Here is a 54,662-nt window from a genome sequence, read left to right as displayed (position 1 = left end):
CTGGCGCCGTGGGCCGCCGACTTCGCCGACTGGATGCGCGAACGCCTGGGCTCGCACGATCTCGACGCCCTCGCCGACTGGCAGACCCGCGCGCCGAACGCGAAGCGCGCGCACCCGACGGTCGAACACCTGATGCCCCTGTTCGTCGCGCTCGGTGCCGCGGGCGAGGCGCCCACGATGCGACACCTGCACCAATCGCACGAGCTCGGGACGCTGGCCCTGGACGCTTTCGCCTTCGAGTGATTGTGCGGCGGCGCGAATCCGGGCAAGGTGCGCCATCCCGTACGCCGGCGTATGCGCATGTCCGCCCTGCCCTCCGAAGTCTCCTCCGACAGCGACGCCACCCCGTATCCGCATTTGTTCCGCCCACTCGACCTGGGCTTCGCGACGCTGCGCAACCGCATCCTCATGGGCTCGATGCACACGGGCCTGGAGGATCGCGCGCGTGATTTCCCGAAGCTCGCGGCCTACTTCGCCGAGCGCGCCGCCGGCGGCGCGGGGCTGATCGTCACCGGCGGCTTCGCGCCGAACCTGGTGGGTTGGCTGAAGCCGTTCGCGGGCAAGTTGTCGTGGCGCCACGAAGTGCGTCCGCATCGCCAGGTCACGCAGGCCGTGCACGCGCACGGTGCGCACATCTGCCTGCAATTGCTGCACGCGGGGCGTTACGCGTACCACCCCTTGTCGGTCGCGCCTTCGAAACTGAAGGCGCCGATCAATCCCTTCACGCCGCGCGCGTTGTCGGCGCGCGGTGTCGAACGCCAGATCGCCTCGTATGCACGCGCAGCGGTGTTCGCGCGCGAAGCCGGTTACGACGGCGTCGAGCTGATGGGATCGGAGGGGTATCTCATCAACCAGTTCACGGTCGCGCGCACCAACAAGCGCAACGACCGCTGGGGCGGCGACGCGACGCAACGCATGCGCTTCGCCGTCGAGATCGTTCGCCGCGTGCGCGAAGCCTGCGGCCCCGACTTCATCCTCGTCTATCGCCTGTCGATGCTCGATCTGGTCGACGGCGGCGGCGACTGGAACGAGATCGTGCACCAAGCGCAGGCGATCGAAGCCGCAGGCGCGACGATCCTCAACACCGGCATCGGCTGGCACGAAGCGCGCATTCCCACGATCGCCACGTCCGTGCCGCGCGCTGCGTTCGCGGGCGTCACCGCGAAGCTGCGTCCGCACGTGCGCTTGCCGCTGGTCACCACCAATCGCATCAACATGCCCGACGTCGCCGAAGCGGTGCTCGCCGCGGGCGGCGCCGACATGGTGTCGATGGCGCGCCCGCTGCTCGCCGATCCGCAATGGCCGAACAAGGCGCGGGCCGGACGCGCGCATGCGATCAACACCTGCATCGCCTGCAACCAGGCGTGCCTGGACCACGTGTTCGAAAACAAGCGCGCGAGTTGTCTGGTGAATCCGCGCGCGTGCGCGGAAACCGAAATGGTGCCGTCGCGCGCAACGACACCGCGCCGCATCGCCGTCGTCGGCGCCGGACCCGCGGGCCTGGCGTGCGCGACCGAAGCGGCCGCGCGCGGCCACACCGTCGATCTGTTCGAAGGCAGCGACGCGATCGGCGGGCAGTTCAACCTCTCGCGCCGCATTCCCGGCAAGGAAGAGTTCGAGGAAACGCTGCGCTACTTCCGCAATCGCATCGAAGAAACCGGCGTGCGCTTGCATCTTCGAACGCATGTCGAACGCGACACGTTGAAGGACTACGACGCCATCGTCGTCGCCACCGGCGTCACCCCGCGCGAAGTGTCGTTCCCGGGCGCGGACCATGCGAAGGTCGTCGGCTACGCGGACGTGATCGAAGGTCGCGTCAAATGCGGCAAGCGTGTCGCGTTGATCGGCGCGGGCGGCATCGGCTTCGACGTCGCGGAATTCCTCGTGCACGAAGGGCCGTCGCCATCGCTGGATCCGCAACGCTGGATGCACGAATGGGGCATCGATCCGACGTTCGAAACGCGCGGCGGGCTCGCACCCGCGCATCCCGAACCGCCGGCGCGCGAAGTGTGGCTGCTGCAACGCACGCCCGGCCGCCCCGGCGCGCGCCTGGGCAAGACGACGGGCTGGATCCATCGCGCGACGTTGAAGTCCAAAGGCGTGCACATGCTCGGCGGCGTCGAATACCTCGGCGTCGACGATGACGGCCTGCGCATTCGCATCGACGGTGAAGAACGCTTGCTGCCGGTCGATCACGTCGTGGTCTGCGCGGGGCAGGAACCGCGTCGCACCTTGTTCGATGCCTTGTCGGGCACCGCGGCGGGCGTGCATGTCATCGGCGGTGCCGATGTCGCCGCCGAACTCGACGCCAAGCGGGCCATCGCCCAGGGCACGGCGCTCGCGGCGCAGCTTTAACGGGGTGGGTCGTAGGCTTCGCGGCCTGTCCCGACCGCGGAGTGCCGCCCCATGTACGTCGATGGCTATGTCCTGGCCGTTCCCGAAAGCAAGCTCGCCGATTACCGGAAGATGGCCCGCAAGGGGGGCAAGATCTGGAAGGAATACGGCGCGCTCGAGTACATGGAAACCGTCGAGGACGACGTCAAGCCCGGCAAGCTCACCAGCTTCCCGCAGGCGGTGAAGCGCAAGCCCGGCGAGCTCGTGGTGTTCTCCTGGATCATCTACAAGTCGAAAGCCCAGCGGGACCGGATCAACGCCAAGGTCATGAAGGATCCGCGTCTGGCCGAGTTCGCCGATCCGAAGAAGTTGCCGTTCGACGGCAAGCGCATGTTCTGGGGCGGCTTCAAGCCCATCGTGACGATGTGACCTAGCGCATTCACATTAAAAAGACAAGCAAATCCGTAACTTACGAAAGCGGTTCAGGGTTGGTTAGGCACCCGATCGTTAACGTGCGCACACTTTCACGCCCCGCCAGTCGATGCGGGGCACCCTCGCGGCCCGCCTTCCAAGGGCCGCGATCGGGCAAAGGCAGCCGTTAGAGCCGCCGCCCTCCCCAGTACGCCATGTCGCCGGGTCCTTTCGGGCCGGCGTCGCAACGGAGCAAGGAGTCCGACGCAATGAAGCTGGCCTGGATCCTCTGGCTGTCGCACGTGTTGCCGCAGCCGGCCGCAGATTCGCTCTGCCTGAGTACCACCGTGTACCTCGAGGCGCGCGACCAATCCGCCCTCGGGCAGCAAGCCGTCGCCGAGGTGGCCCTGCGCCGCCGCGACAGCGGGCTGTGGGGCGACAACCTGTGTTCGGTGGTCACCGCGAAGAAGCAGTTCGCACCGACGATCGTCCCCGCCGACACGCGCCTGCGTGGTGGCGAAGCGTGGTCGAACGCCGTGAGCGTGGCGCTCGAAGCCGAACGCAACTGGGCATTGCCGTACGGGCAGCGCCAGGAAGTCGTGCCGGGCGCGAGCCACTTCGCCGCGCATGCGATCGCGACGCCGGCATGGAGCAACGCGTTCCAGGTCGCGCGGATCGGCGATCACACGTTCTATCGCGTGCAGACGCTCAAGCCGCGCCACGGGTGAACTACATTGTTTCCTCCAGCGTGATTGTCGCTTGACGCACCGCTGACGAAGATGGCGACTCTGGATCGATGGAGTCGCCCATGAAGCTCTACTACACGCCCGGCACCTGCGCGTTGTCCGACCACATCGCGCTGGAATGGGTCGGCCAGCCGTTCGAAGCACGGCTGGTGACGCGCGAAGAACGCAAGCAACCCGAATATCTCGCGATCAATCCCGCAGGCGCGGTGCCCGCGCTGGAATTGAAGGACGGCACGGTGTTGCTGCAGAACGTGGCGATCCTCAACTTCATCGCCGACTCGTTTCCCGATTCCAGGCTCGGCGGCGATGGTTCGCCGCAATCGCGCGCGGTCGTCAACCAGTGGTTGTCGCTGGTCAACTCCGACGTGCATCCGCATTTCAAGGCGTTCTTCGGTGGCGCCGATTACCTCGAGGATCCGGCGCTGATCGAGAAGGCGCAGGACCAGGCGCGCAAGAGCCTGCGTCCCTTGTACGAGCGGCTCGATGCGCAACTGGAAGGAAAGGATTGGGTGACGGGCGAGCGTTCGATCGTCGATCCGTATCTGTTCGTCGTGCTGCGCTGGGCGAAGGCGATGAACGTCGATCTGTCGGGTTTGCACAACCTGGACGCGTACTTCGAGCGCATGCGCAAGGAGCCCGGGGTCAGTCGGGCGTTGCAGACGCAGGGGCTGGCGTAAGAACAAGTTCGTCGCGCTTACCCCACCCAAAAAGAAACCCGCCGCTTGGCGGGTTTCTTTTTGACCTCCCCTGGAGGGGAGGTGCTGTGCTCTCGCATTAGCGCTTTTCGATCGGCACGTAGTCGCGATCGTCCGGGCCGACGTAGTTCGCGCTCGGGCGGATGATCTTGCCGTCCTCGCGTTGTTCGATCACGTGCGCCGACCAACCGGTCGTGCGCGCGACGACGAACAAGGGCGTGAACATCGGCGTCGGAATGCCCATCATGTGATAGGCCGACGCGCTGTACCAATCCAGGTTCGGGAACATCTTCTTCATGTCCCACATCAGCGTTTCGATGCGCTCGCTGACGTCGAACAACACCTGGTTGCCGCCCTCCGCGCACAACTTGCGCGAGAGTTCCTTGATGATCGGGTTGCGCGGGTCGCCCACGGTGTAGACCGGATGGCCGAAGCCGATGACGATTTCCTTGCGCTCCACGCGCGCGCGGATGTCGGCTTCCGCTTCGTCGGCGGTCGAGTAGCGCGAGATGATGTCCATCGCCACTTCGTTCGCGCCGCCGTGCTTCGGGCCGCGCAGCGCGCCGATCGCGCCGGTGATGCACGAGAACATGTCCGAACCGGTGCCGGCGATCACGCGCGCGGTGAAGGTCGAGGCGTTGAACTCATGCTCGGCGTAGAGGATCAGCGACTTGTCGAGCGCATCGGCATGCAGCTTCGAAGGCGGCTCGCCGTGCAGCAGGTGCAGGAAGTGCGCGGCGACGTTGTCGTCGTCGGTCTCCACGTCGATGCGGCGACCGTTGCGCGTGAAGTGCCACCAGTACAGCAGCATCGAACCGAAGCAGGCGATCAGCTTGTCGGCGATGTCGCGCGCTTCCGACGCCGGATGGCCGTCGCGTTCCGGCAGCACGGTGCCGAGCACCGAGCAACCCGTGCGCATGACGTCCATCGGGTGCGCGTTGGCGGGCACGAGCTCCAGCGCTTCCTGCACGATGGCCGGCAGGCCACGCAGGCGCGAGAGCTTGGTCTTGTAGGCCTTCAGCTGCGAAGCGGTCGGCAACGCGCCGTGCACCAGCAGGTGGGCGACTTCCTCGAAGGTCGACTTCGTCGCGAGGTCCTTGATGTCGTAGCCGCGGTAATGCAGGTCGTTGCCGCTGCGGCCGACCGTGCAAAGGGCGGTGTTGCCGGCGGCCGTGCCGCTCAGCGCGACGGATTTCTTGGCCTTGGGGAGCACTTGTTCGCTCATGGCGTTTCCTTTCGTTGCGTCTTCGATCGATTCGGGGCGCGCGATCAGTTTTCGAATTCGCGCGCGGGGTCGGGTGTCGGGCAGGACGAGACTTCGCGCGAGACGTCTGCAGCCGTGCGCGGATGCGCCTGCGCGATCCAGCACTCGTCCAGCGCCGAGCAATAGCAGGCCTGCAAACTCCAGCGCTTCTGGCCGAGGTCGCGCAATACGGCGAACTGCGCCTTGTCCAGCGGCCGGTGGTACATGAAGTCGTCGCCCGGCGCGAGCACGGCGCCGTTGACCGTGCTGTAGGGCAGGTCCGCATCGGCGGGAAGGCCGAGCTGGCGATAGACCTGGTTCCAGTTCGTCGCCGGCTTGCCGTCGACGAGCACGCGCACGCTGCGCACGATCGCCGGGCCGTTGCCCTTGTTCGCGACGTGGAACTCGGCGAGCGAGCCCGCGTTGTAGAACACCAGGCGCGGCCACACTTGCGCGCGCACCTGCTGGCGCTGGAGTTGCGCGGTGTAGGCCGCGACGCCGACCGCCACGAAGCTCACGATCAGGGCCGAGAGCGCGGTGACGCGATCCCAGTCGAAGCCCGTACGCGGCACGGAGTCGCTCATTTGCCCTGCGAGAACAACGCGTCGAGCTTGTCTTCGTACGCGTGGTAGCCGAGGAAGTCGTACAGCTGCGCGCGGGTCTGCAGCGTGTCGATGATGTTCTTCTGCGTGCCCTCGCGGCGCACGGTTTCGTAGAAATTCAACGCGGCCTTGTTCATCGCGCGGTACGCGCCGCAGCAATACAGGGCAATGTCGACGTTCGCGCCGCGCAGCTCGTCGGTGGTGAAAAACGGCGTGGACCCGAACTCGGTGAGGTTGGCCAGGATCGGCACCTTCACCGCGGCCTTGAAGCGCTTGTAGTCCTCGAGCGTGTTCATCGCTTCGGGGAAGATCATGTCCGCGCCGGCTTCGACGTAGGCGCAGGCGCGATCGATCGCCGAATCCACGCCTTCGACCGCGGCCGCATCGGTGCGCGCCATGATCACGAAGGATTCGTCGGTGCGCGCGTCCACCGCGGCTTTCACGCGATCGACCATTTCGTCCTTCGTCACCACTTCCTTGCCGGGGCGATGGCCGCAACGCTTCTGCCCGACCTGGTCTTCCATGTGCACGGCGGCGACGCCGACGTTGATGAAGGAACGGATCGTGCGCGCGATGTTGAACGCGCCGCCCCAACCGGTGTCGATGTCGACCAGCAACGGCAGTTGCGTGGCATCGACGATGCGCCGCGCATCGACCAGCACGTCTTCCATCGTGCTGATGCCGAGGTCGGGCACGCCGAGCGAATTCGCGGCGACGCCACCACCGGAGAGGTACAGCGCCTTGTATCCCGTGCGCTTGGCCATCAGGCCGGCGTACGCGGTGATGGCGCCCATCACCTGCAGCGGGCTCTCGTCGCGGACGGCGCTTCGAAAACGTGCGCCAGCGGAGTTCTGCGTCATGTCATGCATCCACAATTGACGAGGCGACCTTGCGGTCGCCTCGAATGAATCACAGCAGGTGCGCCACGCCGGCGCGCTCTTCCTCGAGCTCGGCGAGCGTCTTGTCCATGCGCTCGCGGCTGAAGTCGTCGATCGGCAGGTCGCGGATCATCGTGTATTCGCCGCCCTGCGTGGTCACCGGGAAGCCGTACAGGACGTCCTTCGGAATGCCGTAGCTGCCATCGGACGGAATGCCCATCGTCACCCACTTGCCGTTGCTGCCGAGCAGCCAGTCGCGCACGTGGTCGATCGCGGCATTGGCGGCCGAAGCGGCCGACGAAAGACCGCGCGCTTCGATGATGGCGGCGCCGCGCTTGCCGACCTTCGGGATGAAGTCGTTCGCGTTCCAGTCGGCGTCGTTGATCTTGTCCTTCAACGAGGCGTTGGCGACGGTGGCGAAGCGGTAGTCCGGATACATCGTCGGCGAGTGGTTGCCCCACACGATGAGCCTGTCGATGTCCGCGACCTGCACGCCGGCCTTGATCGCGAGCTGCGACAGCGCGCGGTTGTGGTCCAGGCGCAGCATGGCGGTGAAGTTCTTCGCCGGCAGGTCCGGCGCGGACTTCATCGCGATGTAGGCGTTGGTGTTGGCCGGGTTGCCGACCACGAGCACCTTGACGTTGCGCGAGGCGACGTCGTTCAGCGCCTTGCCCTGTTCGGTGAAGATCTTCGCGTTCTCGAGCAGCAGGTCCTTGCGCTCCATGCCCGGGCCGCGCGGACGCGCGCCGACGAGCAACGCGACATCGGCGTCCTTGAACGCCACGCGCGGATCGTCCGTGCCGACCATGCCGGCGAGCAGCGGGAACGCGCAGTCCTCGAGCTCCATCATCACGCCCTTGAGTGCGGCCTGCGCCTTGTCGAGCGGCAGTTCCAGCATCTGCAGGATGACCGGCTGGTCCTTCCCGAGCATTTCGCCGGAGGCGATGCGGAACAGCAGGGCGTAGCCGATCTGGCCGGCGGCGCCGGTGACGGCAACACGGACGGGCTTCTTCATGGTGCGGTGGCTCCGAAAATCTGTGGGGACGGTGCGTGTGGGAACGACAAAATGCGTTACTTCAACTCTTCAAAGAATTCCTTGAAGCGTTGCAGGCCCGGCGCGAGTTGCGGCGTCGGGCAGGTGTAGCTGATGCGCAGCGCGCGCGGCTCGCCGAAGGCCGAGCCCGGCACGCAGGCCACGCCCTTGGCATCGAGCAGCGCGTTGCAGAAGTCGACGTCGTTGGCGATCTTCTGCCCCGTCGGACCATGCGTCTTGCCGAAGGCGACGCTGATGTCGGGGAACACGTAGAACGCACCCTGCGGACGCGGGCACACGACACCGGGCAGCGTGGCGAGCATCGCCAGCACCTGGTCGCGCTTGGCCGCGAATTCGGCGTTCTTCTGTTCCGGAATCGTCTGCGGGCCGCTCAACGCGGCGATGGCCGCGGCGGTGACGACTTCCGGGATGTTGGTGATGTGGTTGGAGTTCATCGTCGCGATCGCCTTGGCGACGCTCTCCGGACCGGCGAGGAAACCGACGCGCCAACCGGGCATGCCGTAAGTCTTCGACAACGAGTCCAGGAAGATCACGCGATCGCGCAGCTCGGGGCGCGCGTGCACGAAGTTGTGGTAGCCCAGGCCGTCGAACACCATGCGGTTGTAGATGTCGTCGGTGATCACCCACGTGTCGGGGTACTTGGCGATGACGTCGGCCAGCGCCGTGATCTCGTCCTTCGAATACACCATGCCCGTCGGGTTGGACGGGTTGTTGAACAGGAAGACCTTCGGCTTCTTCGCCAGCGCGGCGTCGAGCTGGGCCGGGGTCATCTTGTAGTCCTGCGACGCCGGGCACGGAAGCAGTTCGATCTTCGCGTTCACGATCTCCGCGATGTCGACGTAGCTGGTCCAGTAAGGCACCGCGAAGCAGATGGTGTCGCCTTCGTCGAGGAGGGCCTCGCAAAGGTTGAAGATCACATGCTTGGCGCCGATGCCCGTCGCGACGTTCGCGCGTTCGTAACCGTTCAGGCCGATCTGCGCGATGTGAGCGATGAATGCATCCAGGAGCGCATCGCTGCCGCGATTGCTTCCGTACTGGCCGGTGTCCTTCGCCAACGCTTCACGAGCGGCGGCATAGACGTGATCGCCCGGGAGGAAATTCGGTACGCCGATCGAAAAGCTGATGATGTCGCGGCCTTCGGACTTCAGTCGCTTGGCCTTTTCGGCCACCACCATGATTGCGCTAGGCTTGGCGCGACCTATGCGCCGGGCGAGCTCAGGCATCGCAAGAACCTCGTCGAGACGTGGGGAAAGACGTTCTGGGGATGTTTCGCCAAAACGGCTGCCAGAAACAGCCGGAAGGAAGCCGGAAATGCTAGCACAGGGGATGCTGTCGGCCGCAGTGCGCCGGCCCGCCGGGCGCGGGTTTTCCATCGTTTTCCTCCTGCTCCTGCTGATCCTTGCCGCCCTGCCGGGCTGCATGTCGACGCAGGTGCGGCAGGTCGAGGACGACGCCGGGAAACCCGTGGTCATGTCGGGCACCACCGTGGTCCTGATCGAACCGGACATCGAGCTGTACGCCGTCGGCGCGGGCGGCATGGCCGAACCGCGCAAGGCGTGGACCGAAGCGGCGCGCAAGAACTTCCCCGACGCCGCGCGCCAGCGCCTGGAGGCGGTCGGCTTCACGCTGAAGCCCGACTTCTACCTGCCCAAGGACGCCGGCCCGGAAAACCACATGCGGCAGCTCTACCTGCTGAACCAGGCCGTCTCGATCAGCATCCTGAACTACGGTCGCCCCGGCGCGCTGCGCAACAAGCACGACAAGTTCGACTGGACCCTCGGCCCCGGCGTGGCGACGCTTCGCGAAGCCACGGGCGCGGACTACGCCTTGTTCACCTACGTCCGCGACAGCTACACCAGCGGCGGGCGCGCCGCGATGCGCGTGATCGGCTTCCTCCTGCTCGGCGGCGACATCGGCGGCGGCCAGCAACTGGGCCTGGCTTCGCTGGTCGACCTGCGCACCGGCCAGGTGGTCTGGCACAACCTGCTGGTCGACCAGGCCGGCGACCTGCGCGACGAGGCCGGCGCACAGGAAACCGCGGGCGACCTGCTCAAGGGGATCAAGCGATGAGGCGCCAGGTCGCGAAGGTGTGCCTCGCGGCCGCCCTGTTCACGGCGCTCGCCGGCTGCGCCACGCAGCAACCGATGCGCGCGAACCAACCCGGCTCGCGCCCGGTGGCGGGCACGGACGAGGACGAACTCTGGTACGCGATGGAGAAGGCGGAGGAAGAACTCCAGCGTTCGCCGATGCGCGTGCGCGATCCGGCGCTCAATGCCTACGTCAAGGACGTCGCGTGCCGCGCGTCGGCCGGCTATTGCGACGACCTGCGCGTCTACATCATGAACGTGCCCGCCTTCAACGCGAGCATGGCGCCCAACGGCACGATGATCGTGTGGACGGGCGCGTTGCTGCGCATGCGCGACGAAGCCGAACTCGCCTTCGTGCTCGGCCACGAAGTCGGCCACTTCCGCGCGCAACACACGCTGCGGCAATGGCGGCGCATGAAGGACACCAGTGCGTTCCTCAGCGCGTTCCAGGTACTCGCCTACGGCGCGGGATTCCCAAACACCGCGATGCTCGGCTCGCTGGGCATCTACGCCGCGATCTTCAAGTTCAGCCGCGACATGGAACGCGAAGCCGACAAGCTCGGTTTCGAAGCCGTCGTCGCGCAGGGCTGGGATCCGCGCGCCGGCGCCGACGTGTGGGGCCGCATGTTGCGCGAAGAAAATACGCTGAAGTACATCAGCCGCAGCACGGTGTTCGCCTCGCACCCGGCGACCGAAGAACGCCTCGCCGACGTGCGTGCCGCAGCTGCTGCAGTGCCGAATCCGCCGAGCACGCGCAACAAGGCGCAGTACCGCGAAGCGACGCGCCCGTTCCTCGAGAACTGGCTGGTCGCCGAACTTGCGCAGCGCCGTTATGCGAGCTCGCAATTGGTGATCCAGGAGTTGCTCGACGATTCCCCGCAGGAAGACAAGGGCATGCTGACGTTCTATCTCGGCGAAGCGTATCGACGCCACGACGATCCCGGCGACGACAAGAAGGCCGCCGAACTCTATGCGCGCGCGATCGCCCTGCCCGGCGCGCCGCCCGGCGCATGGCGCGAACACGGTTACGCACTCGCAGAACAGGGCCGCGGCGCCGAAGCGCGCGTGGCCTTGCAGACGTATTTGCAGAATGCACCGAAGGCGGACGATCGCGCCTTCGTGCAGCGCGCGCTCGACAAACTCGGAGGCACGAACTGATGCGTCGATGGTTCCTCGTCCGCAACGCCATCGTGGCGTGCGGTATCGCGTTGCTGCTTGCCGCCTGCGCCTCCGGCGGAACCAGCCGACTCGTGCAACCGGGGCAAGTGCGCGCCGGCAAGCTCGTGCTGAACAGCGAAATGGAGTGGACGCGCGCGACGTCCAATCGCTCGCAACTGTGGACGATCGACGGCGAGCTGCTGAACCTGCTCTACCTGATCCACACGGTGAAGGACGGCGACTACATCTTCCTCGGGCAGCGCGAAAGCAAGCGCCGGCCGGATGCGCCGTACTACCACAAGGGCATGCGCGAGGATGAACTGCGCGACCTCGTCGCCGACGGTTTGCTCAACGCGGGGTTCGTCGGCGTCTCGCCTTCGAACTTGCGGCCGGCCACCTTCGGCGGGCACGCGGGACTGCGGTTCGATGTCGACCTGCAGACTTCGGAAGGATTGCAGTACCAGGGCCTGGTCGCGATGTTCGAACACGACAAGGGCCTGGCACTGGCGATCTTCATCGCACCGCGCGAGTACTACTTCCCGCGCGATGGCGCGAAGGTGTCGAGGATGTTCGACACCTTGCGCTGGGAAGGCTGAAGCGGGTTACGCGGCGAGGATCTTGTTCCACTCCGCCACGCGGTCGGCCTTGGCGGCCAGCACGGCGTCGGCGTCGCCCTCGATGCGCACGCGCTCGATCTTGTCGCCCTGCTTCACGGCGTCGACCACGTCCATGCCCTCGATCACCTTGCCGAAGACGGTGTGCTTGCCGTCGAGCCAGGGGGTCGGGACGTGGGTGATGAAGAACTGGCTGCCGTTGGTGTTCGGGCCGGCATTGGCCATCGAGAGCACGCCGCGGTCGTGGCGCAGGCCATTGCTGGTCTCGTCCTCGAAGCGGTAGCCCGGGCCGCCACGGCCGGAGCCCTCGGGGCAGCCGCCCTGGACCATGAAATCGGCGATGACGCGGTGGAAGTCGAGCCCGTCGTAGAAGCCCCGCTTGGCGAGGTTCACGAAGTTGGCCACCGTCAGCGGGGCCTTGTCGGGGGCCAATTCGATGCGGATGGGGCCACGGGCGGTTTCGAAGACGGCGATCAGGGACATGCGGGGGCTCCTGCGGGAAAGCCGCCGAGGATACTCCAGTCAGTGTTTCGCCCCCGCCTACGGGTATACTCGCCGGCTCTCTCAAGCGCCCTCGCGCCTCCACCGGCGCGCATTCATCATGTCCGTTTCCGTCGAACGCCTCCGCAACATCGCCATCGTCGCCCACGTCGACCATGGCAAGACCACCCTCGTCGACCAGCTGCTCAAGCAGTCCGGCACCCTCAACGAGCGCGCCGTGGTCCCGGACCGCGTGATGGACAGCAACGACCTCGAAAAGGAACGTGGCATCACGATCCTCTCGAAGAACACCGCGATCCGCTGGACCAACCCGAAGACGGGCGAGGTGTGGCGCATCAACATCGTCGACACGCCCGGGCACGCCGACTTCGGCGGCGAAGTGGAGCGCGTGCTGTCGATGGTCGACTCGGTGCTCATCCTCGTCGACGCGATGGACGGCCCGATGCCGCAGACGCGCTTCGTGACGCAGAAGGCGTTCGCGATGGGCTTCAAGCCGATCGTCGTGGTCAACAAGGTCGACCGCCCCGGCGCGCGCGCCAGCTGGGTGCTCGACCAGACCTTCGACCTGTTCGACCGCCTCGGCGCCACCGACGACCAGCTCGACTTCACCACCGTCTACGCCTCGGGCCTGCAGGGCTACGCCGGCATGGACGAGAGCGTGCGCGACGGCGACATGACCGCGCTGTTCGAAACGATCTGCGAACACGTGCCCGCGCCGCCGGTCGATCCGGACGGCCCGTTCCAGATGCGCGTGACCTCGCTGGACTACAACAACTACGTCGGCATCATCGGCGTGGGCCGCATCCAGCGCGGCAAGGTCAAGACGAACCAGACGGTCACCGTCATGGATCGCGAAGGCAAGACGCGCAACGGCAAGGTCGTGCAGGTGCTCGGCTTCATGGGCCTGGAGCGCGTGGAAGTGCCCGAAGCGCAGGCCGGCGACATCATCGCGTTCTCCGGCATCGAAGGTCTCGGCATCTCCGACACGCTGTGCGACCCGACGGCCGTCGAACAACTGCCGGTGCTCACCGTCGACGAACCGACGATCTCGATGACCTTCCAGGTCAACGACTCGCCGTTCGCGGGCGTCAAGGATCGCAGCGGCGGCAAGTTCCTCACCTCGCGCCAGCTGCGCGACCGCCTCACGCGCGAGACGCAGCACAACGTCGCGCTGAAGGTCGAAGACACCAGCGACGCCGACAAGTTCAAGGTCAGCGGCCGCGGCGAACTGCATTTGTCGATCCTGATCGAGAACATGCGTCGCGAAGGCTACGAGCTCGCGGTTTCGCGCCCGGAAGTGATCATCAAGACCATCGACGGCGTGGTGTCCGAGCCGTTCGAATCGCTCGTCGTCGACATGGAAGAACAATTCCAGGGCGGCGTGATGGGCCGCCTCGGCGAGCGCAAGGCGCTGCTGCAGAACATGGAACCCGACGGCAAGGGCCGCGTGCGCCTGGATTACCTGATCCCCGCGCGCGGGCTGATCGGTTTCCAGACCGAGTTCCGCACGATCACCGCCGGCACCGGCATGCTCTTCCACGTCTTCGACCATTACGGCCCGAAGGCGGAAGGCCAGATCGGCCAGCGCCAGAACGGCGTGCTGATCTCCAACGGCACCGGCCCGTCGCCTGCGTACGCGCAGATGGCGATGCAGGAACGCGGCCGCCTCTTCATCGAGCCGGGCGAGGAGATCTATGAAGGCCAGATCGTCGGTATCCATTCCAAGGACAACGACCTGACCGTCAATGCGCTGCGCGGCAAGCAGCTCACCAACTTCCGCGCGTCCGGCAAGGACGACGATGAAGGCCTGATCCCGGCGATCAAGTTCTCGCTGGAGCAGGCGCTGGAATTCATCGACGACGACGAACTCGTCGAGATCACGCCGAAGGCGATCCGCCTTCGCAAGAAGTCCCGCACCGAAACCGACCGCAAGCGCGCCTCGCGCGCTGCGTGATGCGCGAATCGGCGCAACGCGTGGACGCGGAGCGCACGACCCATTACGTGCAAGACCCGCGGGCCCATCCGGGCCTGCGGGCGATCGCGGTGATCGAAGCGATCAAGGGCTTGCTCGCGCTGTCTGCCGCGAGCGGCCTGGAACTGATCGGCCCCATTCCGCTGAAGCGATGGGTGCATGAACTGATCTCGCGCTTCCAGCTCGACACCGACCACGGCGCAATGGCGTGGCTCGCCAGTGCGATCAACCCACACTCCGTCCATCTCGCCGCCTTGGCGGTGGCTGCGTACGGTGTGCTGCACCTGATCGAAGCGTGGGGCCTGTGGCGTGACAAAGCGTGGGCCTCGTTGCTCGGCTGCCTCGCCGCGGCCATCTACCTGCCGTTCGATATCTATGCGCTGATCCGGCATCCGGGTTGGATTTCGGTTGCGGTGCTTGCGATCAACGTCATCGTGGTTTGGGTGTTGGCGCGCGACTTGGTGAAACGCCGGAAGTAAGAGATTCACCACTTCGCGCGGGTGAAACGTCTTGAAGCAGAAGAATGCGATTGACGAAGGTGGTGCTTGGAAATAGCTTCGATCTCACCTCAACACGAAGGAGAGAAGCGATGCGCGAACACGACTTTGGCATCAACTGACGCCAACAACGCCGCCTGAGGCAGCCTCCGCCGGCTGCCTTTTTTATCGTCATGCCACTTCAGAACGTGTGACCCGGCGCGCAGTTCGCCCTTGAGGCCGGAAGGCCGACCACCCCCCGAGTTGCGGCCCCCCGCCCGCCGCGCGATGCTCCGCGTTCGCGGCAATCGCCGCTTAGGGGAACTTGCCATGCGCCTTGCCTTGCTTGCCCTCGCCCTACTCGCGGCCACGGGCTGCCAGCCGCGTGATCCGGCCCAGAAGGCGGCCGCGCCCACGCCTGCGAAACCCGATGCACCCGTTGCCTCGACGGTGCCCGCCTTCGCCTTCGACGAAGCCGACATCACCGGACTGCAGCAACGCATGGCGAAGGGCGACCTGACGAGCCACGCACTGACGCAGGCGTACCTGGATCGCATCGCGGCGATCGACAAGGCGGGCCCGACGCTCAATTCGGTCATCGAACTCAATCCCAAGGCGCTCGCCGAAGCCGACGCGCTCGATGCAGAACGCAAGGCCGGCAACGTGCGCGGGCCGATGCACGGCATTCCCGTGTTGCTGAAGGACAACATCGACGCGGTGCCGATGGTGAACTCGGGTGGCTCGCTCGCACTGGCCGACAACAAGCCGGCGCGCGATGCGTTCCTCGTGCAGCGCCTGCGCGCCGCGGGCGCGGTGATCCTCGGCAAGACCAACCTCAGCGAGTGGGCCAACTTCCGTTCGACGCGCGCGACCTCGGGCTGGAGCGGCCGCGGTGGACAGACGAAAAACCCCTATGCGCTCGATCGCAATCCTTGCGGCTCCAGTGCGGGTACGGGCACCGCGATCGCGGCGAACCTCGCGACCGTCGGCGTCGGGACCGAAACCGATGGCAGCATCATCTGCCCGTCGTCGGTTGCGGGCCTCGTCGGTTTGAAGCCGACCGTGGGCCTGGTGAGCCGCGACGGCATCATTCCGATTTCCAGCAGCCAGGACACCGCAGGGCCGATGACGCGCACGGTGTCGGATGCGGCGGCGATGCTGTCGGCGATGGTCGGTCGCGATGACGGCGACGCGGCGACGGCCAACAGCGTCGGCAAGGCCGTGTTCGATTACGAGAAGCGCCTGGACGCGAATGCGCTGCAAGGCTTGCGCGTGGGCATCCTGCGCAACGAAATGGGCTTCCATCCGGATGTCGATGCGGCGATGGAACGCGTGGTCGCCACGTTGAAGTCCGCGGGCGCGCAAGTCGTCGATGCCGACATCAAGACGAAGGGCGAGTGGGACAAACCGGAATTCGAAGTGTTGTTGTTCGAATTCAAGGCGGGCCTGGAGAACTATTTGCAGAAGCACGACGTGGCGCCGAAAACGCTCGTGCAGTTGATGGAATTCAACAAGCAGCACGCGAATGAAGAGATGCCCTACTTCGGCCAGGAGATCTTCGAGAAGGCCAATGCGAAGGGGCCGCTCGGCGATCCGGCGTACCTCGAAGCGAGGGCGGAGGCGCGTCGCCTCGCCGGTCCCGCAGGCATCGATGCGGCGATGAAGGACGCGAGCGTCGACGTGTTGATCGCGCCGGCGATGTCGCCCGCGTGGCCGACCGACCTGGTGCTCGGCGATCACTTCGTCGGCGCGGGGTACGGCGCCGCGGCGGTCGCGGGTTATCCGAGCCTGACGGTGCCGATGGGCGAAAGCCACGGCTTGCCGATCGGCGTGGTGTTCATCGGGCCGGCGTGGAGCGAAGCGAAGTTGTTGTCGGTCGGCTATGCGTACGAGCAGCGCAGCAAGCTGCGGCGCGCGCCGACGTTCGCGCCGACGGTGACCCTTGGCAAGACGGCGTTGCCGTCTTCGAAGGCGAGCGCGATGCCCGTGTGGACGACGGCCGAACCGGCTACGGGGTCGACGGCGACGATGCCGGCTGCAGCTTCGACGAAAAAGTGATGCGGACGATGCGGCCCTTGTCGCCGCTCGCCCACGCGGTCATGCCGGCGCGATCGATCGCGTCGTAGCCGGTCTTCGACAGGGGCCGCCACGTGGCCTGCGCGCCGCCTGGCGGCGCGTCGATCGCCTCGACACCCGTCGGGCCGACCGCGATGCACAGTGATCCGGAGAAACACGCCGCGCCCGAGCGATAGCCGGGCGGCGGCGGCAACATCTTCACCGCCGGGCCATCTGCGCCCTGGTCGAGGAACGCAGCGCTGCCTTGTGTTTCGTGCTCGAAGTCGCCGCCGACGAGCAGCGAGCGCGGTCCGACCGCGTTGCTGATCGAGAAGATGCCGGCCGCGGGAATGCGATTGGGCATGTCGGTTGCGTGTGCGACCCAAGCGTCTGCGCTCCTCGCCTGGAGACGCGAAGCCGCGCCACCGCCGGCGATGTACAACTGGCCCTTCGTGCCGCGCGCGATGCAGGTCCCGCTCGCCGCGAACGCGGCTTCGTCTTTCAACGCTTCGGGGCCGTTCGCCTGCAACGCCCACGTGCGTCCACCATCAGTGGTTTCGCGAATCTGATACCGCCCGTCGACCGGATCGCCCAGCATCCAGCCGTTCTGACCCTCGAACACCATGCAATCGAAGAACGCGCGCTCGTCGTCGTTCTTCAACGCGAGCTTCCACGACTTGCCGCCGTCTTCGGTGCGATACACGCGCGACACCTCGCCCGGCCCGATGCTCAGCACGACGGCGGTGTTCGCGTCGAAGCCTTCGACATCGCGGAAGTCGAGCGCCTTCGCGTCGGGCACCGACACGTTGGTCCAGTGTTCGCCACCGTCGATGGTGCGCAGCACGGTGCCTTCGCGTCCGCTCGCCCATGCGACGTTCGCGTCGACCGCGGAGATCCCGCGCAGGCGCACGGTGACGCCGCTGTCCTGCGTTTGAAGTGTCGGATTGGCCGCGAGGGCACTCGCCGCGAACGTCGCCGCGGCGATGGCGATCAACGCACGCCTCACGCCTGCACCGGCTGCATCAATTGCGCTTGCTTGCGCACGATCAGCATCGCGGTTTCCAGCGCCTGTTCGTAATTCAGGCGCGGATCGACGGTCGAGCGATACGCGCGAACCAGATCGCTTTCGGTGAGCTCGCGCGCGCCGCCGAGGCATTCGGTGACGTCTTCGCCGGTCAATTCCAGGTGCACACCGCCCAGGCGCGTGCCGGCGACGGCATGCAATTCGAACGCCTGCTCCAACTCGTTGCGGATGTTTCCGAAGCGGCGCGTCTTGTAACCGTTGGCCGTGCTTTCGGTGTTGCCGTGCATCGGATCGCAGACCCACAGGACGCGGCGGCCTTCCCGGCGCACGACATCCAGCAGCGCCGGCAACTTGCTGCCGATCTGCGTGGCGCCCATGCGATGCACGAGCGTCAGGCGGCCGGGTTCGTCTTCCGGATTGAGCACGTCGATCAGTTTCATCAACGCATCGGGCGTCGCGCTCGGCCCGACCTTCACCGCGATCGGATTGCGAATGCCGCGGAAATATTCGACGTGCGCGCCATCCAGCGCAGCCGTGCGCATGCCGATCCACGGGAAATGCGTGCTGAGGTTGAACCAGCCCCACTGGCGCGGCACCTGGCGCGTCTGCGCTTCTTCGTACGGCAGCAGCAACGCTTCGTGCGCGGTGTAGAAGTCGACGCGGTTGAGGTTGTGCACCTGCGAACCGGACAGCGTTTCCATGAAGCGCACGGCGTCGCCGATGCTCGCCACCATGCGGTGGTATTCGTCGGCGAGCGGCGAGTGGCCCACCCACCGCAGGTCCCAATACTCGGGATGGTGGAGGTCGGCGAAGCCGCCATCGATCAGCGCGCGCACGAAATTCATCGTCATCGCCGAACGCGCGTGCGCCTTGATCATGCGACGCGGATCGGGCACGCGCTCGGCGGCGGTGAAGCCAGGGGCGTTGACGATGTCGCCGCGGTAGCTCGGAAGCGTCACGCCTTCGCGGGTTTCATCGTCGGTCGAGCGCGGCTTGGCGTACTGCCCTGCGAAGCGACCGACACGCACGACCGGAAGGCGCAGGCCGTGCACGAGCACGAGGCTCATCTGCAGCAACACCTTCAGGCGATTGGAGATCACATCGGAATTGCACTCGGAGAAACTCTCCGCGCAGTCGCCGCCCTGCAGCAGGAAGCGCTTGCCTTCCTGCGCGTCGGCCAGGTGCTGCTTGAGCGCGATGATTTCCCACGAGGTGACGAGCGGCGGAAGCGCGCGCAGTTCGCGCAGCGCTTCCTGCAACGCGGCTGCATCCGGATATACCGGCATCTGCGTCGCCGGACGCGCGCGCCAGCTGTCCGGCGCCCAGTCGGCGGGAAGGTTCACGGGATGCAGCGAGCGATCGGGATTTGCCATGGACGACGCCGAAATGTTGCAGTGCGTCGTCGCATCATGGGCCGGCGGCGGGTCGCCCGCAACCGGCGGAACGCACCGTTCAGCGGCGGCGGAATGCGCTCATCGCAATCAGGCCCGTCAGCAGCACGAACCAGAGCAGCGCCCACGCCGGCATCGACAGGCCGAGGAACTGCCAGTCGACCTTGGCGCATTCGCCCGAACCGGTGAGCACCTGGCGGACGACGTCGGCGAAGGGGCTGGCGTCCATCATGAATTCCAGCGGCGGGCCGCAGGCAGGCACCTGATCCGGCGGAAGGTGCGTCAGCCACACATGACGGCCTGCGATGCCGATGCCCGCGAGTGCGGGGATCAGTGCGATGACGCCGAGGACGCGTCGCCCGGTGGTGCCGCGCGGCGCGATGAGGCCGCCGATCAGGAATGCGAGCCCCAACACCGCGAACGCAATGCGCTGGAAGATGCACAGCGGGCACGGGTTGAGATGCCAGTGTTGCTGCGAGAACAGCGCGAACCCGATCAGCGCCGCGCAGGCGACGAACCCGATCAGGAAGCGAATGCGGAAGGCGGAGGCGGCGGCTTTGTCGTTCATGCGCGCAAGCGTGGCTGAGCTTGCGCCGGATGGGAAGTGGCCCGCGTCCTGCGTTCGCCAAAAAAGAAACCCCGGCGCGAGGCCGGGGTTCCTGGTATCGCGTTGTAGCAACCGATTACTCGGTGGCCGCCTCGGGGCGGTCGACCAGTTCGACATACGCCATCGGCGCGTTGTCGCCGGCGCGGAAGCCGCACTTGAGGATGCGCAGGTAGCCGCCCGGACGGGAGGCGTAGCGCGGACCGAGGATGGTGAACAAATTACCGACCGCTTCCTTGTCGCGCAGGCGCGAGAACGCAAGGCGGCGGTTGGCGACGCCGTCGATCTTCGAGAGCGTGATGAGCGGCTCCGCGACGCGGCGAAGTTCTTTCGCCTTCGGCAGCGTGGTACGGATCAATTCGTGCTTGAACAGCGAGGCCGCCATGTTGCTGAACATCGCATCGCGATGGGCACTGGTGCGGCTGAACTTGCGTCCGGCTTTCTTGTGGCGCATGGGTTGGTTTCCTTTGGAATCTTGAGTCGTTGGCTTTCGCTGTCGCCATCCTGGCGTTGACGCTCGGGCTACGCTGGCCCTGGCCGACCCTCCGTGGGCGGCGCGCCGCGCGGTTATGACCGCGTCGGGTGTTGCTGTTTACGACAAATGCCTGCGCGGAAAAACCGCGCAGGCATCGATGCTGCTTAGCCCATCATCCCGTGCGAGGCGATGCCGGCCGGCGGCCAGTTTTCGAGCTTCATGCCGAGCGAAAGGCCGCGCTGCGCGAGGACTTCCTTGATCTCGGTCAGCGACTTCTTGCCGAGGTTCGGGGTCTTGAGCAGCTCGACTTCCGTCTTCTGGATCAGGTCGCCGATGTAGTAGATGCTCTCGGCCTTGAGGCAGTTGGCCGAACGCACCGTCAGCTCGAGGTCGTCGATCGGGCGCAACAGCACCGGATCCACGCCGCTCGCCTGCGGCTTCGCCGCACCGCGGTCGCGGTGGGTGAAATCGCCGAACACCGACAGCTGGTCGCTGAGGATGTCGGCGGCGGTGCGCACGGCTTCCTCGGCGTCGATCGTGCCGTTGGTTTCGATGTCGAGGACCAGCTTGTCCAGGTCGGTGCGCTGCTCGACGCGCGCCGCTTCAACGGCGTACGCAACGCGGCGGACCGGCGAGAACGACGCGTCCAGCATCAGGCGACCGATCGCGCGGGTCTCTTCGTCCGGACGACGACGGGCGGCGGCCGGCTGGTAGCCGAACCCACGCTCGATCTTCAGGCGCATGTTGAGCGCCGTGTCCTTGGTGAGGTGCGCGATCACGTGCGCCGGATTCAGGATCTCGACGTTGTGATCGGTCTTGATGTCGCCGGCGGTGACGACGCCCGGACCCTGCTTGGCAAGGTTGAGCGTGGACGAATCGCCGGTGTGCATGCGGATCGCGACGTCCTTGAGGTTCAACAACACCTCGAGCACGTCTTCCTGCAGGCCTTCGACCGTGGTGTACTCATGCAGCACGCCGTCGATCTCGACTTCCGTAATCGCGAAGCCGGGGATCGAAGACAGCAGCACGCGACGCAGCGCGTTGCCGAGCGTGTGGCCGTAACCGCGCTCCAGCGGCTCGATCACGACCTTGGCGCGGTTTTCGGCGATCCGCTCGATCTGCGGACCGCGGGGGCGCAAGACTTGGTTTGCGGTAACCGTCATGTTGTAACGTCTCCAATAGGGCGGCACGCGACCACGTCTGATCGCATGCCTGATGCAGCGTGAACCGTTACTTCGAATACAACTCGACGATCAGCGCTTCGTTGATGTCTGCAGGCAATTCGGCGCGGTCCGGCACGGCCTTGAACACGCCGGCGAACTTCTTCGCGTCGACTTCGACCCAAGCCGGCGACAGATCCATCTGCTGCGCGACGGTGACCGATTCCTGCACGCGAAGCTGCTTCTGCGCGCGCTCGGAGAGCGCGATCGCGTCGCCGGCCTTGACGGCGTACGACGGCAGGTTCACCGGCTTGCCGTTGACCGTGACGCCACGGTGCGACACCAGCTGGCGCGCGGCCGGGCGGGTGACGGCGAAGCCCATGCGATAAACGACGTTGTCCAGGCGCGTCTCGAGGAGCTGCAGCAGGTTTTCACCCGTGTTGCCCTTCTTGGTGGACGCCTTCTTGTAGTAGTTGCGGAACTGACGCTCCAGCAGGCCGTAGATGCGCTTGACCTTCTGCTTTTCGCGCAGCTGGGTCGCATAGTCGGACAGCTTGCCCTTGCGGGCGGTGGCGCCGTGCTGGCCGGGCTTTTGCTCCAGCTTGCACTTGGAATCGAGCGCGCGTGCCGGCGACTTGAGGCCGAGATCGGCGCCTTCGCGACGGGCGAGCTTACAGGTGGGACCAATATAACGAGCCATTTTTCTTCAGCTCCTCAGACGCGGCGCTTTTTCGGCGGACGGCACCCGTTGTGCGGGATGGGCGTCACGTCGATGATGTTGGTGATCTTGTAGCCGACGTTGTTCAACGAACGAACGGCACTCTCACGTCCCGGACCCGGGCCCTTGATGCGAACTTCCAGCGACTTCACGCCGTAGTCGAGCGCAGCACGGCCGGCCTTTTCGGCGGCGACCTGGGCGGCGAACGGCGTCGACTTGCGCGAACCGCGGAAACCCGCGCCGCCCGAAGTCGCCCACGAGAGCGCGTTGCCCTGGCGGTCGGTGATCGTGACGATGGTGTTGTTGAACGAAGCGTGGACGTGCGCAACGCCGTCGGTGACGACGCGCTTGATCTTCTTCTTCGTTTTTGCGGCAGCTGCCGGCTTGGCCATGGTGTGGGTTCCTTACTTCTTGATGGCCTTGCGCGGACCCTTGCGGGTGCGTGCATTGGTCCGGGTGCGCTGGCCGCGCAGCGGGAGACCACGGCGGTGACGCAGGCCGCGATAGCACGCCAGGTCCATCAAACGCTTGATGGCCATGCCGACTTCACGACGCAGGTCGCCTTCGACCACGTACTTGCCGACCTCGGAGCGCAGGCGCTCGACGTCCGGCTCGGACAGGTCGCGGATCTTGGTGTTCGAAGCAACGCCCGCAGCGGTGCAGACCTTCTTCGAACGGGTACGGCCGATGCCGTAAATGCTTTGCAACCCGACCCAGACGTGCTTCTGGGCAGGCAGGTTGACGCCCGCAATACGCGCCATAACGCGATCTCCAAAACTGATGGCCGCCGGACGTGTTCGACCCGGCAAGGGAACATGAAAGTTTAGCGTGGTCTCGTGGAACTTGGAAGTCCCGAGCCCGAAGGCCCTGAACCCGGCATGGGGAGTGTGCCCATGCTCCGGCGACGGATTCCGGACTGCCCGGACATGACGGCGAACCCCGCCCTGCCCTTGCCCCGCGCGCTACTCCGGCGCGCGGTCTGGTCCGGATCCACCCGCGCACGAGACCGCCGCGCGAGTCGCCCTTGTCGACCCGGGCGAAACCCGGGTCGGGTGCGGAACCGGCCAGGCCGGTTCCACGTCGTTTCGATCAGCGGCCGGTGAGGCCGCGCGAACCCTTGAGGTTCGCCTTCTTCAGCAGGCTTTCGTACTGATGGGACGTCAGGTGCGCCTGGACCTGCGCCATGAAGTCCATCACCACCACGACCACGATCAGCAGCGAGGTGCCGCCGAAGTAGAAGGAGGCGCCGATTTTCGTGCGCATCACTTCCGGAAGCAAGCAGACCAGCACCAGGTAGGCCGCGCCGGCGCCCGTCAAACGGGTCAGCACGCCATCGATGTAGTCCGCGGTCGCCTTGCCCGGACGGATGCCCGGAATCAGCGCGCCCGACTTCTTGAGGTTGTCGGCCGTTTCCTGCGAGTTGAACACCAGCGCCGTGTAGAAGAACGCGAAGCCGATGATCAGCGCAGCGAACAGGATCATGTGCAGCGGCTCACCCGGCGCCAGCGCCTGCGCGGCGCGCTGCATCCAGTTGGCCTGCCCCGCCTGGCCGAACCAGGTCGACGCCGTGGCCGGGAACATGATCAGGCTCGACGCGAAGATCGGCGGGATCACGCCCGACATGTTGAGCTTGAGCGGCAGGAACGAAGTCTGGTTCATGTACGCGTTGCGACCGCCACCCTGGCGGCGCGCGTAATTGACCGTGACCCGGCGCTGCCCGCGCTCGACGAACACGACGAGGAACGTGAAGGCCAGCACGATGAGCGCGATGGACATCACCTGCAACGCGGAGATGTCGCCGTTGCGTGCCTGTTCGAACGTGGTGAGCACCGCGCCCGGCAGGCCGGAGACGATACCGGCGAAGATGATCAGCGACACACCGTTGCCGATGCCGCGCTCGGTCACCTGCTCACCCAGCCACATCAGGAACATCGTGCCTGCGGTCAGCGAAACCACCGCGGTCATCACGAACCCGGGGCCCGGGTTGTAGACCACCGGCATGCCGCCGGAAGACACCTGGTGCTGCAACGCCCACGCGATCGAACCGGCCTGCACGACGGCGAGGAACACCGCGCCGAGACGCGAGTACTGCGTGATCTTGCGGCGACCGGACTCGCCTTCCTTCGACATCGCCTTCCAGCTGGGCAGGATCTGCGTCATCAGCTGGACGACGATCGACGCCGAGATGTAAGGCACCACGTTCAACGCGAACAGGCTGAAGTGCTGGAGCGCACCACCCGAGAACATGTTGAACATGTCCACGATCGTGCCCTTCTGCGACTCCATGAGCTGGATCATCGCCTGCGGGTTGACGCCCGGCACCGGGATGTAGCAACCGATGCGATAGACGATCAACGCGCCCAGAACGAACAACAGGCGCTGACGGAGCTCGGTGAATTTACCGAGCCCGCCACCGAGATTCGCCGCTGCGCCTCGCGCCATGCGTCGCTTACTCCCCGACCTGGCCGCCGGCCGCTTCGATCGCGGCCTTCGCACCAGCCGTGGCCATCAGGCCCTGGAGCACGAACTTCTTGGTCACGTCGCCCTTCTTCACGACCTTCACCTTGCGGGCGGCCTGCGGAATGAGCTTCGCGGCGCGCAGCGCGGCGATGTCGATCGTGCCGGCGTCCAGCTTGTCCAGCTGGTACAGCAGCACTTCGGCCGTGTCCTTGAGCAGCTTCGAACGGAAGCCGATCTTCGGCAGGCGACGCTGCATGGGCATCTGGCCGCCTTCGAAGCCGGCCTTGATCTTGCCCTTGCCGCTACGGGCGAACGAGCCCTTGTGGCCGCGACCCGCGGTCTTGCCGAGGCCGGAGCCGATGCCGCGACCGACGCGAGTGCGTTCCTGGCGGGCGCCGTCGGCGGGCTTGAGGGTATTCATGCGCATGTGCTTATTCCTCTACGCGAACGAGGTAGTGCAGCTGCGTGATCAGGCCACGCACCTGCGGGCTGTCCTTCAGCTCGCGCACATCGTTGAGCTTGTTGAGGCCGAGGGCGCGCACCGACAGGCGATGACGCGCCTGCGTGCCGCGGAGGCCCTTGACGAGGCGAACCTTGACGGTGCCGCCAGTGTTTGCGGGCGACTTAGCCATGGTTCAAGTCCTCCACCTTCTTGCCGCGCTTGGACGCGATCTTGTTCGGCGAGCTCGTCTCACCCAGGCCGCGCAGCGTTGCGCGAACGAGGTTGATCGGATTGCGCGAACCGACGGCCTTCGCCAGCACGTTCTTGACGCCGACCGCTTCGAGCACGGCGCGCATCGCGCCGCCGGCGATGACGCCGGTACCTTCGGAGGCGGGCTGCATGAAGACGTTCGCAGCGCCGTGGCGCGACTTGACGGCGTGCCAAAGCGTGCCGTTGTTGAGGTCCACGTTGATGAAGCTCTTGCGGGCGTATTCCATCGACTTCTGGATCGCGACCGGCACTTCGCGCGCCTTGCCGTAACCGAAGCCGACCTTGCCGTTGCCGTCGCCCACCACCGTCAGCGCGGTGAAGGTGAACTGGCGACCGCCCTTGACGGTCTTGCTGACGCGGTTGACCGCGATCAGCTTTTCGATCATTCCGTCATCGACTTCTTCGCGGTCGCGATTGCGATCGCGGCCTCGCGATTCACGTTGTTCTGCCATTGTCTTGTCTCGGTAGTTAAGGAATTTACGGCTTGTGGCCGCTTAGAGTTGTTGGTGTGTCGCGGGTGCACCACGAACGGGAGAACTCCCGTTCGCGTCCGATACCGACCGTATCGACGGTTGAAAAGTTGCCTGAGACCTCAGAACTGCAGGCCGCCTTCGCGGGCAGCATCGGCGAGCGCCTTGATGCGGCCGTGGTAGCGGTAGCCCGAGCGGTCGAACGCGACCTTCTCGACGCCGGCAGCCTTGGCCTTCTCGGCGATCGCGCGACCGACCTTGGCGGCGGCGTCGGCGTTCTTGCCGTTCTTCAGGCCTTCGCGCACGTCGGACTGCACGGTCGAGGCCGAAGCCAGGACCTTGGAGCCGTCGGCGGTGAAGAGCTGGGCGTACAGATGCTGGCCGGTGCGCAGCACCGACAGGCGCGGCACGCCGAGTTCGCGGATGTGCGCGCGGGTCGACTTGGCGCGGCGCAGGCGGGCGGGTTTCTTGTTCATGCGTATGTCTCCGAAAGCTGAAAGCCGCTTAGGCCTTCTTGGCTTCCTTGCGGATGATGTTCTCGCCGGCGTACTTGACGCCCTTGCCCTTGTACGGTTCCGGCGGACGGAAACCGCGGATCTTCGCCGCCACTTCGCCGACGCGCTGCTTGTCGGCGCCGGACACGACGATTTCCGTCTGCGTCGGCGTGGCGATGGTGATGCCTTCGGGGGCCTTGAACAGCACCGGGTGGGAAAAACCCAGCGAGAGGTTCAGGTCCGAGCCCTGCATCGCGGCACGGTAACCGACGCCGACCAGCTCGAGCTTGCGCTCGAAGCCCTGGCTGACGCCTTGCACCATGTTCGCGAGGATGGCGCGGAGCGTACCGGCCATCGGGAGGAGCGCCGGGTCGTTGACCGAGAGCAGCGCATTGCCGTCTTCGATCTTGACTTCGACGCCGGCCGGCTTGGCGATCGACAGGGTGCCCTTCGGGCCCTTGACGCTCACGTTCTCGGCCTGGATGTTCATTTCGACGCCCTTGGCCAGGGCAATCGGTTGCTTGGCGACGCGCGACATAGTCGTTACTCCCTTAAGCCACGACGCACAGGACTTCGCCGCCGACGCCCTGCTGGCGTGCCTGCGAGTCGGTCATGATGCCCTTCGAGGTGGAGATGATGGCCACGCCGAGGCCACCGAGGACCTTGGGCAGCGCGTCCTTGCCGCGGTACTGGCGGAGGCTGGACTTCGAGACGCGCTGGAGGCGCTCGATGACCGGCTTGCCTTCGTAGTACTTCAGCGCGATTTCGAGGACCGACTTGGCGCCATCCTTGGTCACGCGCGACGACGCGATGTAACCCTCTTCCTCGAGGACCTTCGCGATCGCGACCTTGATCTTGGACGACGGCATCGAAACAGCCGGCTTGCCGACGGCGGCCGCATTCTTGATGCGGATCAGCATGTCGGCGATGGGATCAGTCATGCTCATTGAAATATTACCTTTGAGTGCACCGATATCCGCGGGATGCGAATACTTCTACTTGGAACTTGTTACCAGGACGCCTTGCGGAGGCCCGGGACGTCACCGTTCATCGTCGCCTTGCGGAGCATGTTCCGCCCCAGGCCGAACTTCTGGTAGACGCCACGCGGACGGCCGGTGATCGCGCAACGCGTGCGCTGACGGCTTTCCGAGGAATCGCGCGGCAGCTTCTGCAGCTTGACCACGGCTTCCATCTTTTCTTCGTACGACGCGGTCGTGCTGGAGATGATCTTCTTCAGCGCAGCACGCTTCGCGCCATGCTGCTTCGCGAGCTTGGCGCGCTTGACGTCGCGGTTGACCATCGAGGTCTTTGCCATGATGTCGTGCCCTTAGTTGCGGAACGGGAAGCGGAAGGCTTCGAGCAAGGCCTTGGCCTCGGCATCGGTCTTCGCCGTGGTGGTGATCGCGATGTCCATGCCGCGCATGGCGTCGACCTGGTCGAAATCGATCTCCGGGAAGATGATCTGTTCCTTGACGCCCATGTTGAAGTTGCCGCGGCCGTCGAACGAACGACCCGACACGCCGCGGAAGTCGCGGACGCGCGGCAGCGAGATGTTGATCAGGCGATCGAGGAACTCGAACATGCGGGCGCGGCGCAAGGTGACCTTGCAGCCGATCGGCCAGCCGTCGCGGATCTTGAACGACGCCACCGAGATGCGCGACTTGGTGACCAACGGCTTCTGGCCGGAGATCTTGGCCATGTCGGCCACCGCGTTCTCGAGGATCTTCTTGTTCGCCGCCGCCTCGCCCACGCCCATGTTGAGCGTGACCTTGGAAAGCTTCGGCACCTGCATCGGATTGGTGTAGCCGAACTGCTTCATCAGCTTCGGCACCACTTCGTCCTTGTAAATCTTTTCAAGCCGGGTCATGACATTTCCTCGGACGGCCTATCAGCCGTCGATCGATTCACCACTGGAGCGGAACACACGCAATTTGCGTCCATCCTCCAGGACCTTGAAGCCGATGCGCTCGCCCTTGCCGGAGGCAGGGTTGAACAGCATGACGTTCGAAATATGGATCGGCGCTTCGCGCTCGATCACGCCGCCGGCCTGGCCGAGCTGCGGGTTCGGCTTGGTGTGGCGCTTGACGACATTGATGTTGGACACGACGACCTTGTCGCCAGCCACGCGCACGACGTCGCCACGCTTGCCCTTGTCCTTGCCGGAGATGACGACCACTTGGTCGCCCTTGCGGATACGGTTCATATGGGTTCCTTCGCTCAGAGCACTTCGGGCGCGAGCGAGACGATCTTCATGAACTTCTCGGAACGCAGCTCGCGGGTCACGGGCCCGAAGATGCGCGTGCCGATCGGCTCATGCTTGTTGTTGAGCAGCACGGCGGCGTTGCCGTCGAAGCGGATCAGCGAACCGTCGGCGCGGCGCACACCCTTGCGGGTACGGACCACGACGGCGTCGTAGACGTCGCCCTTCTTGACCTTGCCGCGCGGGATCGCGTCCTTGACGGTCACCTTGATGATGTCGCCGATGTGGGCATAACGGCGCTTGGAACCACCAAGCACCTTGATGCACATCAGTTCCTTCGCGCCCGAGTTGTCGGCGGCGTCGAGATAGCTCTGCATCTGGATCATGGCTGTCTCTCCTTCCTTACTCGGCTGCGCGCGTCAGAATTTCGACGACACGCCAGTTCTTGGTCTTCGACATCGGCGCGCATTCGGCGATGCGCACGACATCGCCTTCCTTGCAGGCGTTGTCGGCGTCATGCGCGTGCAGCTTGGTCGAGCGGCGAATGTACTTACCGTACAGCGCGTGCTTGACCTGGCGCTCGACGAGCACGGTGATGGTCTTGTCCATCTTGTTGCTGACGACGCGGCCATCGACCGTGTGCAGCTTCTTGGTTGTCTCGTTCATCGTCGAGTCCTTCACTTGCTGGCCACGCTGCCCAGCAGCATGTTCACGCGCGCGATTTCGCGGCGAACACGGCGGGCTTCATGGGTCTTGGCCGGGGGCAGCTGGCCCGTGGCCTTCTGCATGCGGAGCGCGAACTGCTCCTTCTGCAGGTCCACGAGGTGGGCCTTCAGTTCGCCGGCGTTTTTCTGACGCAGGTCCTTGAGTTCCATCAGCGCACCGTCCGGGTAACGAAAGTGGTGGTGACCGACAGCTTGGCCGCGGCCAGGCGGAACGCCTCGCGTGCGACTTCTTCGCTGACGCCTTCGATCTCGTAAATCATGCGGCCGGGCTGGATCTGCGCGACCCAGTACTCGACGTTGCCCTTACCCGAACCCATTCGAACTTCGATGGGCTTCTTGGTGATCGGCTTGTCGGGGTACACACGGATCCACATCTTGCCGCCGCGCTTCACGTAACGGCTGATCGAGCGGCGGGCCGCTTCGATCTGGCGCGCGGTGAGCTGGCCGAAAGCCGTCGACTTCAGGCCGAACTCGCCGAACGAAACGGCGTTGCCGCTCCAGCTCAGGCTGTCGTTACGGCCCTTGTGCATCTTGCGATATTTGGTTCGCTTGGGTTGCAACATGATTAATCCCTCGCCTCGCGCTCACGACGCGGACCACGCGGGCGGTCGGCGCGATCGCCGCGCTCACCACGTTCCGCACGCGGCGTGTCGTCCTGCTTTTCCTGGCCAACCTGGCTGAAGTCGAACACTTCACCCTTGTAGACCCACACCTTGATACCGATGATCCCGTAGGTCGTCTTCGCCTCGGCGAAGCCGTAGTCGATGTCGGCGCGCAGCGTGTGCAGCGGCACGCGACCTTCGCGGTACCACTCCGAACGGGCGATTTCCGCACCGTTGAGGCGGCCGGCCACGTTGACCTTGATGCCCAGCGCGCCGAGGCGCATCGCGTTGCCGACCGCGCGCTTCATCGCACGGCGGAACATGATGCGGCGCTCGAGCTGCTGCGCGATCGATTCGGCGACCAGCTGCGCATCGAGTTCCGGCTTGCGGACTTCGGTGACGTTGATGTGCGCCGGAACGCCCATCAGGTCGCTGACTTCCTTACGCAGCTTCTCGATGTCCTCGCCACGCTTGCCGATCACCACGCCCGGGCGGGCGGTGTGGATCGTCACGCGCGCGTTCTGCGCCGGACGCTCGATCAGGATTTTCGAAATACCGGCCTGCGCAAGCTTCTTGCGCAGCATGTCGCGGACCTTGAGGTCGGCGATCAGGTAGTCGGCGTAATGCTTCTTGCCGGCGTACCACTTGGAATTCCAGTCCTTGGCGATGCCCAGGCGGATACCGGTCGGATGAACTTTATGACCCATCGTCTTTTCTCCGCCTTACTTGCCGGCACCGACAACCACAGTGATGTGGCTGGTGCGCTTGAGGATCCGGGTGCCGCGGCCCTTCGCACGCGCCATGAAGCGCTTCAGCGTGGGGCCCTCGTCAACCATGATGGTCTTGACGCGCAGGTCGTCGACGTCGGCGCCCTGGTTGTTTTCCGCGTTGGCGATCGCCGATTCCACGACCTTGCGGATCATGGCGGCGGCCTTCTTGTCGGAGAACTTCAAGAGGTTGACGGCGCGCTCGGCCGAGAGACCACGCACCTGGTCGGCGACCAGGCGGGCCTTCTGGGCGGAGATGCGCGCAGAGCGCAGGATGGCTTTCGCTTCCATGGTCATCTCCTTACTTCCCACTCTTCTTGTCGCCGCCATGACCCTTGAACGTCCGGGTCAGTGCGAATTCGCCAAGCTTGTGGCCAACCATGTTTTCGTTGACCAGGACCGGGATGTGGTTCTTGCCGTTGTGCACGGCGATGGTGAAGCCGACCATTTCCGGCATGACCATCGAACGACGCGACCAGGTCTTGATCGGCTTCTTGTTGTTGCCCGCGGTCTCCACCTTCTTCATCAGGTGGTGGTCGACGAACGGACCCTTCTTCAGTGAACGTGCCATGGCCGATTAACCCCTGCGATCGCGCACGATGAATTGCGTGGTGCGCTTGTTCTTGCGCGTCTTGTAACCCTTGGTCGGAACACCCCACGGGGTGACCGGATGCGGGTTGCCCTGGCCAGCCTTCGCCTCGCCACCACCGTGCGGGTGGTCGACCGGGTTCATGGCGGCGCCGCGGACGGTCGGCTTGACGCCGCGCCAGCGCTTCGCGCCTGCCTTGCCCAGCTTCTCGAGGTTGTGCTCGACGTTGCCGACTTCGCCGATCGTCGCGCGGCACTCGGCCGGCACCTTGCGCATTTCGCCGGAGCGAAGACGCAGGGTGGCGTAACCGGATTCGCGGGCGATCAGCTGCACGCCGGCGCCGGCGGCGCGGGCGAGCTGCGCACCCTTGCCGGGCTTCATCTCGATGCAATGCACCGTGGAGCCGACGGGGATGTTGCGCAGGGGCAGCGTGTTGCCGACCTTGATCGGGGCGTCGCGGCCCGCGATCACCTGGTCGCCGCTCTTCAGGCCCTTGGGGGCGATGATGTAGCGACGCTCGCCATCGACGTAGCACAGCAGCGCGATGTGCGCGGTGCGGTTGGGATCGTATTCGATCCGCTCCACGCGCGCCGGAATGCCTTCCTTGTCGCGCTTGAAGTCGATGATGCGGTAGTTCTGCTTGTGACCGCCGCCGATGTGGCGGGTGGTGATACGGCCGTGGTGGTTACGGCCGCCGGTCTTGCTCTTCTTCTCGACCAGCGCGGCGAACGGCGCCCCCTTGTGGAGGTCCGGCGTCACGACACGGACCGCCGAACGGCGACCGGGCGAGGTGGGCTTGAAAGTCATCAATGCCATGGGTCTGTCCTCAGGCCTTGGCCATCATCACGTCGATCGACTGGCCTTCGGCCAGCTTGACGTACGCCTTGCGCCAGTCGCCGCGCTTACCCTGGCGAAACTTGAAGGACTTGTTCTTGCCCTTCACGTTCACCACGTTCACCGCTTCGACCTTGACGGCGAAGATCTGCTCGACCGCGGCTTTGACATCAGCCTTGGTCGCGGTCTTCGCGATTTCAAAGACGTACTGATTCGACACTTCCTGCAGGCGGGCGGTCTTTTCGGACACGCGCGGCGCGCGGATTACTTCGTACACGTTGGTGATCGCGCTCATGCCAGCCACTCCTCGATCTTCTTGACCGCGTCGGCCGTAACCACGACCGAATCGGCGCCGACGAGGGCAACCGGGTCGAGGCCCTGCACGTCACGCACTTCGACGTACGGCAGGTTGCGCGCGGACAGGTACAGCGATTCCGACGCGTCCTCGGTGACGATCAGCGGGCGACGGCCCACCGAAAGATCCTTGAGCTTCGCAATCAGGCCCTTGGTCTTCACGCCGTCGAGATCGAACGATTCGACGACCGTGATGCGGCCCTGGCGATTGAGCTCGGAGAGGATCGCGGCAATGGCTGCGCGATACATCTTGCGGTTGACCTTCTGCGCGAAGCTGCGCGGCTTGGCCGCGAACGTCACGCCGCCGCCGACGAAGATCGGAGCCGTCAGCGCGCCATGACGCGCACCGCCGCCCTTCTGCTTCTTCGACTTCTTCGTGGTGCCGTTGACTTCCGAACGCGTCTTCTGCGCCTTGGTGCCGGCGCGGCCCGCGTTGCGGTAGGCGACGACGACCTGGTGGACCAGGTCTTCGGAGAACTCGCGGCCGAACACGGCGTCCGAAACGGACAACGTGTTCTTGCTGTTATTGATGGACAGTTCCATCGTCAGACTCCCTTGCTCGTCGGACGCACGATCACGTCGCCACCCGGCGCGCCCGGAACGGCACCGCGCACGGCGATCAAGCCGCGTTCGGCGTCGACCTTGACGACCTTGAGGTTCTGCGTGGTCTGCTGTTCGGCACCCATGTGGCCCGACATCTTCTTGCCCGGGAACACGCGGCCCGGCGTCTGGCGCTGGCCGATCGAACCCGGCGAGCGGTGCGACAGCGAGTTACCGTGCGTCGCGTCGCCCATGGTGAAGTTCCAGCGCTTGATCGTGCCCTGGAAGCCCTTGCCCTTGGTGATGCCCTGGACGTCGACGGCCTGGCCGACTTCGAAGATGTCGGCGCGAATTTCGCCGCCCACCTGGAAGTCGGAGATCTTGTCGTCGGCCACGCGCAGTTCCCACAGGCCGCGACCGGATTCCACCTTCGCCTTCGCGAGGTGGCCGGCGGCCGGCTTGTTCACCAGGGCGGCGCGCTTGACGCCGACGGTGACCTGCACGGCGCTGTAGCCGTCGGTCTCGACCGTCTTCACCTGGGTGATGCGGTTGGGGGTGGCTTCGATCAGGGTCACCGGGATGGACTTGCCATCTTCGGTAAACACGCGGCTCATGCCGGCCTTGCGGCCGACGATGCCCAACGAATACTTCTTCGCGGTCATGGTGGCAGGCCTCAGGTCAGCTTGATTTGCACGTCGACGCCAGCCGCGAGTTCGAGCTTCATCAGCGCGTCCACGGTCTTGTCGTTCGGGTCGACGATATCGAGCACGCGCTTGTGCGTGCGGGTTTCGTACTGGTCACGCGCATCCTTGTCGGCGTGCGGCGACGTAAGAATCGTAAAACGCTCGAGCTTGGTCGGCAGCGGGATCGGGCCGCGCACTTGCGCGCCGGTCCGCTTGGCCGTCTCGACGATCTCGCTGGCCGAGCGGTCGATCAAACGATGATCGAAAGCCTTCAGCCGAATCCGGATCTTCTGGTCCGCCATGACGGGTGTTCCTCTGGAAAGAGCGGAGGGTCGGCCTCTGGTGTGCCGGCCCCGGGGTTCTTGGAGCGGTGGAGCGTGCTGCCTTGCAAAATCAAGGGCGGGCCGGTTTCCCGGTCCGCCCAGACGGAGTCGTGAACGCGCAAGCGGCCCCGCCATGTGTGTCCCGAAGAACTTCGGAACGGGCGGAGCACCACCGCGCGACATATCCCTGTCTGGCGAAAACGAGGTGCATCCTGCCCCTCAGTTCGCTGGTCCCTGCGCCATCCAATTAAGGTTGGTCGCGAGGGTCTTGCATTCTAGTGGGTATCCCGGGGGGATGGCAACCCATTCCCCCCGAAAATCACAGACTTATTACTTGAGGATCTTCGCCACCACGCCGGCGCCGACCGTACGGCCGCCTTCGCGGATCGCGAAGCGCAGGCCATCGTCCATCGCGACCGGGTTGATCAGCTCGACCACCATCTTGATGTTGTCGCCCGGCATGACCATTTCCACGCCTTCCGGCAGGGTCACGGCGCCCGTGATGTCGGTCGTGCGGAAGTAGAACTGCGGGCGGTAGCCCTTGAAGAACGGCGTGTGGCGGCCGCCTTCGTCCTTCGACAGCACGTACACCTCGGCTTCGAACGTCGTGTGCGGCGTGATCGAACCGGGCTTGGCCAGCACCTGGCCGCGCTCCACGTCGTCACGCTTGGTGCCGCGCAGCAGCAGGCCGGCGTTGTCGCCCGCCTGGCCCTGGTCGAGCAGCTTGCGGAACATCTCAACGCCCGTGACCGTCGTCTTCTGCGTCGGGCGGATGCCGACGATTTCGATTTCGTCACCGACCTTGATGATGCCGCGCTCGATGCGGCCGGTCACCACGGTGCCGCGGCCCGAGATCGAGAACACGTCTTCCACCGGCATCAGGAACGGCTTGTCGATCGCGCGCTCCGGTTCCGGGATGAACGTGTCCAGCGCCTCGACCAGCTTCAGGATCGCCGGCACGCCGATTTCCGACTGGTCGCCTTCCAGCGCCAGGCGCGCCGAACCCTTGATGATCGGGGTGTCGTCGCCGGGGAATTCGTACTTGGTCAGCAGCTCGCGCACTTCCATCTCGACCAGCTCGAGCAGCTCGGCGTCGTCCACCATGTCGGCCTTGTTCAGGAACACGACGATGTACGGCACGCCGACCTGGCGCGAGAGCAGGATGTGTTCGCGCGTCTGCGGCATCGGGCCGTCAGCGGCCGAGCACACCAGGATCGCGCCGTCCATCTGCGCCGCACCGGTGATCATGTTCTTGACGTAGTCGGCATGCCCGGGGCAATCGACGTGCGCGTAATGGCGGTTGGCCGATTCGTATTCCACGTGCGCCGTCGAGATCGTGATGCCGCGCGCCTTCTCTTCCGGCGCCGCGTCGATCGCGTCGTATGCCTTGAACTCGCCGCCGAAACGTTCCGCGCCCACCTTCGTCAGCGCCGCCGTCAGCGTCGTCTTGCCGTGGTCAACGTGACCGATCGTGCCCACGTTCACGTGGGGCTTGGTGCGCTCGAACTTACCCTTGGCCATGATTGCTTTACCTCAGAAAATGATTTGTGTTGTTTGCTTGACGAGTGCTTGGACGATCAGGACTTCTTGATCACGGCTTCGGCGATGTTGTTCGGCGCTTCGGCGTAGTGGTCGAATTCCATCGTGAAGGTCGCGCGGCCCTGCGACATCGAACGCAGCGAGGTCGCGTAGCCGAACATTTCGCCCAGCGGGATCATCGCGTTGATGATCTTGCCCGACGGGCTGTCGTCCTGGCCCTGCAGGATGCCGCGGCGACGGCTGACGTCGCCCATCACGTCGCCGAGGTAATCCTCGGGCGTGACGATCTCGACCTTCATCATCGGCTCGAGCAGCACCGGCGAAGCCTTGTGGAAGCCTTCCTTGAAGCCCATCGAGCCGGCGATCTTGAACGCCATTTCGGACGAGTCGACTTCGTGGTACGAGCCGTCGATCAGCTTGACCTTGACGTCCACGATCGGGAAGCCGGCCATGAGGCCGTTCGCAACCGCTTCCTGGATGCCCTTGTCGACCGCCGGGATGTATTCCTTCGGAATCACGCCGCCGACGATGCCGTTCTCGAACTCGTAACCCTTGCCCTGCTCGTTCGGCGAGATCTCGAGCCACACGTGGCCGAACTGGCCCTTGCCGCCCGACTGGCGCACGAACTTGCCTTCGGACTTGACGGCCTTGCGGATCGTTTCGCGATACGCGACCTGCGGCTTGCCGACGTTGGCTTCGACGTTGAACTCGCGCTTCATGCGGTCCACCAGGATTTCCAGGTGGAGCTCGCCCATGCCCGAGATGATCGTCTGGCCGGATTCTTCATCCGTGCGCACGCGGAACGAGGGATCTTCCTGCGCAAGGCGACCGAGCGCGAGGCCCATCTTTTCCTGGTCGGACTTGGTCTTCGGCTCGACCGCCATCGAGATGACGGGCTCCGGGAAGATCATGCGCTCGAGCGTGATCACCTTGTCCTGCGCGCACAGCGTGTCGCCGGTGGTGACGTCCTTCAGGCCGACGGCCGCGGCGATGTCGCCCGCGCGCACTTCCTTGATCTCGTCGCGGTTGTTGGCGTGCATCTGCAGGATGCGGCCCACGCGCTCCTTCTTCGACTTGACCGGGTTGTAGACCTGGTCGCCGGAGTTGAGCGTGCCCGAGTAGACGCGGAAGAACGTGAGCGAACCCACGAACGGGTCGGTCATGATCTTGAAGGCGAGCGCGGAGAACGGCTCGGAATCCAACGCCTTGCGGCTGTCTTCCTTTTCGTTCTCGTCGATGCCGGCCACCGGCGGACGATCCGACGGCGACGGCAGGAAGCGGATGACCGCGTCGAGCATCGCCTGGACGCCCTTGTTCTTGAACGCGGTGCCGCACAGCGCCGGGATGATTTCGCACTTCAACGTGCGCTCGCGGATACCGAAGATGATCTCTTCTTCCGACAGCTCACCGTCGTTGAGGTACTTGTCCATCAGCTCTTCGGACGCCTCGGCGGCGGCCTCGACCATGAACGCGCGCGCGGTCGTGCACTCGTCGAGCAGGTTCGCCGGGATGTCGGCGTACTCGAACTTCGTGCCCTTCGATTCCATGTCCCACACGATCGACTTCATCTTGATGAGATCGATCACGCCTTCGAAGCCTTCCTCGGCGCCGATCGGCACCTGCAGCGGCACCGGGTAGGCACCCAGGCGCGACTTCAGCTGTTCGACGACCTTCGAGAAGTTGGCACCGGTGCGGTCCATCTTGTTGACGAACGCAAGGCGCGGCACGTTGTACTTGTTGGCCTGGCGCCACACGGTTTCCGACTGCGGCTGCACGCCGCCGACCGCGCAAAGCACGAACACGGCGCCGTCGAGCACGCGCAAGGAACGCTCGACTTCGATCGTGAAGTCGACGTGCCCGGGGGTGTCGATGATGTTGAAGCGGTATTCCGGCAGGGACATGTCCATGCCCTTCCAGAACGCCGTCGTCGCCGCCGACGTGATGGTGATGCCGCGCTCCTGCTCCTGCTCCATCCAGTCCATCGTCGCGGCACCTTCGTGCACTTCGCCGATCTTGTGGTTGACGCCGGTGTAGAACAGGATGCGTTCGGTCGTCGTGGTCTTGCCGGCATCGATGTGGGCCATGATGCCGAAATTGCGGTAACGCTCGATGGGAGTGGTGCGAGCCACGGCTGTCTCTCAATGTTCGGATCGGACGAATGTCCGGAAGGCCGAAGCCGCCTTGCGGCGGCTCGGGCGAGTGCGGCGGCAGTGCCGGCCGCTAACGGGCCCGCTCAGGGGCCCGCGTGACTTACCAGCGGTAGTGCGCGAACGCCTTGTTCGCATCCGCCATGCGGTGCGTTTCTTCGCGCTTCTTGATCGCGCCGCCACGGTTTTCCGAGGCGTCGAGCAACTCACCAGCGAGCTTGCGCGGCATGCTGTTCTCGCCACGCTTGCGCGCGGATTCGATCAGCCAGCGCATGGCAAGCGCCATGCGGCGCGACGAGCGCACTTCGACCGGCACCTGGTACGTGGCGCCGCCGACGCGACGCGACTTCACTTCGACCGAAGGCGAAACGTTGCCGAGCGCCTTTTCGACGAGCTCGAGCGCATTGGCGTTCTTTTCGCCGATGACGTCCATGGCGCCGTACACGATCTTTTCTGCGACCGACTTCTTGCCGCTCTGCATGACCATGTTGATGAAACGCGCGATCGTCTCGCTGCCGTGTTTCGGATCGGCGAGGACGGTGCGCTGCGGAGTAGAACCTTTACGCGACATGTTCGATGACCCCTAAATCAGGACTTCGGGCGCTTGGCGCCGTACTTGGAACGACCCTGGCGACGCTTGGCGACGCCGGCGGCGTCGAGCGAGCCGCGCACGGTGTGATAACGCACGCCCGGCAGGTCCTTGACGCGGCCGCCGCGGATCAGCACGACCGAGTGTTCCTGCAGGTTGTGGCCTTCGCCGCCGATGTACGAGATGACTTCGTAACCGTTGGTGAGACGCACCTTCGCGACCTTGCGAAGCGCCGAGTTCGGCTTCTTCGGGGTGGTCGTGTAAACGCGGGTGCAGACGCCACGGCGCTGCGGGCAGTTCGCCAGCGCGGGCGAAGTGCTCTTGTAGGTTTCCGGGCTGCGCGCCTTACGCACCAGCTGGTTGATCGTTGCCATTTCGGGACTCTGTTTTTGGACCGAGGTCCTGCGTGAATAACGATGCAGGCCACGTCGGGCCTGCATAGACGGAAAAGTATAGCCCGCGCCGACGAAAACCGTCAACGCGAGCCGACTTTGCGGAGGCAATGGGCGACCCGCCTCGGGGCCGCCCGGCCTTCGATGTTCCCGCCCATCCTGGGCCGAAGACGAGGCGCTCCCTGCGCCTCATTTCGTGGTCTGGGACGGCCGTCGGGCCGTCGCTGGTGTTGGCTTAGCTGGTGCTGGAGTCCTCGCCGGCCTCGGTTTCGGCCGCTTCGACGACCGGCGCCGGCGCCTGCTCCACCATCGTGCCCGACAGCGCTTCCAGCTCGGCTTCGGTCAGGCCCGAGGCGTTGCGGCGGCGTGCGGTGTGGTAGGCCAGGCCCGTGCCCGCCGGAATCAGGCGGCCCACGATGACGTTCTCCTTGAGGCCGCGCAGCCCGTCGCGCGTGCCGCGGACGGCCGCCTCGGTGAGCACGCGGGTGGTCTCCTGGAAGGAGGCCGCGGAGATGAACGACTCGGTCGCCAGCGACGCCTTGGTGATGCCGAGCAGCACCGGGTCGAACTTCGCGGGGATCAGGTTCTTCGACACGGCCGCGGCGTTCGTCTCGACCATGCGCTGGCGCTCGATCTGCTCGCCGTGCAGGTACTTGGTGTCACCGGCATCGAGCACTTCGACCTTGCGCAGCATCTGGCGAACGATCACCTCGATGTGCTTGTCGTTGATCTTCACGCCCTGCAGGCGATAGACGTCCTGGATTTCCTTGGTCAGGTAGACCGCCAGCGGCTCCACGCCGAGCAGGCGCAGGATGTCCTGCGGGCTCGGTTCGCCGTCCACGACCGTCTCGCCCTTCTCCACGTGTTCGCCTTCGAACACGATGATCTGGCGGTACTTCGGGATCAGCTCTTCGTGCTCGCTGCCGTCGGCCTGCTTGATCACCAGGCGCTGCTTGCCCTTGGTGTCCTTGCCGAAGCTGACGATGCCCGAGACCTCGGCGAGGATCGCCGGGTCCTTCGGCTTGCGCGCTTCGAACAGGTCGGCCACGCGCGGCAGACCACCGGTGATGTCGCGCGTCTTCGAGGCTTCCTGCGGGATCTTCGCGACGACGTCGCCCACGCCAACGGTTGCACCGTCCTGCAGGTTCACGATCGAGCGCGGCGGCAGCAGGTACTGCGCCGGCAGGTCGGTCCCCGGGATGGACAGGTCCTTGCCGTTCTTGTCGACGATGCGGACGATCGGGCGCAGGTCCTTCGCCTGCGTACCGCGACGCTTCGGATCGGTGATCTCGCGCGAAGCCAGGCCGGTCAGTTCGTCGGTCTTCTCGATGACGGTGACGCCGTCGATGAAGTCGATCAGGCGCATGACGCCCGCCACTTCCGACACGATCGGGTGGTTATGCGGATCCCAGTTCGCGACGGTCTGGCCGGCCTTCACCGACGCGCCGTCCTTGACCTGGATCGTCGCACCGTAGGGCAGCTTGTAACGCTCGCGCTCGCGGCCGTGGCCGTCGAGCACGGACAGTTCGCCCGAACGAGAGACCGCGACCAGGTGGCCCGAAGCGTGGTCGACGTGCTTGAGGTTGTTGAACTTCACCGTACCGGTCGTCTTGACCGTCACGTTGTCGATCGCCGCCGCACGCGAAGCCGCACCACCGATGTGGAACGTACGCATGGTCAGCTGCGTACCCGGTTCGCCGATCGACTGCGCGGCGACGACGCCGACCGCTTCGCCGTGGTTGACCAGGTGGCCACGACCGAGGTCGCGACCGTAGCAGTGCGAGCACACGCCGAACGGGCTGGTGCACGTGATCGTCGAACGCACCTTGATGGACTGCACGCCGGCGTCTTCGATGCTCTGCACCCACGCTTCGTCCAGCAGCGTGTTGCGCGTGACGAACGGATCTTCGTCGTTGCCGGGCAGGAACACGTCCTCGGCCACGATGCGGCCCAGCACGCGGTCGCGCAGCGGTTCGACGACGTCGCCGCCTTCGACGATCGGCGTCATGGTGAGGCCGTCGTAGGTGCCGCAATCGGTTTCGGTGATGACCACGTCCTGCGCGACGTCGACGAGTCGACGCGTGAGGTAACCCGAGTTCGCCGTCTTCAGCGCGGTATCCGCGAGACCCTTACGGGCACCGTGGGTCGAGATGAAGTACTGGAGGACGTTGAGGCCTTCGCGGAAGTTCGCGGTGATCGGCGTCTCGATGATCGAGCCGTCCGGCTTGGCCATCAGGCCACGCATGCCGGCGAGCTGGCGGATCTGGGCCTGCGAACCACGCGCACCCGAGTCGGCCATGATGTAGATCGAGTTCATCGACTTCTGCGGCACGGTCTCGCCCTTGGCGTTGACCACCGAGTCGGTGCCGATCGCATCCATCATCGCCTTCGCGACGCGTTCGTTGGTGCGCGACCAGATGTCGACGACCTTGTTGTAGCGCTCACCCGAGGTGACCAGGCCCGACTGGTACTGCTGCTGGATTTCCAGCACTTCGGTCTCGGCCTCGTCGAGGATGCCCTTCTTCTCGTTCGGGATGATCATGTCGTCGATGCCGATCGACACGCCGGCGCGCGTGGCGTACGCGAAGCCGGTGTACATCAGCTTGTCGGCGAACACGACCGTGTCCTTCAGACCAAGCATGCGGTAGCACGAGTTGATCAGGCGCGAGATGTTCTTCTTCGTCAGTTCGACGTTCGCCAGCGCGTACGGCAAGCCTTCCGGCAGGATTTCCTGCAGGAGCGAGCGGCCGACCGTCGTGTCGATGATCGACGTCTGCTTGGAGCGCGTGCCGTCTTCGGCGATGACCGTCTGCGTGATGCGCACCTTGACCTTGGCGTGCAGCTCGACGACGCGGTTGTCGTACGCGCGCTTGACCTCGGCGACGTTCGCGAACGCCATGCCCTCGCCCTTCTTGTTCTCCAGGGCGCGCGACATGTAGTACAGGCCGAGCACGACGTCCTGCGACGGCACGATGATCGGCTCGCCGTTCGCCGGCGACAGGATGTTGTTCGACGCCATCATCAGCGCGCGCGCTTCCAGCTGCGCTTCCAGCGACAGCGGGACGTGCACGGCCATCTGGTCGCCGTCGAAGTCGGCGTTGAACGCGGTGCAGACCAGCGGATGCAGCTGGATCGCCTTGCCTTCGATCAGCACCGGCTCGAACGCCTGGATGCCGAGGCGATGGAGCGTCGGGGCGCGGTTGAGCAGCACCGGGTGCTCGCGGATGACCTCCTCGAGGATGTCCCAGACTTCCGCTTCTTCACGCTCGACGAGCTTCTTGGCGGCCTTGATCGTCGTGGCGAGACCACGGCGCTGCAGCTTGGCGAAGATGAAGGGCTTGAACAGCTCGAGCGCCATCTTCTTCGGCAGGCCGCACTCGTGCAGGCGCAGCGTCGGGCCGACCACGATGACCGAACGGCCCGAGTAGTCGACGCGCTTGCCGAGCAGGTTCTGGCGGAAGCGACCCTGCTTGCCCTTGATCATGTCGGCGAGCGACTTGAGCGGGCGCTTGTTGGTACCGGTGATCGCACGGCCACGACGGCCGTTGTCCATCAGCGCATCGACCGATTCCTGCAGCATGCGCTTCTCGTTGCGCACGATGATGTCCGGCGCATTGAGCTCGAGCAGGCGCTTGAGGCGGTTGTTGCGGTTGATGACGCGGCGATACAGATCGTTGAGATCCGACGTCGCGAAGCGGCCACCGTCCAGCGGCACCAGCGGACGCAGGTCCGGCGGAAGCACCGGCAGCACGGTCATGACCATCCACTCCGGGCGGTTGCCGGAGTCGAGGAACGCCTCGATCAGCTTGATGCGCTTGGTGAGGCGCTTGAGCTTGGTCTCGGAGTTGGTCGCGGCGATCTCTTCCTTCAGGCGGAGCATTTCCGACTGCAGGTCGATCGTGCGCAGCAGTTCGTACACGGCCTCGGCGCCCATCGCGGCGTCGAAGTCGTCGCCGTGTTCCTGGCGCGCCGTCATGAACTGTTCTTCGGTCAGCAGGTTGCCGCGCTCGAGCGGGGTCAGGCCCGGCTCGGTCACGACATAGGCTTCGAAGTACAGGATGCGTTCGATGTCGCGCAGCGTCATGTCGAGCATCAAACCGATGCGCGAGGGAAGCGACTTCAGGAACCAGATGTGCGCGACCGGCGAAGCGAGGTCGATGTGACCCATGCGCTCACGGCGCACCTTCGCAAGCGTCACTTCCGTGCCGCACTTTTCGCAGACCACGCCACGGTGCTTCATGCGCTTGTACTTGCCGCACAGGCACTCGTAGTCCTTGATCGGACCGAAGATCGCGGCGCAGAACAGGCCATCGCGTTCCGGCTTGAACGTGCGGTAGTTGATGGTCTCCGGCTTCTTCACTTCGCCGTAGGACCACGAGCGGATGAGGTCCGGCGACGCCAACGCGATCTTGATCGCGTCGAAGTCGAGGGTCGGCCGCTGCTGGTTGAACAGATTGAGCAAGTCTTTCATGGGTGTCTCCTGGTCGGCGGCGGCGGCTTAATGCTCTTCGAGTTCCATGTTGATCGCGAGCGATCGGATTTCCTTCACCAACACGTTGAAGGACTCCGGCATCCCCGCGACCATCTCGTGTTCGCCGTCGACGATGTTCTTGTACATCTGGTTGCGGCCCTGCACGTCGTCGGACTTCACCGTCAGCATTTCCTGCAGGGTGTAGGCCGCGCCGTAGGCTTCGAGTGCCCACACTTCCATTTCGCCGAAGCGCTGGCCACCGAACTGCGCCTTGCCGCCCAGCGGCTGCTGGGTAACGAGCGAGTACGGACCGGTCGAACGCGCGTGCATCTTGTCGTCGACCAGGTGGTTCAGCTTCAGCATGTGCATGTAGCCCACGGTGACCGGGCGTTCGAACGCTTCGCCCGTGCGACCGTCGTGCAGCGTGGTCTGGCCGCTCAACGGCAGGTCGGCGAGTTCGAGCATTTTCTTGATCTCGCTCTCGGCCGCGCCGTCGAACACCGGCGTCGCCATCGGCACGCCGTCGACCAGGTTGTTGGCCAGGCGCAGCAGTTCCTCATCGGTGAACTGCGTCAGGTCGACGCGCTGTCCGTTCATCGCTTCGTCGTGGTTGTAGATCTGATCGAGGAACTTGCGAAGGTCGGCAACCGCCGCCTGCGCCTTGAGCATGCGATCGATCTTCTGGCCCAGGCCCTTGGCGGCCCAGCCCAGGTGCGTCTCGAGGATCTGGCCGATGTTCATTCGGCTCGGCACGCCCAGCGGGTTCAGCACGATGTCGACCGACGAACCATCCGTCATGTACGGCATGTCTTCGACCGGCACGATCGTCGACACGACACCCTTGTTGCCGTGTCGGCCGGCCATCTTGTCGCCCGGCTGGATGCGGCGCTTCACCGCGAGGAACACCTTCACCATCTTGAGCACGCCGGGGGCGAGGTCGTCGCCCTGCGTGATCTTGCCGCGCTTGTCGGCGAAGCGGCGCTCGAATTCCTTCTCGTGCGCATCGATCTGCTTGGAAGCGCGTTCGATGGCGTCGTTGGCGTCGTCGTCCTTCATGCGCAGCTGGAACCACTCGGTCTTCTTCAGGCCGTCCAGGTACGCATCGTTGATCGCGTCGCCCTTCTTCAGGTTCGGACCGCCGTTGGCGACCTTGCCGATCAGCTGCGTGCGCAGGCGCGCGTAGATCGCACCTTCGAGGATGCGGAACTGGTCGTCGAAGTCCTTCTTGACGCGACGGACTTCCGATTCCTCGATCTGGCGGGCGCGCTTGTCCTTCTCGATGCCGTCGCGGGTGAAGACCTGCACGTCGATGACGGTGCCGTCCATGCCCGGGGGCACGCGCAGCGAGCTGTCCTTAACGTCGGACGCCTTCTCGCCGAAGATCGCGCGGAGGAGCTTCTCTTCCGGCGTCAGCTGCGATTCGCCCTTCGGCGTGACCTTGCCGACCATGATGTCGCCGGCGCGCACTTCGGCGCCGATGTACACCACGCCCGATTCGTCGAGGCGGTTGAGCGCCTGCTCCGAAACGTTCGGGATGTCGGCCGAGATTTCTTCCGGACCCAGCTTGGTGTCGCGCGCGACGCAGGTCAGCTCTTCGATGTGGATCGTGGTGTAACGATCCTCTTCCACCACGCGCTCGGAGAGCAGGATGGAGTCTTCGAAGTTGTAGCCGTTCCACGGCATGAACGCGACCAGCATGTTCTGGCCGAGCGCGAGCTCGCCGATGTCGGTCGAAGGACCGTCGGCCAGCACGTCGCCGCGGGCCACGCGGTCGCCCACGTTCACGAGCGGGGTCTGGTTGATGCAGGTGTTCTGGTTGGAGCGCGTGTACTTGATCAGCGTGTAGATGTCGACGCCGGCATCGGTTTCGCCGGAGATCTCGTTCTCGTTGACCTTGACCACGATGCGGCCGGCGTCGATCTGCGCGATCAAACCACCGCGACGTGCGTTCACCGTCACGCCCGAGTCGCGCGCCACGGCGCGTTCGATGCCCGTACCCACCAGCGGCTTCTGCGACTTCAGCGTCGGCACGGCCTGGCGCTGCATGTTCGCGCCCATGAGCGCGCGGTTGGCGTCGTCGTGCTCGAGGAACGGCACGAGTGCGGCCGCGACCGACACGGTCTGCATCGGCGAGACGTCCATGAAGTGGATCTCGCTCGGCGGCTTGAGCAGCGATTCACCCTGGTAACGGCACGCGACGAACTGGGCGGTGATCGTGCCCTTGTCGTCCTGCGGCGCGTTGGCCTGCGCGATGACGTACTCGTTCTCTTCGATCGCCGAGAGGAACTCGACGTCGTCGGTGACGCGACCGTCCACGACCTTGCGGTACGGCGTCTCGAGGAAGCCGTAGCGGTTGGTGCGCGCGAACACGGCGAGCGAGTTGATCAGGCCGATGTTCGGGCCTTCAGGCGTTTCGATGGTGCACACGCGGCCGTAATGCGTCGGATGCACGTCGCGCACTTCGAAGCCGGCGCGTTCGCGCGTCAGGCCACCCGGGCCCAGCGCGGAAACGCGACGCTTGTGCGTCACTTCCGACAGCGGGTTGTTCTGGTCCATGAACTGCGACAGCTGCGAGGAGCCGAAGAACTCCTTGATCGCGGCGGCCACCGGCTTGGCGTTGATCAATTCCTGCGGCGTCAGGCCTTCGGACTCGGCCATCGACAGGCGTTCCTTGACGGCGCGCTCGACGCGCACCAGGCCCACGCGGAACACGTTCTCGGCCATTTCGCCGACCGAACGCACGCGACGGTTGCCCAGGTGGTCGATGTCGTCCACCACGCCACGGCCGTTGCGGATTTCCGTCAGCACGCGGATGACGTCGAGGATGTCGGACGTATCGCCCTGCGCGGCGATCAAACGCTGCGCTTCTTCATCCTTGCCGTTCTTGTAGTCGCCGAAGTACTTGCGATCGAACAGCACCGACGGGCCGAGCACTTCCTTGCGGCCGATGCGGCGGTTGAACTTCATGCGGCCCACCGCCGAGACGTCGTAACGCTCGAAGGTGAAGAACAGGTTGTGGAACAGGTTCTCGGCGGCGTCCTTGGTCGGCGGCTCGCCCGGACGCATCATGCGGTAGATCTCGACCAGCGCTTCGAGCTTGGTCTTGGTGCCGTCGATGCGCAGGGTGTTCGACAGATACGGACCGCGATCGAGGTCGTTGACCCAGATCGTGCCGACCGATTCGATGCCCGACTTGCGGAACTTCGCCAGGTGGTCTTCGTTGATCTCGTCGTTCGCGACGGCGAGCAGTTCGCCCGTCTTCGGATCGACGACGTCGTGCGCGAGGATGCGGCCGACGACATAGAGGTCCGGCACGGCCAGCGCGGCGATGCCGGACTGTTCGAGCTGCTTGACGTGGCGCGCGGTGATGCGCTTGCCGGCTTCGACGATCACGCGATCGCCATCGGCCAGGTCGAAGTCCAGCGTTTCGCCACGCAGGCGCTCGGCGACGAGCTCCAGCTGCACGCCTTCGGGTTCGATGTGGAAGGTGTTGATCTCGAAGAACGCGCGGAGCATTTCTTCGTTGTTGTAGCCGAGCGCGCGCAGCAGCACGGAGACCGGCAGCTTGCGGCGGCGGTCGATGCGGGTGAACAGCGCGTCCTTGGGATCGAACTCGAAGTCGAGCCACGAGCCGCGGTAAGGAATGATGCGCGCGGAGTACAGCAGCTTGCCCGAGCTGTGCGTCTTGCCACGGTCGTGGTCGAAGAACACGCCCGGCGAGCGATGCAGCTGCGAGACGATGACGCGCTCGGTGCCGTTGACGATGAAGGTGCCGTTGTCGGTCATGAGCGGGATTTCGCCCATGTAGACCTCCTGCTCCTTCACGTACTTGATGGCCTTGGTGGACGACTCGCGGTCGTAGATCACCAGGCGCACGGTGACGCGCAGCGGCGCGCCGTACGACAGGCCACGGTTGCGGCATTCGCGCTCGTCGAACGCCGGGTCGCCGAGGCGGTAGCCGACGTATTCGAGCGCGGCGTTGCCGCTGTAGGAGCTGATCGGGAACACGGACTTGAGGGCCGCATGCAGGCCCTTGTCGTCGCGCGCGTTCATTTCGGCGTGTTCCTGGAGGAACTCGCGGTAGGAATCGACCTGGATCGCCAGGAGGAAGGGCACTTCGAGGATCGAACGGCGCTTGCCGAAGTCCTTGCGGATGCGCTTCTTCTCGGTGAAGGAATAATTGGACGCAGTGGTCATGGTGGGCTACCGCCTCTCGATGTCGGCCGCGCGCAGGCGGCCGGGGGGAACGTCAAATTGCCAGTTGGGAGTCGCTGGTATTGCCGGCACCAGCACGCCTTCTCCCGCTACTTCCAACTGTCAACTCGGTGATGGGTGAAGCACGTTTCAGCTCAAGCCACACGACGCTGAAGCGTTTACGACGCGGCCGTCAGGAACGGCCAAAGGCCGGGGACTTTCGTCCCCAGCCTTGGGTGGTCGCCAATGTCACCGGCGACGCAATTGCGATTACTTGACTTCGACGGTCGCGCCAGCGGCCTCGAGTTCCTTCTTGAACTTCTCGGACTCGTCCTTCGACACCGCTTCCTTGACGTTCTGCGGGGCGCCTTCGACGAGGTCCTTCGCTTCCTTCAGGCCCAGGCCGGTGATGGCGCGGACGGCCTTGATGACTTCGACCTTCTTCTCGCCGACGGCCTTCAGGACGACGGTGAATTCGGTCTGCTCTTCGACCGGGGCAGCAGCGGCGGCGGGGCCGGCCGAAGCCATGACCGGGGCAGCAGCGGAAACGCCGAACTTCTCTTCGATGGCCTTGACGAGATCCATCACTTCCATCAGCGACTTCGCGGCGATGGCGTCAACGATCTGCTCGTTGGAAAGGGACATGGTGATTACCTCTGGATATTTAAAGGGTTAAGACTGAAATCAGGCAGTTTCGGCAGCCGGGGCTTCCGCGGACGCTTCGCCACCACCCTGCTTGTCGGCCACGGCCTTGACGGCGCGGGCGAACATGCTGGCGGGCTCGGCGAGCACGCGGGCGAGCATGGCAAGCGCCTGCTCACGAGTCGGCAGCGAAGCCAGGACATCGACGTGCGCGGCGGGCAGCAACTTGCCTTCCACCGAAACCACGCGAGCCTTGAGCTTGTCGTTGCCCTTGGCGAACTCCTTGATGAGGCGACCGGCAGCGCCGGGTTCCTCGGTCGAGAACGCATACAGCAGCGGACCGGTCAGGGCGTCCTTGACGACCTCGAACTCGGTACCGACGACGGCGCGCGACGCCAGCGTGTTCTTGACAACCTTCAAGTACACACCGGATTCGCGAGCCTTCTTGCGCATCGCGGTCATCTGGGAGACCGTGATGCCTGCGTATTCGGCTGCGACCAGGGAGTGCGCCTTCGACGCCACTTCTGCCAGCTCGGCGACAACTTCCTGCTTCTGGGACAGATTGAGAGCCATTGACACTCCTCCAATTGAACTCCGCGCACGGCTCCTGCCGCTTGCGGTCCTCGAGCGACGCCGTCCATTGGCGCCGGGGATGCGCGAGCATCCCGGTGGTGGCCCTTCCAGAAAACTTCCAGAGGGGGCGGCACCATCTACGCAGGCCCATCCTTGCGAATGGATTACGCGTTCCCGCCTTTCACGAAGACGACTCCATGCCGTACCGAGCTTCCTGCCCGTCTTCGCATTGCGCGGACCGCACCTGCGGTCTTTGACGGCGTCGCGCCTTGCGGCGCGATGCCCTCAAAACTTGTTGCACGCGCCCGCCGAAGCGAACGCGTTGTAACGATTACTTCAGGGTCAGCGTCGACTGGTCGACGATCACGCCCGGGCCCATCGTCGAGCTCAGCGAGATCTTCTGCAGGTACTGGCCCTTGGCCGTCGACGGCTTGGCCTTGATCAGGTCGAGCAGCAGCGCGGTGAGGTTGCCCTTCAGCGCTTCGGCTTCGAACGAAGCCTTGCCGATCGTGCAGTGGATGATGCCGGCCTTGTCGGTGCGGTAACGCACCTGGCCGGCCTTCGCGTTCTTGACGGCTTCGGCCGGGTTCGGCGAAACGGTGCCGACCTTCGGGTTCGGCATCAGGCCGCGCGGACCGAGCACCTGGCCGAGCTTGCCGACCACGCGCATCGCATCCGGCGTCGCGATGACGACGTCGTAGTTCAGGTCGCCGTTCTGCATCGCTTCGGCGAGGTCGTCCATGCCGACGGCTTCGGCGCCAGCGGCGCGCGCTTCGTCAGCCTTGGCGCCGGCCGGGGCGAACACCGCCACGCGCACCGACTTGCCGGTACCGGCCGGCAGCACGGTCGAACCGCGCACCTGCTGGTCGGACTTCTTCGCGTCCACGCCCAGGCGGACGGCGACGTCGATCGCTTCGACGAACTTCGCCTTCGTGCCGTTCTGGAGGATCTTCAGGGCTTCGTCGATCGCGTAAGCCTTGCCCGGCTCGACGGCCGCCTTGATTGCTTTCTGTCGCTTGTTCATCGCCATGACTTAGCCCTCCACCACCAGACCCATGGAACGGGCCGAGCCCGCAATCGTGCGCACCGCGGCTTCCAGGTCGGCAGCCGTCAGGTCGGGTTCCTTCGCCTTCGCGATTTCCTCGACCTGCTTGCGCGTGACCTTGCCCACCTTCTCGGTGTTCGGGCGCTTCGAACCGGACTGGATGCCCGCAGCCTTCTTCAACAGGATCGACGCCGGCGGCGTCTTCGTGATGAAGGTGAAGGTGCGGTCCGAGTACGCGGTGATGACCACCGGAATCGGGAGACCCGGTTCCAGCTTCTGCGTGGCGGCATTGAACGCCTTGCAGAATTCCATGATGTTCAGGCCACGCTGGCCGAGGGCGGGACCCACGGGCGGCGACGGGTTGGCCTGGCCGGCCTTGACCTGCAGCTTGATGTAACCAACGACCTTCTTTGCCATTGCTTTGCTCCTGCGAGTGCAAGCGCCTTGTCGGCTCCTCGCTTACCGGCCGGGCGAACCACTCGCCCGGTCCTTTGGGTCAGGCCTTCTCGACCTGACCGAATTCCAGTTCCACCGGAGTGGAACGGCCGAAGATCAGCACTGCGACGCGCAGGCGGCTCTTCTCGTAATTCACTTCTTCCACGACGCCGTTGAAGTCGTTGAACGGGCCGTCGGTGACGCGCACCATCTCGCCCGCTTCGAACAACACCTTCGGCTTCGGCTTCTCCACGCCTTCCTGCACGCGGTCGAGGATGGCCGCAGCTTCCTCGTCGCGGATCGGCAGCGGACGATCGGCGGTGCCGCCGATGAAGCCCATCACCTTCGGCGTTTCCTTCACCAGGTGCCAGCTTTCGCTGTCCATGCGCGGAATGCCGCCTTCGTCGTGCGTGGCGATCTGCACGAGCACGTAGCCCGGGAAGAACTTGCGCTCCGAACGGCGCTTCTGGCCCGAGCGCATCTCCACCACTTCTTCGGTGGGGACGAGCACGTCGCCGAAGCGATCCTGCATTTCGGTGCGCACGATGCGGTCACGCAGGGCCTGCGCCACCGACTTCTCGAAGCCGGAATAGGCGTGGACCACGTACCAGCGCTTGTCGACGTTGTCTTCCATTCGATCCTCTGAATCAGTTGCCCAACAGGGCCTTGACGCCCAACTGGATGACCCAGTCGAACGCGGCGAGGATCAGGCTGATCACGGTGACGGCGATGATGATCATCACCGTCGCGCGACCCGCTTCCTGTCGCGTCGGCCAAACGACCTTGCGCAGTTCGAAGCGCGACTCGGAGAAGAACTCGCGCGTCTGCGCGCCCTTGACCGTCGTCATGAAAACCACGAACCCCGCGGCCAGCCCACCGATCACCGCGAGCCAGCGGAACTGCGACTCGGGGTACCAGTAGAAGGCGAAGACGCCCGCCGCCACCAGCAAGATTGCCAGTGCGTACTTGACGACGTCGCCCGCAGAAGCGGCCTTCGGTTGTTCGACCTTGCTGTTCATCCGTTCTCGCCGACGCGTGCCACGGTGCGCCTGAAGTGGCACGCCAGGAGGGACTCGAACCCCCAACCTGCGGTTTTGGAGACCGCTGCTCTGCCAATTGAGCTACTGGCGTACATGTGTTGAAACTGCTGTAAAAGCGCCTGTTCCGAAAAAGGCAACGGCGGCTCGCGCCGCCACGCCCTTTCGACCGTCCGGGCGGCGCGGTGTTCCGCGCCAGCCCGACCGATGCTTACTTGAGGATCTTCGCCACCACGCCGGCGCCGACCGTACGGCCGCCTTCGCGGATCGCGAAGCGCAGGCCATCGTCCATCGCGACCGGGTTGATCAGCTCCACCACCATCTTGATGTTGTCGCCCGGCATGACCATTTCCACGCCTTCCGGCAGGGTCACGGCGCCCGTGATGTCGGTCGTGCGGAAGTAGAACTGCGGGCGGTAGCCCTTGAAGAACGGCGTGTGGCGGCCGCCTTCGTCCTTCGACAGCACGTACACCTCGGCTTCGAACGTCGTGTGCGGCGTGATCGAACCGGGCTTGGCCAGCACCTGGCCGCGCTCCACGTCGTCACGCTTGGTGCCGCGCAGCAGCAGGCCGGCGTTGTCGCCCGCCTGGCCCTGGTCGAGCAGCTTGCGGAACATCTCAACGCCCGTGACCGTCGTCTTCTGCGTCGGGCGGATGCCGACGATTTCGATTTCGTCACCGACCTTGATGATGCCGCGCTCGATGCGGCCGGTCACCACGGTGCCGCGGCCCGAGATCGAGAACACGTCTTCCACCGGCATCAGGAACGGCTTGTCGATCGCGCGCTCCGGTTCCGGGATGAACGTGTCCAGCGCCTCGACCAGCTTCAGGATCGCCGGCACGCCGATTTCCGACTGGTCGCCTTCCAGCGCCAGGCGCGCCGAACCCTTGATGATCGGGGTGTCGTCGCCGGGGAATTCGTACTTGGTCAGCAGCTCGCGCACTTCCATCTCGACCAGCTCGAGCAGCTCGGCGTCGTCCACCATGTCGGCCTTGTTCAGGAACACGACGATGTACGGCACGCCGACCTGGCGCGAGAGCAGGATGTGTTCGCGCGTCTGCGGCATCGGGCCGTCAGCGGCCGAGCACACCAGGATCGCGCCGTCCATCTGCGCCGCACCGGTGATCATGTTCTTGACGTAGTCGGCATGCCCGGGGCAATCGACGTGCGCGTAATGGCGGTTGGCCGATTCGTATTCCACGTGCGCCGTCGAGATCGTGATGCCGCGCGCCTTCTCTTCCGGCGCCGCGTCGATCGCGTCGTATGCCTTGAACTCGCCGCCGAAACGTTCCGCGCCCACCTTCGTCAGCGCCGCCGTCAGCGTCGTCTTGCCGTGGTCAACGTGACCGATCGTGCCCACGTTCACGTGGGGCTTGGTGCGCTCGAACTTACCCTTGGCCATGGCTCTGTCTCGGTGGAAATCGGTGGGCGAACGTTTTTCTGGAACTGCTTTTGCAACGGTGGTGCTCACGAAAGGAATCGAACCTTCGACCTCCTCCTTACCAAGGAGGTGCTCTACCGACTGAGCTACGTGAGCATGTTTTGCAGCGGGTCTTGCGTCGCGGCGTTCAATGGAGCGGGAGACGGGAATCGAACCCGCACCATCAGCTTGGAAGGCTGAGGTTCTACCGTTGAACTACTCCCGCGCCGGAAAAAAGACCTGCTTGGGTACTGCGCCATCGGCTGGTAAGGCCGCTGGTTTTTCAATCTGGTGGAGGGAGGTGGATTCGAACCACCGAAGGCGTAAGCCAGCAGATTTACAGTCTGCCCCCGTTGGCCGCTTGGGTATCCCTCCAAAAGAGCCCGAAATTTTGGCTTGGCGGCTGGACGAAGTCAACGCTTGGTTGACAACAATCTCCAGAAATCCGCCAGCCCCTCAGACATTGAAGCGGAAATGCAGCACGTCGCCTTCCTGGACCCGGTACTCCTTGCCCTCCAGGCGGAGGCGGCCGGCATCACGGGCGCCCGACTCGCCGCGATACTTGATGTAGTCGTCGAAGGCGATGGTTTCGGCGCGAATGAAGCCTTTTTCGAAATCCGTGTGGATCACCGCGGCCGCTTGCGGCGCGGTCGAACCGGCCCGAACCGTCCACGCGCGGACTTCCTTCACGCCTGCGGTGAAGTAGGTCTGCAGCCCCAGCAGCTTGTAGGCGGCGCGAATGACGCGGTTCAGGCCCGGCTCGTCGAGGCCCAGGTCCTGCAGGAACGTATCGCGGTCCTCATCGTCCAGCTGGCTCAGCTCCTCCTCGATGGCGGCCGACACCGGCACCACCTCGGCGCCCTCGCCCACCGCGCGGGCACGGACGGCGTCCAGGTGCGGGTTGTTCTCGAACCCGTCTTCCAGCACGTTCGCCACGTACATCACGGGCTTGAGGGTCAGCAGGAACAGGTCGCGCACCTGCGCCTTGTCCTCGTCGGACAGGCCCAGCGCGCGGGCCGGCGTGCCGGCATCCAGCCCGGCGCGCACGCGGCCGAGGACCTCGGCGCGCACCTTGGCGTCCTTGTCGCCGGTCCGGGCCGAGCGCTCGGCGCGCTGCAGGGCCTTCTCGACCGAATCCAGGTCCGCCAGCGCCAGCTCGGTGTCGATGGTTTCGATGTCGGAGATCGGGTCGACCTTGCCCGTCACGTGGACGATGTCCCCGTGCTCGAAGCAGCGCACCACGTGGGTGATCGCGTCGACCTCGCGGATGTGGGCCAGGAACTTGTTGCCCAGGCCTTCGCCGCTGGCCGCACCAGCCACCAGGCCGGCGATGTCGACGAACTCGACGGCGGTCGGGATCACCTTCTGCGGCTTGACGATGTCCGACAGCGCGTTGAGGCGCGGATCGGGCACCGGCACGATGCCGACGTTGGGTTCGATCGTGCAGAAGGGGAAGTTCGCCGCGGCGATGCCCGCCTTCGTCAGCGCGTTGAACAGGGTCGACTTGCCGACATTCGGCAGGCCGACGATTCCGCATTTGATGCCCATGGTGTCTCCGTGCCGGTCAGCGGTTGGCTGGACCGGTGTTGAGGCGTTTGGTCGCCTCGTTGATGTCCCCCGCGACGGCGAGCGGCAGCACGTCGGCCGCATCGTCGAGGGCGCGCAGGATGGCGGCCTCGTCGTCGCGGCCGGGCTTGCCCAGCACCCACGGGGTGACTTTGTCCTTGTGGCCGGGATGGCCGATGCCGATGCGCAGGCGGTGGAACATGCCGTGGCCCAGCAGTCGCATGGTGTCGCGCAGGCCGTTCTGGCCGCCGTGGCCGCCATCGAACTTCAGGCGCGCGACGCCGGGCGGCAGGTCGAGCTCGTCATGCGCCAGCAGCGCTTCTTCCGGCTCGATCTTCCAGTAGCGCAAGGCGGCGGTGACCGACTTGCCGCTGAGGTTCATGAAGGTCGACGGCTTGAGCAGCCAGACCTGGCGCCCGCCGATGTCGACCTTGGCGGTTTCGCCGAACAACTTCGATTCCAGGCCGAAGCGCGCGCCCAAACGATCGGCGAGCCCGTCCACAAACCAGAACCCGGCGTTGTGCCGGGTCCGGGTGTGTTCGGGACCGGGGTTTCCCAGCCCGACGATGAGGCGCAAGCCAGCCATGCTTTCGCATCGGGTCGCGCGGGGTCGCACCACCGCCACCACCCCCGCGTTAGTGTTCTAATAGTCCGGGATAGC

62 protein-coding genes and 4 tRNA genes (1 of these 66 running past the window's edge) are annotated in these 54,662 nt (G+C 65.1%); 11 read left to right on the top strand and 55 right to left on the bottom strand.

Annotated features, from left to right (window positions below):
- The 5 genes from GN331_RS07165 to GN331_RS07145 all read left to right on the top strand — a co-directional run.
- Positions 1-243, top strand: partial view of a DODA-type extradiol aromatic ring-opening family dioxygenase gene (locus GN331_RS07165; protein ID WP_156641322.1) — the end only. 543 nt of this gene lie to the left of the window's left edge; the window shows 243 of its 786 coding nt (coding positions 544-786); its start codon lies off the left edge, out of view; the stop codon is at positions 241-243.
- 57 nt (positions 244-300) lie between these two features.
- Complete coding sequence (locus GN331_RS07160) at positions 301-2,355, top strand: NADPH-dependent 2,4-dienoyl-CoA reductase (RefSeq protein WP_156641321.1); 2,055 nt, start codon at positions 301-303, stop codon at positions 2,353-2,355.
- Positions 2,356-2,406: 51 nt separating this feature from the next.
- On the top strand, positions 2,407-2,763 hold the full coding sequence (locus GN331_RS07155; protein WP_156641320.1) for a DUF1428 domain-containing protein: 357 nt from the start codon (positions 2,407-2,409) through the stop codon (positions 2,761-2,763).
- A 251-nt stretch (positions 2,764-3,014) separates the two neighbouring features.
- A complete protein-coding gene (locus GN331_RS07150) occupies positions 3,015-3,473 on the top strand; it encodes a cell wall hydrolase (RefSeq protein ID WP_156641319.1) in 459 nt (152 codons plus the stop codon).
- A gap of 80 nt (positions 3,474-3,553) precedes the next feature.
- Complete coding sequence (locus tag GN331_RS07145; protein ID WP_156641318.1) at positions 3,554-4,168, top strand: glutathione S-transferase N-terminal domain-containing protein; 615 nt, start codon at positions 3,554-3,556, stop codon at positions 4,166-4,168.
- Between the two features lie 97 nt (positions 4,169-4,265).
- On the opposite strand, the gene prpC is transcribed toward GN331_RS07145, so the two are convergent.
- From prpC to GN331_RS07120, 5 genes are read right to left on the bottom strand one after another with little or no spacing between them, the layout of a single operon-like run.
- Positions 4,266-5,411, bottom strand: a complete 1,146-nt coding sequence (gene prpC, locus GN331_RS07140) for a bifunctional 2-methylcitrate synthase/citrate synthase (RefSeq protein ID WP_156641317.1) — start codon at positions 5,409-5,411, stop codon at positions 4,266-4,268.
- Positions 5,412-5,455: 44 nt separating this feature from the next.
- A complete protein-coding gene (locus tag GN331_RS07135) occupies positions 5,456-6,013 on the bottom strand; it encodes a hypothetical protein (protein WP_156641316.1) in 558 nt (185 codons plus the stop codon).
- Entirely contained in the window at positions 6,010-6,891 is an 882-nt protein-coding gene (gene prpB / locus GN331_RS07130) for a methylisocitrate lyase (RefSeq protein WP_156641315.1), read from the bottom strand. Before prpB ends, GN331_RS07135 begins: the two co-directional genes overlap by 4 nt.
- A gap of 49 nt (positions 6,892-6,940) precedes the next feature.
- The gene (locus GN331_RS07125; RefSeq protein ID WP_156641314.1) at positions 6,941-7,924 is read right to left on the bottom strand and encodes a malate dehydrogenase; all 984 of its coding nucleotides are present in this window, start codon (positions 7,922-7,924) and stop codon (positions 6,941-6,943) included.
- A 56-nt stretch (positions 7,925-7,980) separates the two neighbouring features.
- Entirely contained in the window at positions 7,981-9,138 is a 1,158-nt protein-coding gene (locus GN331_RS07120) for an aminotransferase class I/II-fold pyridoxal phosphate-dependent enzyme (protein ID WP_231734421.1), read from the bottom strand.
- A gap of 136 nt (positions 9,139-9,274) precedes the next feature.
- Between GN331_RS07120 and GN331_RS07115 the strand changes: the two genes are divergently transcribed.
- The 3 genes from GN331_RS07115 to GN331_RS07105 are packed head-to-tail and all read left to right on the top strand — an operon-like array spanning position 9,275 to position 11,804.
- Complete coding sequence (locus GN331_RS07115; protein WP_156641312.1) at positions 9,275-10,033, top strand: hypothetical protein; 759 nt, start codon at positions 9,275-9,277, stop codon at positions 10,031-10,033.
- Positions 10,030-11,208 carry a M48 family metallopeptidase gene (locus GN331_RS07110; RefSeq protein ID WP_156641311.1) on the top strand — a complete coding sequence of 393 codons (1,179 nt, stop codon included), beginning with the start codon at positions 10,030-10,032 and terminating at the stop codon, positions 11,206-11,208. The genes GN331_RS07115 and GN331_RS07110 overlap by 4 nt, the downstream gene beginning before the upstream one ends.
- Positions 11,208-11,804, top strand: coding sequence for a hypothetical protein (locus GN331_RS07105; RefSeq protein ID WP_156641310.1), 597 nt, complete (start codon positions 11,208-11,210; stop codon positions 11,802-11,804). The genes GN331_RS07110 and GN331_RS07105 overlap by 1 nt, the downstream gene beginning before the upstream one ends.
- 6 nt (positions 11,805-11,810) lie before the next feature.
- Here GN331_RS07105 and GN331_RS07100 read toward each other — a convergent pair whose 3' ends face one another.
- The gene (locus GN331_RS07100; protein ID WP_156641309.1) at positions 11,811-12,305 is read right to left on the bottom strand and encodes a peptidylprolyl isomerase; all 495 of its coding nucleotides are present in this window, start codon (positions 12,303-12,305) and stop codon (positions 11,811-11,813) included.
- 118 nt (positions 12,306-12,423) lie between these two features.
- On the opposite strand from GN331_RS07100, the gene typA reads away from it, so the two are divergent.
- From typA to GN331_RS07085, 3 genes are all read left to right on the top strand, one after another.
- Positions 12,424-14,277 (top strand): translational GTPase TypA, encoded by a 1,854-nt coding sequence (typA, locus tag GN331_RS07095; RefSeq protein WP_156641308.1) that lies wholly within the window; start codon positions 12,424-12,426, stop codon positions 14,275-14,277.
- On the top strand, positions 14,277-14,774 hold the full coding sequence (locus tag GN331_RS07090) for a DUF2127 domain-containing protein (protein WP_156641997.1): 498 nt from the start codon (positions 14,277-14,279) through the stop codon (positions 14,772-14,774). The genes typA and GN331_RS07090 overlap by 1 nt, the downstream gene beginning before the upstream one ends.
- Positions 14,775-15,101: 327 nt before the next feature.
- On the top strand, positions 15,102-16,829 hold the full coding sequence (locus GN331_RS07085; RefSeq protein ID WP_156641307.1) for an amidase: 1,728 nt from the start codon (positions 15,102-15,104) through the stop codon (positions 16,827-16,829).
- Here GN331_RS07085 and GN331_RS07080 read toward each other — a convergent pair.
- The 49 genes from GN331_RS07080 to pth form a co-directional block, all read right to left on the bottom strand.
- Positions 16,780-17,832, bottom strand: a complete 1,053-nt coding sequence (locus GN331_RS07080) for a WD40/YVTN/BNR-like repeat-containing protein (RefSeq protein WP_156641306.1) — start codon at positions 17,830-17,832, stop codon at positions 16,780-16,782. The two genes, GN331_RS07085 and GN331_RS07080, sit on opposite strands and share 50 nt — an antisense overlap.
- A complete protein-coding gene (locus tag GN331_RS07075; RefSeq protein WP_425489280.1) occupies positions 17,829-19,193 on the bottom strand; it encodes a class II 3-deoxy-7-phosphoheptulonate synthase in 1,365 nt (454 codons plus the stop codon). Before GN331_RS07075 ends, GN331_RS07080 begins: the two co-directional genes overlap by 4 nt.
- A gap of 109 nt (positions 19,194-19,302) precedes the next feature.
- Positions 19,303-19,809, bottom strand: coding sequence for a disulfide bond formation protein B (locus tag GN331_RS07070; protein ID WP_156641304.1), 507 nt, complete (start codon positions 19,807-19,809; stop codon positions 19,303-19,305).
- A gap of 115 nt (positions 19,810-19,924) precedes the next feature.
- Positions 19,925-20,299: a 50S ribosomal protein L17 gene (gene rplQ, locus GN331_RS07065; RefSeq protein WP_156641303.1), complete on the bottom strand. Its 375-nt coding sequence runs from the start codon at positions 20,297-20,299 to the stop codon at positions 19,925-19,927.
- A 185-nt stretch (positions 20,300-20,484) separates the two neighbouring features.
- Entirely contained in the window at positions 20,485-21,483 is a 999-nt protein-coding gene (locus tag GN331_RS07060) for a DNA-directed RNA polymerase subunit alpha (RefSeq protein WP_156641302.1), read from the bottom strand.
- 67 nt (positions 21,484-21,550) lie between these two features.
- Positions 21,551-22,180, bottom strand: coding sequence for a 30S ribosomal protein S4 (gene rpsD / locus GN331_RS07055; RefSeq protein ID WP_036167712.1), 630 nt, complete (start codon positions 22,178-22,180; stop codon positions 21,551-21,553).
- A gap of 14 nt (positions 22,181-22,194) precedes the next feature.
- Positions 22,195-22,590, bottom strand: a complete 396-nt coding sequence (gene rpsK, locus GN331_RS07050; RefSeq protein WP_036167714.1) for a 30S ribosomal protein S11 — start codon at positions 22,588-22,590, stop codon at positions 22,195-22,197.
- 12 nt (positions 22,591-22,602) lie between these two features.
- A complete protein-coding gene (gene rpsM / locus GN331_RS07045; RefSeq protein WP_156641301.1) occupies positions 22,603-22,959 on the bottom strand; it encodes a 30S ribosomal protein S13 in 357 nt (118 codons plus the stop codon).
- 328 nt (positions 22,960-23,287) lie between these two features.
- Complete coding sequence (secY, locus tag GN331_RS07040; RefSeq protein ID WP_156641300.1) at positions 23,288-24,640, bottom strand: preprotein translocase subunit SecY; 1,353 nt, start codon at positions 24,638-24,640, stop codon at positions 23,288-23,290.
- A 7-nt stretch (positions 24,641-24,647) separates the two neighbouring features.
- On the bottom strand, positions 24,648-25,085 hold the full coding sequence (gene rplO / locus GN331_RS07035; RefSeq protein WP_156641299.1) for a 50S ribosomal protein L15: 438 nt from the start codon (positions 25,083-25,085) through the stop codon (positions 24,648-24,650).
- Positions 25,086-25,089: 4 nt separating this feature from the next.
- Positions 25,090-25,290 carry a 50S ribosomal protein L30 gene (gene rpmD / locus GN331_RS07030; protein WP_156641298.1) on the bottom strand — a complete coding sequence of 67 codons (201 nt, stop codon included), beginning with the start codon at positions 25,288-25,290 and terminating at the stop codon, positions 25,090-25,092.
- Positions 25,283-25,822 (bottom strand): 30S ribosomal protein S5, encoded by a 540-nt coding sequence (rpsE, locus tag GN331_RS07025; protein ID WP_156641297.1) that lies wholly within the window; start codon positions 25,820-25,822, stop codon positions 25,283-25,285. Before rpsE ends, rpmD begins: the two co-directional genes overlap by 8 nt.
- A 140-nt stretch (positions 25,823-25,962) precedes the next feature.
- The gene (rplR, locus tag GN331_RS07020) at positions 25,963-26,316 is read right to left on the bottom strand and encodes a 50S ribosomal protein L18 (RefSeq protein WP_156641296.1); all 354 of its coding nucleotides are present in this window, start codon (positions 26,314-26,316) and stop codon (positions 25,963-25,965) included.
- A 28-nt stretch (positions 26,317-26,344) separates the two neighbouring features.
- Entirely contained in the window at positions 26,345-26,872 is a 528-nt protein-coding gene (rplF, locus tag GN331_RS07015) for a 50S ribosomal protein L6 (RefSeq protein ID WP_156641295.1), read from the bottom strand.
- A gap of 13 nt (positions 26,873-26,885) precedes the next feature.
- Entirely contained in the window at positions 26,886-27,281 is a 396-nt protein-coding gene (gene rpsH / locus GN331_RS07010) for a 30S ribosomal protein S8 (RefSeq protein ID WP_156641294.1), read from the bottom strand.
- 62 nt (positions 27,282-27,343) lie between these two features.
- Positions 27,344-27,649: a 30S ribosomal protein S14 gene (gene rpsN / locus GN331_RS07005; RefSeq protein ID WP_156641293.1), complete on the bottom strand. Its 306-nt coding sequence runs from the start codon at positions 27,647-27,649 to the stop codon at positions 27,344-27,346.
- Between the two features lie 12 nt (positions 27,650-27,661).
- Positions 27,662-28,201 (bottom strand): 50S ribosomal protein L5, encoded by a 540-nt coding sequence (gene rplE, locus GN331_RS07000; protein WP_156641292.1) that lies wholly within the window; start codon positions 28,199-28,201, stop codon positions 27,662-27,664.
- A 21-nt stretch (positions 28,202-28,222) separates the two neighbouring features.
- On the bottom strand, positions 28,223-28,537 hold the full coding sequence (rplX, locus tag GN331_RS06995) for a 50S ribosomal protein L24 (protein ID WP_156641291.1): 315 nt from the start codon (positions 28,535-28,537) through the stop codon (positions 28,223-28,225).
- Between the two features lie 14 nt (positions 28,538-28,551).
- A complete protein-coding gene (gene rplN, locus GN331_RS06990) occupies positions 28,552-28,920 on the bottom strand; it encodes a 50S ribosomal protein L14 (RefSeq protein WP_036167737.1) in 369 nt (122 codons plus the stop codon).
- Positions 28,921-28,936: 16 nt separating this feature from the next.
- Positions 28,937-29,200 carry a 30S ribosomal protein S17 gene (gene rpsQ / locus GN331_RS06985; RefSeq protein ID WP_156641290.1) on the bottom strand — a complete coding sequence of 88 codons (264 nt, stop codon included), beginning with the start codon at positions 29,198-29,200 and terminating at the stop codon, positions 28,937-28,939.
- An 11-nt stretch (positions 29,201-29,211) separates the two neighbouring features.
- Positions 29,212-29,409, bottom strand: coding sequence for a 50S ribosomal protein L29 (rpmC, locus tag GN331_RS06980; protein ID WP_156641289.1), 198 nt, complete (start codon positions 29,407-29,409; stop codon positions 29,212-29,214).
- Positions 29,409-29,822, bottom strand: coding sequence for a 50S ribosomal protein L16 (rplP, locus tag GN331_RS06975; protein WP_156641288.1), 414 nt, complete (start codon positions 29,820-29,822; stop codon positions 29,409-29,411). Before rplP ends, rpmC begins: the two co-directional genes overlap by 1 nt.
- A 2-nt stretch (positions 29,823-29,824) precedes the next feature.
- Positions 29,825-30,568: a 30S ribosomal protein S3 gene (gene rpsC, locus GN331_RS06970; RefSeq protein WP_036167748.1), complete on the bottom strand. Its 744-nt coding sequence runs from the start codon at positions 30,566-30,568 to the stop codon at positions 29,825-29,827.
- A gap of 15 nt (positions 30,569-30,583) precedes the next feature.
- Positions 30,584-30,919, bottom strand: coding sequence for a 50S ribosomal protein L22 (gene rplV, locus GN331_RS06965; protein WP_036167934.1), 336 nt, complete (start codon positions 30,917-30,919; stop codon positions 30,584-30,586).
- 10 nt (positions 30,920-30,929) lie between these two features.
- On the bottom strand, positions 30,930-31,199 hold the full coding sequence (gene rpsS / locus GN331_RS06960; protein ID WP_036167751.1) for a 30S ribosomal protein S19: 270 nt from the start codon (positions 31,197-31,199) through the stop codon (positions 30,930-30,932).
- 6 nt (positions 31,200-31,205) lie between these two features.
- Positions 31,206-32,033 (bottom strand): 50S ribosomal protein L2, encoded by an 828-nt coding sequence (rplB, locus tag GN331_RS06955; RefSeq protein ID WP_156641287.1) that lies wholly within the window; start codon positions 32,031-32,033, stop codon positions 31,206-31,208.
- A gap of 10 nt (positions 32,034-32,043) precedes the next feature.
- A complete protein-coding gene (gene rplW / locus GN331_RS06950; RefSeq protein ID WP_156641286.1) occupies positions 32,044-32,346 on the bottom strand; it encodes a 50S ribosomal protein L23 in 303 nt (100 codons plus the stop codon).
- Positions 32,343-32,948: a 50S ribosomal protein L4 gene (gene rplD, locus GN331_RS06945; protein WP_156641285.1), complete on the bottom strand. Its 606-nt coding sequence runs from the start codon at positions 32,946-32,948 to the stop codon at positions 32,343-32,345. Before rplD ends, rplW begins: the two co-directional genes overlap by 4 nt.
- A 2-nt stretch (positions 32,949-32,950) precedes the next feature.
- Entirely contained in the window at positions 32,951-33,607 is a 657-nt protein-coding gene (gene rplC / locus GN331_RS06940) for a 50S ribosomal protein L3 (protein WP_156641284.1), read from the bottom strand.
- Positions 33,608-33,618: 11 nt separating this feature from the next.
- Entirely contained in the window at positions 33,619-33,930 is a 312-nt protein-coding gene (gene rpsJ / locus GN331_RS06935; protein WP_156641283.1) for a 30S ribosomal protein S10, read from the bottom strand.
- Positions 33,931-34,281: 351 nt separating this feature from the next.
- The gene (gene tuf / locus GN331_RS06930; RefSeq protein ID WP_156641275.1) at positions 34,282-35,472 is read right to left on the bottom strand and encodes an elongation factor Tu; all 1,191 of its coding nucleotides are present in this window, start codon (positions 35,470-35,472) and stop codon (positions 34,282-34,284) included.
- Positions 35,473-35,528: 56 nt separating this feature from the next.
- Complete coding sequence (fusA, locus tag GN331_RS06925; RefSeq protein ID WP_331713404.1) at positions 35,529-37,619, bottom strand: elongation factor G; 2,091 nt, start codon at positions 37,617-37,619, stop codon at positions 35,529-35,531.
- Positions 37,620-37,740: 121 nt separating this feature from the next.
- Positions 37,741-38,208, bottom strand: coding sequence for a 30S ribosomal protein S7 (gene rpsG, locus GN331_RS06920; RefSeq protein WP_036167772.1), 468 nt, complete (start codon positions 38,206-38,208; stop codon positions 37,741-37,743).
- Between the two features lie 17 nt (positions 38,209-38,225).
- Positions 38,226-38,600: a 30S ribosomal protein S12 gene (gene rpsL, locus GN331_RS06915; RefSeq protein WP_036167774.1), complete on the bottom strand. Its 375-nt coding sequence runs from the start codon at positions 38,598-38,600 to the stop codon at positions 38,226-38,228.
- Positions 38,601-38,853: 253 nt separating this feature from the next.
- Positions 38,854-43,089, bottom strand: coding sequence for a DNA-directed RNA polymerase subunit beta' (gene rpoC / locus GN331_RS06910; RefSeq protein WP_156641282.1), 4,236 nt, complete (start codon positions 43,087-43,089; stop codon positions 38,854-38,856).
- Positions 43,090-43,116: 27 nt separating this feature from the next.
- A complete protein-coding gene (rpoB, locus tag GN331_RS06905; RefSeq protein ID WP_156641281.1) occupies positions 43,117-47,286 on the bottom strand; it encodes a DNA-directed RNA polymerase subunit beta in 4,170 nt (1,389 codons plus the stop codon).
- Between the two features lie 267 nt (positions 47,287-47,553).
- Positions 47,554-47,928 carry a 50S ribosomal protein L7/L12 gene (rplL, locus tag GN331_RS06900; RefSeq protein WP_156641280.1) on the bottom strand — a complete coding sequence of 125 codons (375 nt, stop codon included), beginning with the start codon at positions 47,926-47,928 and terminating at the stop codon, positions 47,554-47,556.
- A gap of 39 nt (positions 47,929-47,967) precedes the next feature.
- Positions 47,968-48,498, bottom strand: a complete 531-nt coding sequence (gene rplJ / locus GN331_RS06895) for a 50S ribosomal protein L10 (protein WP_156641279.1) — start codon at positions 48,496-48,498, stop codon at positions 47,968-47,970.
- A gap of 331 nt (positions 48,499-48,829) precedes the next feature.
- A complete protein-coding gene (rplA, locus tag GN331_RS06890; protein ID WP_156641278.1) occupies positions 48,830-49,528 on the bottom strand; it encodes a 50S ribosomal protein L1 in 699 nt (232 codons plus the stop codon).
- A gap of 3 nt (positions 49,529-49,531) precedes the next feature.
- Entirely contained in the window at positions 49,532-49,960 is a 429-nt protein-coding gene (gene rplK / locus GN331_RS06885; RefSeq protein ID WP_036167791.1) for a 50S ribosomal protein L11, read from the bottom strand.
- 79 nt (positions 49,961-50,039) lie between these two features.
- Positions 50,040-50,612, bottom strand: a complete 573-nt coding sequence (gene nusG, locus GN331_RS06880; protein WP_156641277.1) for a transcription termination/antitermination protein NusG — start codon at positions 50,610-50,612, stop codon at positions 50,040-50,042.
- Between the two features lie 13 nt (positions 50,613-50,625).
- Positions 50,626-50,997 (bottom strand): preprotein translocase subunit SecE, encoded by a 372-nt coding sequence (gene secE, locus GN331_RS06875; RefSeq protein WP_156641276.1) that lies wholly within the window; start codon positions 50,995-50,997, stop codon positions 50,626-50,628.
- Positions 50,998-51,033: 36 nt separating this feature from the next.
- Positions 51,034-51,109 (bottom strand) — tRNA-Trp (locus GN331_RS06870).
- A gap of 117 nt (positions 51,110-51,226) precedes the next feature.
- Positions 51,227-52,417, bottom strand: a complete 1,191-nt coding sequence (tuf, locus tag GN331_RS06865; RefSeq protein ID WP_156641275.1) for an elongation factor Tu — start codon at positions 52,415-52,417, stop codon at positions 51,227-51,229.
- A 59-nt stretch (positions 52,418-52,476) separates the two neighbouring features.
- Positions 52,477-52,552: transfer RNA gene (locus GN331_RS06860), tRNA-Thr, on the bottom strand.
- A 35-nt stretch (positions 52,553-52,587) separates the two neighbouring features.
- Positions 52,588-52,661 (bottom strand) — tRNA-Gly (locus GN331_RS06855).
- 63 nt (positions 52,662-52,724) lie between these two features.
- Positions 52,725-52,810: transfer RNA gene (locus GN331_RS06850), tRNA-Tyr, on the bottom strand.
- A gap of 81 nt (positions 52,811-52,891) precedes the next feature.
- Entirely contained in the window at positions 52,892-53,983 is a 1,092-nt protein-coding gene (gene ychF / locus GN331_RS06845) for a redox-regulated ATPase YchF (protein ID WP_156641274.1), read from the bottom strand.
- A gap of 16 nt (positions 53,984-53,999) precedes the next feature.
- Positions 54,000-54,587, bottom strand: coding sequence for an aminoacyl-tRNA hydrolase (gene pth, locus GN331_RS06840; RefSeq protein WP_156641273.1), 588 nt, complete (start codon positions 54,585-54,587; stop codon positions 54,000-54,002).
- Between the last annotated feature and the right edge of the window lie 75 nt (positions 54,588-54,662).

It is taken from the genome of Noviluteimonas gilva, from assembly GCF_009740395.1.
GTDB classification, from domain to species: domain Bacteria; phylum Pseudomonadota; class Gammaproteobacteria; order Xanthomonadales; family Xanthomonadaceae; genus Noviluteimonas; species Noviluteimonas gilva.
Note: the sequence above shows the minus strand (reverse complement) of the source record. Positions and strands in the feature narration are given on the sequence as shown.

Excerpts from the sequence above, each read along its gene's own strand:
- GN331_RS07160 (WP_156641321.1), top strand. The coding sequence starts at position 301 with ATGTCCGCCCTGCCCTCCGAAGTCTCCTCCGACAGCGACGCCACCCCG.
- GN331_RS07155 (WP_156641320.1), top strand. The coding sequence starts at position 2,407 with ATGTACGTCGATGGCTATGTCCTGGCCGTTCCCGAAAGCAAGCTCGCC.
- GN331_RS07150 (WP_156641319.1), top strand. The coding sequence starts at position 3,015 with ATGAAGCTGGCCTGGATCCTCTGGCTGTCGCACGTGTTGCCGCAGCCG.
- GN331_RS07145 (WP_156641318.1), top strand. The coding sequence starts at position 3,554 with ATGAAGCTCTACTACACGCCCGGCACCTGCGCGTTGTCCGACCACATC.
- prpC (WP_156641317.1), bottom strand. The coding sequence starts at position 5,411 with ATGAGCGAACAAGTGCTCCCCAAGGCCAAGAAATCCGTCGCGCTGAGC.
- GN331_RS07135 (WP_156641316.1), bottom strand. The coding sequence starts at position 6,013 with ATGAGCGACTCCGTGCCGCGTACGGGCTTCGACTGGGATCGCGTCACC.
- prpB (WP_156641315.1), bottom strand. The coding sequence starts at position 6,891 with ATGACGCAGAACTCCGCTGGCGCACGTTTTCGAAGCGCCGTCCGCGAC.
- GN331_RS07125 (WP_156641314.1), bottom strand. The coding sequence starts at position 7,924 with ATGAAGAAGCCCGTCCGTGTTGCCGTCACCGGCGCCGCCGGCCAGATC.
- GN331_RS07120 (WP_231734421.1), bottom strand. The coding sequence starts at position 9,138 with ATGGTGGTGGCCGAAAAGGCCAAGCGACTGAAGTCCGAAGGCCGCGAC.
- GN331_RS07115 (WP_156641312.1), top strand. The coding sequence starts at position 9,275 with ATGCTAGCACAGGGGATGCTGTCGGCCGCAGTGCGCCGGCCCGCCGGG.
- GN331_RS07110 (WP_156641311.1), top strand. The coding sequence starts at position 10,030 with ATGAGGCGCCAGGTCGCGAAGGTGTGCCTCGCGGCCGCCCTGTTCACG.
- GN331_RS07105 (WP_156641310.1), top strand. The coding sequence starts at position 11,208 with ATGCGTCGATGGTTCCTCGTCCGCAACGCCATCGTGGCGTGCGGTATC.
- GN331_RS07100 (WP_156641309.1), bottom strand. The coding sequence starts at position 12,305 with ATGTCCCTGATCGCCGTCTTCGAAACCGCCCGTGGCCCCATCCGCATC.
- typA (WP_156641308.1), top strand. The coding sequence starts at position 12,424 with ATGTCCGTTTCCGTCGAACGCCTCCGCAACATCGCCATCGTCGCCCAC.
- GN331_RS07090 (WP_156641997.1), top strand. The coding sequence starts at position 14,277 with ATGCGCGAATCGGCGCAACGCGTGGACGCGGAGCGCACGACCCATTAC.
- GN331_RS07085 (WP_156641307.1), top strand. The coding sequence starts at position 15,102 with ATGCGCCTTGCCTTGCTTGCCCTCGCCCTACTCGCGGCCACGGGCTGC.
- GN331_RS07070 (WP_156641304.1), bottom strand. The coding sequence starts at position 19,809 with ATGAACGACAAAGCCGCCGCCTCCGCCTTCCGCATTCGCTTCCTGATC.
- rplQ (WP_156641303.1), bottom strand. The coding sequence starts at position 20,299 with ATGCGCCACAAGAAAGCCGGACGCAAGTTCAGCCGCACCAGTGCCCAT.
- GN331_RS07060 (WP_156641302.1), bottom strand. The coding sequence starts at position 21,483 with ATGACGGTTACCGCAAACCAAGTCTTGCGCCCCCGCGGTCCGCAGATC.
- rpsD (WP_036167712.1), bottom strand. The coding sequence starts at position 22,180 with ATGGCTCGTTATATTGGTCCCACCTGTAAGCTCGCCCGTCGCGAAGGC.
- rpsK (WP_036167714.1), bottom strand. The coding sequence starts at position 22,590 with ATGGCCAAGCCGGCAGCTGCCGCAAAAACGAAGAAGAAGATCAAGCGC.
- rpsM (WP_156641301.1), bottom strand. The coding sequence starts at position 22,959 with ATGGCGCGTATTGCGGGCGTCAACCTGCCTGCCCAGAAGCACGTCTGG.
- secY (WP_156641300.1), bottom strand. The coding sequence starts at position 24,640 with ATGGCGCGAGGCGCAGCGGCGAATCTCGGTGGCGGGCTCGGTAAATTC.
- rplO (WP_156641299.1), bottom strand. The coding sequence starts at position 25,085 with ATGCGCATGAATACCCTCAAGCCCGCCGACGGCGCCCGCCAGGAACGC.
- rpmD (WP_156641298.1), bottom strand. The coding sequence starts at position 25,290 with ATGGCTAAGTCGCCCGCAAACACTGGCGGCACCGTCAAGGTTCGCCTC.
- rpsE (WP_156641297.1), bottom strand. The coding sequence starts at position 25,822 with ATGGCAGAACAACGTGAATCGCGAGGCCGCGATCGCAATCGCGACCGC.
- rplR (WP_156641296.1), bottom strand. The coding sequence starts at position 26,316 with ATGAACAAGAAACCCGCCCGCCTGCGCCGCGCCAAGTCGACCCGCGCG.
- rplF (WP_156641295.1), bottom strand. The coding sequence starts at position 26,872 with ATGTCGCGCGTCGCCAAGCAACCGATTGCCCTGGCCAAGGGCGTCGAA.
- rpsH (WP_156641294.1), bottom strand. The coding sequence starts at position 27,281 with ATGAGCATGACTGATCCCATCGCCGACATGCTGATCCGCATCAAGAAT.
- rpsN (WP_156641293.1), bottom strand. The coding sequence starts at position 27,649 with ATGGCAAAGACCTCGATGGTCAACCGCGACGTCAAGCGCGCCAAGCTC.
- rplE (WP_156641292.1), bottom strand. The coding sequence starts at position 28,201 with ATGACCCGGCTTGAAAAGATTTACAAGGACGAAGTGGTGCCGAAGCTG.
- rplX (WP_156641291.1), bottom strand. The coding sequence starts at position 28,537 with ATGAACCGTATCCGCAAGGGCGACCAAGTGGTCGTCATCTCCGGCAAG.
- rplN (WP_036167737.1), bottom strand. The coding sequence starts at position 28,920 with ATGATCCAGATGCAGAGCTATCTCGACGCCGCCGACAACTCGGGCGCG.
- rpsQ (WP_156641290.1), bottom strand. The coding sequence starts at position 29,200 with ATGAACGAGACAACCAAGAAGCTGCACACGGTCGATGGCCGCGTCGTC.
- rpmC (WP_156641289.1), bottom strand. The coding sequence starts at position 29,409 with ATGGAACTCAAGGACCTGCGTCAGAAAAACGCCGGCGAACTGAAGGCC.
- rplP (WP_156641288.1), bottom strand. The coding sequence starts at position 29,822 with ATGTTGCAACCCAAGCGAACCAAATATCGCAAGATGCACAAGGGCCGT.
- rpsC (WP_036167748.1), bottom strand. The coding sequence starts at position 30,568 with ATGGGTCATAAAGTTCATCCGACCGGTATCCGCCTGGGCATCGCCAAG.
- rplV (WP_036167934.1), bottom strand. The coding sequence starts at position 30,919 with ATGGAAGCGAAAGCCATCCTGCGCTCTGCGCGCATCTCCGCCCAGAAG.
- rpsS (WP_036167751.1), bottom strand. The coding sequence starts at position 31,199 with ATGGCACGTTCACTGAAGAAGGGTCCGTTCGTCGACCACCACCTGATG.
- rplB (WP_156641287.1), bottom strand. The coding sequence starts at position 32,033 with ATGGCATTGATGACTTTCAAGCCCACCTCGCCCGGTCGCCGTTCGGCG.
- rplW (WP_156641286.1), bottom strand. The coding sequence starts at position 32,346 with ATGAGCGCGATCACCAACGTGTACGAAGTAATCCGCGCGCCGCGCGTG.
- rplD (WP_156641285.1), bottom strand. The coding sequence starts at position 32,948 with ATGGAACTGTCCATCAATAACAGCAAGAACACGTTGTCCGTTTCGGAC.
- rplC (WP_156641284.1), bottom strand. The coding sequence starts at position 33,607 with ATGACCGCGAAGAAGTATTCGTTGGGCATCGTCGGCCGCAAGGCCGGC.
- rpsJ (WP_156641283.1), bottom strand. The coding sequence starts at position 33,930 with ATGGCGGACCAGAAGATCCGGATTCGGCTGAAGGCTTTCGATCATCGT.
- tuf (WP_156641275.1), bottom strand. The coding sequence starts at position 35,472 with ATGGCCAAGGGTAAGTTCGAGCGCACCAAGCCCCACGTGAACGTGGGC.
- rpsG (WP_036167772.1), bottom strand. The coding sequence starts at position 38,208 with ATGTCGCGTAAAGGTTCTACTCCGCAGCGCACCGTCCTCGCCGATCCG.
- rpsL (WP_036167774.1), bottom strand. The coding sequence starts at position 38,600 with ATGGCAACGATCAACCAGCTGGTGCGTAAGGCGCGCAGCCCGGAAACC.
- rpoC (WP_156641282.1), bottom strand. The coding sequence starts at position 43,089 with ATGAAAGACTTGCTCAATCTGTTCAACCAGCAGCGGCCGACCCTCGAC.
- rpoB (WP_156641281.1), bottom strand. The coding sequence starts at position 47,286 with ATGACCACTGCGTCCAATTATTCCTTCACCGAGAAGAAGCGCATCCGC.
- rplL (WP_156641280.1), bottom strand. The coding sequence starts at position 47,928 with ATGTCCCTTTCCAACGAGCAGATCGTTGACGCCATCGCCGCGAAGTCG.
- rplJ (WP_156641279.1), bottom strand. The coding sequence starts at position 48,498 with ATGGCTCTCAATCTGTCCCAGAAGCAGGAAGTTGTCGCCGAGCTGGCA.
- rplA (WP_156641278.1), bottom strand. The coding sequence starts at position 49,528 with ATGGCGATGAACAAGCGACAGAAAGCAATCAAGGCGGCCGTCGAGCCG.
- rplK (WP_036167791.1), bottom strand. The coding sequence starts at position 49,960 with ATGGCAAAGAAGGTCGTTGGTTACATCAAGCTGCAGGTCAAGGCCGGC.
- nusG (WP_156641277.1), bottom strand. The coding sequence starts at position 50,612 with ATGGAAGACAACGTCGACAAGCGCTGGTACGTGGTCCACGCCTATTCC.
- secE (WP_156641276.1), bottom strand. The coding sequence starts at position 50,997 with ATGAACAGCAAGGTCGAACAACCGAAGGCCGCTTCTGCGGGCGACGTC.
- tuf (WP_156641275.1), bottom strand. The coding sequence starts at position 52,417 with ATGGCCAAGGGTAAGTTCGAGCGCACCAAGCCCCACGTGAACGTGGGC.
- ychF (WP_156641274.1), bottom strand. The coding sequence starts at position 53,983 with ATGGGCATCAAATGCGGAATCGTCGGCCTGCCGAATGTCGGCAAGTCG.
- pth (WP_156641273.1), bottom strand. The coding sequence starts at position 54,587 with ATGGCTGGCTTGCGCCTCATCGTCGGGCTGGGAAACCCCGGTCCCGAA.